Annotated in this window: 50 protein-coding genes (2 of these 50 cut by a window edge); 18 read left to right on the top strand and 32 right to left on the bottom strand. The window is 35.4% G+C overall.

Annotated features, from left to right (window positions below):
• Both BLT46_RS04770 and BLT46_RS04765 read right to left on the bottom strand, forming a co-directional pair.
• Positions 1-110, bottom strand: partial view of a hypothetical protein gene (locus tag BLT46_RS04770; RefSeq protein ID WP_090407028.1) — the beginning only. The gene continues 499 nt to the left of window position 1, outside the view; only the first 110 of its 609 coding nucleotides appear in the window; its start codon is at positions 108-110; its stop codon lies beyond the left edge, outside the window.
• Between the two features lie 170 nt (positions 111-280).
• Positions 281-592: a Bor family protein gene (locus BLT46_RS04765; protein ID WP_090407025.1), complete on the bottom strand. Its 312-nt coding sequence runs from the start codon at positions 590-592 to the stop codon at positions 281-283.
• A 243-nt stretch (positions 593-835) separates the two neighbouring features.
• On the opposite strand from BLT46_RS04765, the gene pdxR reads away from it, so the two are divergent.
• Positions 836-2317, top strand: a complete 1482-nt coding sequence (pdxR, locus tag BLT46_RS04760) for a MocR-like pyridoxine biosynthesis transcription factor PdxR (RefSeq protein ID WP_090407022.1) — start codon at positions 836-838, stop codon at positions 2315-2317.
• 67 nt (positions 2318-2384) lie between these two features.
• On the opposite strand, the gene BLT46_RS04755 is transcribed toward pdxR, so the two are convergent.
• The 6 genes from BLT46_RS04755 to BLT46_RS04730 all read right to left on the bottom strand — a co-directional run bounded on the left by BLT46_RS04755 (position 2385) and on the right by BLT46_RS04730 (position 7312).
• Positions 2385-3101 (bottom strand): SDR family NAD(P)-dependent oxidoreductase, encoded by a 717-nt coding sequence (locus tag BLT46_RS04755; protein ID WP_090407019.1) that lies wholly within the window; start codon positions 3099-3101, stop codon positions 2385-2387.
• 41 nt (positions 3102-3142) lie between these two features.
• Positions 3143-3841, bottom strand: a complete 699-nt coding sequence (locus BLT46_RS04750; RefSeq protein WP_090407016.1) for a hypothetical protein — start codon at positions 3839-3841, stop codon at positions 3143-3145.
• A gap of 73 nt (positions 3842-3914) precedes the next feature.
• Complete coding sequence (locus BLT46_RS04745) at positions 3915-4598, bottom strand: DUF4328 domain-containing protein (protein WP_176770725.1); 684 nt, start codon at positions 4596-4598, stop codon at positions 3915-3917.
• Positions 4599-4611: 13 nt separating this feature from the next.
• Positions 4612-5223 carry a hypothetical protein gene (locus tag BLT46_RS04740; protein ID WP_090407011.1) on the bottom strand — a complete coding sequence of 204 codons (612 nt, stop codon included), beginning with the start codon at positions 5221-5223 and terminating at the stop codon, positions 4612-4614.
• Positions 5224-5304: 81 nt separating this feature from the next.
• A complete protein-coding gene (locus tag BLT46_RS04735; protein WP_090407094.1) occupies positions 5305-6357 on the bottom strand; it encodes a tyrosine-protein phosphatase in 1053 nt (350 codons plus the stop codon).
• Positions 6358-6550: 193 nt separating this feature from the next.
• Positions 6551-7312: a GNAT family N-acetyltransferase gene (locus BLT46_RS04730; protein ID WP_090407008.1), complete on the bottom strand. Its 762-nt coding sequence runs from the start codon at positions 7310-7312 to the stop codon at positions 6551-6553.
• Between the two features lie 292 nt (positions 7313-7604).
• Between BLT46_RS04730 and BLT46_RS04725 the strand changes: the two genes are divergently transcribed.
• Positions 7605-9083 (top strand): catalase, encoded by a 1479-nt coding sequence (locus tag BLT46_RS04725; protein WP_090407005.1) that lies wholly within the window; start codon positions 7605-7607, stop codon positions 9081-9083.
• A 93-nt stretch (positions 9084-9176) separates the two neighbouring features.
• Here the strand turns inward: BLT46_RS04725 and BLT46_RS04720 are convergent, their stop codons facing one another.
• Entirely contained in the window at positions 9177-11186 is a 2010-nt protein-coding gene (locus BLT46_RS04720) for a tetratricopeptide repeat-containing sensor histidine kinase (protein WP_176770724.1), read from the bottom strand.
• Between the two features lie 329 nt (positions 11187-11515).
• Between BLT46_RS04720 and BLT46_RS04715 the strand changes: the two genes are divergently transcribed.
• Entirely contained in the window at positions 11516-14110 is a 2595-nt protein-coding gene (locus BLT46_RS04715; RefSeq protein ID WP_090407000.1) for a tetratricopeptide repeat protein, read from the top strand.
• A gap of 139 nt (positions 14111-14249) precedes the next feature.
• On the opposite strand, the gene BLT46_RS04710 is transcribed toward BLT46_RS04715, so the two are convergent.
• From BLT46_RS04710 to BLT46_RS04680, 7 genes are all read right to left on the bottom strand, one after another.
• Positions 14250-15305, bottom strand: a complete 1056-nt coding sequence (locus BLT46_RS04710) for a linear amide C-N hydrolase (protein WP_090406997.1) — start codon at positions 15303-15305, stop codon at positions 14250-14252.
• A gap of 66 nt (positions 15306-15371) precedes the next feature.
• Entirely contained in the window at positions 15372-16679 is a 1308-nt protein-coding gene (locus BLT46_RS04705) for a cryptochrome/photolyase family protein (protein ID WP_090406994.1), read from the bottom strand.
• Positions 16680-16823: 144 nt separating this feature from the next.
• Positions 16824-18254 carry an anion permease gene (locus BLT46_RS04700; protein ID WP_090406991.1) on the bottom strand — a complete coding sequence of 477 codons (1431 nt, stop codon included), beginning with the start codon at positions 18252-18254 and terminating at the stop codon, positions 16824-16826.
• A 19-nt stretch (positions 18255-18273) separates the two neighbouring features.
• Entirely contained in the window at positions 18274-19482 is a 1209-nt protein-coding gene (locus BLT46_RS04695) for a porin (protein ID WP_090406989.1), read from the bottom strand.
• 10 nt (positions 19483-19492) lie between these two features.
• Positions 19493-20245, bottom strand: coding sequence for a succinate dehydrogenase/fumarate reductase iron-sulfur subunit (locus BLT46_RS04690; protein WP_090406987.1), 753 nt, complete (start codon positions 20243-20245; stop codon positions 19493-19495).
• 10 nt (positions 20246-20255) lie between these two features.
• Complete coding sequence (locus BLT46_RS04685) at positions 20256-22175, bottom strand: fumarate reductase/succinate dehydrogenase flavoprotein subunit (protein ID WP_090406984.1); 1920 nt, start codon at positions 22173-22175, stop codon at positions 20256-20258.
• Positions 22176-22187: 12 nt separating this feature from the next.
• On the bottom strand, positions 22188-22838 hold the full coding sequence (locus tag BLT46_RS04680) for a succinate dehydrogenase cytochrome b subunit (protein ID WP_090406981.1): 651 nt from the start codon (positions 22836-22838) through the stop codon (positions 22188-22190).
• A 639-nt stretch (positions 22839-23477) separates the two neighbouring features.
• On the opposite strand from BLT46_RS04680, the gene BLT46_RS04675 reads away from it, so the two are divergent.
• Positions 23478-23966 (top strand): GNAT family N-acetyltransferase, encoded by a 489-nt coding sequence (locus BLT46_RS04675; protein ID WP_090406977.1) that lies wholly within the window; start codon positions 23478-23480, stop codon positions 23964-23966.
• 113 nt (positions 23967-24079) lie between these two features.
• Here the strand turns inward: BLT46_RS04675 and mdtD are convergent, their stop codons facing one another.
• Together mdtD and BLT46_RS04665 are read right to left on the bottom strand one after the other, a co-directional pair.
• Positions 24080-25507, bottom strand: coding sequence for a multidrug transporter subunit MdtD (mdtD, locus tag BLT46_RS04670; protein ID WP_090406974.1), 1428 nt, complete (start codon positions 25505-25507; stop codon positions 24080-24082).
• 279 nt (positions 25508-25786) lie between these two features.
• Positions 25787-26392 carry an anthranilate synthase component II gene (locus tag BLT46_RS04665; RefSeq protein WP_090406971.1) on the bottom strand — a complete coding sequence of 202 codons (606 nt, stop codon included), beginning with the start codon at positions 26390-26392 and terminating at the stop codon, positions 25787-25789.
• Between the two features lie 43 nt (positions 26393-26435).
• Here BLT46_RS04665 and BLT46_RS04660 point away from each other — a divergent pair, with 43 nt between their 5' ends.
• Entirely contained in the window at positions 26436-27404 is a 969-nt protein-coding gene (locus tag BLT46_RS04660) for an aminodeoxychorismate synthase component I (RefSeq protein WP_090406969.1), read from the top strand.
• A 518-nt stretch (positions 27405-27922) separates the two neighbouring features.
• Positions 27923-29614, top strand: coding sequence for an acetate--CoA ligase (locus tag BLT46_RS04655; RefSeq protein WP_090406966.1), 1692 nt, complete (start codon positions 27923-27925; stop codon positions 29612-29614).
• 261 nt (positions 29615-29875) lie between these two features.
• On the opposite strand, the gene BLT46_RS04650 is transcribed toward BLT46_RS04655, so the two are convergent.
• A complete protein-coding gene (locus BLT46_RS04650) occupies positions 29876-30526 on the bottom strand; it encodes a rhomboid family intramembrane serine protease (protein ID WP_090406963.1) in 651 nt (216 codons plus the stop codon).
• 99 nt (positions 30527-30625) lie between these two features.
• On the opposite strand from BLT46_RS04650, the gene BLT46_RS04645 reads away from it, so the two are divergent.
• Both BLT46_RS04645 and BLT46_RS04640 read left to right on the top strand, forming a co-directional pair.
• Positions 30626-31525 (top strand): lysophospholipid acyltransferase family protein, encoded by a 900-nt coding sequence (locus BLT46_RS04645; protein ID WP_090406960.1) that lies wholly within the window; start codon positions 30626-30628, stop codon positions 31523-31525.
• Positions 31526-31600: 75 nt separating this feature from the next.
• Positions 31601-32281, top strand: coding sequence for a TIGR02117 family protein (locus BLT46_RS04640; protein ID WP_090406956.1), 681 nt, complete (start codon positions 31601-31603; stop codon positions 32279-32281).
• A 243-nt stretch (positions 32282-32524) separates the two neighbouring features.
• On the opposite strand, the gene glmM is transcribed toward BLT46_RS04640, so the two are convergent.
• Positions 32525-33913, bottom strand: coding sequence for a phosphoglucosamine mutase (gene glmM, locus BLT46_RS04635; protein ID WP_090406953.1), 1389 nt, complete (start codon positions 33911-33913; stop codon positions 32525-32527).
• A gap of 98 nt (positions 33914-34011) precedes the next feature.
• Here glmM and BLT46_RS04630 point away from each other — a divergent pair, with 98 nt between their 5' ends.
• The 7 genes from BLT46_RS04630 to nhaC all read left to right on the top strand — a co-directional run bounded on the left by BLT46_RS04630 (position 34012) and on the right by nhaC (position 42714).
• On the top strand, positions 34012-34611 hold the full coding sequence (locus BLT46_RS04630) for an acyl carrier protein phosphodiesterase (protein WP_090406950.1): 600 nt from the start codon (positions 34012-34014) through the stop codon (positions 34609-34611).
• A gap of 81 nt (positions 34612-34692) precedes the next feature.
• Complete coding sequence (locus BLT46_RS04625) at positions 34693-36507, top strand: chloride channel protein (RefSeq protein ID WP_090406947.1); 1815 nt, start codon at positions 34693-34695, stop codon at positions 36505-36507.
• A gap of 693 nt (positions 36508-37200) precedes the next feature.
• Positions 37201-38025, top strand: coding sequence for a serine O-acetyltransferase (locus tag BLT46_RS04620; RefSeq protein WP_090406944.1), 825 nt, complete (start codon positions 37201-37203; stop codon positions 38023-38025).
• Between the two features lie 23 nt (positions 38026-38048).
• Complete coding sequence (cysK, locus tag BLT46_RS04615) at positions 38049-38984, top strand: cysteine synthase A (RefSeq protein ID WP_090406941.1); 936 nt, start codon at positions 38049-38051, stop codon at positions 38982-38984.
• 373 nt (positions 38985-39357) lie between these two features.
• Positions 39358-40176 (top strand): 5'-nucleotidase, lipoprotein e(P4) family, encoded by an 819-nt coding sequence (locus BLT46_RS04610; RefSeq protein ID WP_090406938.1) that lies wholly within the window; start codon positions 39358-39360, stop codon positions 40174-40176.
• A gap of 36 nt (positions 40177-40212) precedes the next feature.
• Positions 40213-40671, top strand: a complete 459-nt coding sequence (locus BLT46_RS04605) for a hypothetical protein (RefSeq protein WP_090406936.1) — start codon at positions 40213-40215, stop codon at positions 40669-40671.
• 582 nt (positions 40672-41253) lie between these two features.
• A complete protein-coding gene (gene nhaC, locus BLT46_RS04600) occupies positions 41254-42714 on the top strand; it encodes a Na+/H+ antiporter NhaC (protein ID WP_090406933.1) in 1461 nt (486 codons plus the stop codon).
• A gap of 289 nt (positions 42715-43003) precedes the next feature.
• Here nhaC and guaB read toward each other — a convergent pair whose 3' ends face one another.
• From guaB to BLT46_RS04580, 4 genes are all read right to left on the bottom strand, one after another.
• Positions 43004-44476: an IMP dehydrogenase gene (guaB, locus tag BLT46_RS04595; protein WP_090406930.1), complete on the bottom strand. Its 1473-nt coding sequence runs from the start codon at positions 44474-44476 to the stop codon at positions 43004-43006.
• Between the two features lie 57 nt (positions 44477-44533).
• Positions 44534-45400 (bottom strand): hydroxymethylglutaryl-CoA lyase, encoded by an 867-nt coding sequence (locus BLT46_RS04590; protein ID WP_090406927.1) that lies wholly within the window; start codon positions 45398-45400, stop codon positions 44534-44536.
• Between the two features lie 160 nt (positions 45401-45560).
• The gene (locus BLT46_RS04585; RefSeq protein ID WP_090406924.1) at positions 45561-46187 is read right to left on the bottom strand and encodes a LysE family translocator; all 627 of its coding nucleotides are present in this window, start codon (positions 46185-46187) and stop codon (positions 45561-45563) included.
• 8 nt (positions 46188-46195) lie between these two features.
• Entirely contained in the window at positions 46196-47215 is a 1020-nt protein-coding gene (locus BLT46_RS04580; RefSeq protein WP_090406920.1) for a quinone-dependent dihydroorotate dehydrogenase, read from the bottom strand.
• 215 nt (positions 47216-47430) lie between these two features.
• Between BLT46_RS04580 and BLT46_RS04575 the strand changes: the two genes are divergently transcribed.
• Positions 47431-50256 (top strand): FAD-binding and (Fe-S)-binding domain-containing protein, encoded by a 2826-nt coding sequence (locus BLT46_RS04575; protein WP_090406917.1) that lies wholly within the window; start codon positions 47431-47433, stop codon positions 50254-50256.
• Between the two features lie 98 nt (positions 50257-50354).
• Here the strand turns inward: BLT46_RS04575 and BLT46_RS04570 are convergent, their stop codons facing one another.
• Complete coding sequence (locus BLT46_RS04570; protein WP_176770723.1) at positions 50355-50840, bottom strand: GNAT family N-acetyltransferase; 486 nt, start codon at positions 50838-50840, stop codon at positions 50355-50357.
• Between the two features lie 142 nt (positions 50841-50982).
• Entirely contained in the window at positions 50983-52488 is a 1506-nt protein-coding gene (locus BLT46_RS04565; protein ID WP_090406911.1) for an NAD(P)H-hydrate dehydratase, read from the bottom strand.
• A 175-nt stretch (positions 52489-52663) separates the two neighbouring features.
• Between BLT46_RS04565 and BLT46_RS04560 the strand changes: the two genes are divergently transcribed.
• Entirely contained in the window at positions 52664-53224 is a 561-nt protein-coding gene (locus BLT46_RS04560) for a helix-turn-helix domain-containing protein (protein ID WP_090406908.1), read from the top strand.
• 841 nt (positions 53225-54065) lie between these two features.
• Here the strand turns inward: BLT46_RS04560 and BLT46_RS04555 are convergent.
• The 6 genes from BLT46_RS04555 to BLT46_RS04530 all read right to left on the bottom strand — a co-directional run bounded on the left by BLT46_RS04555 (position 54066) and on the right by BLT46_RS04530 (position 57030).
• Positions 54066-54521, bottom strand: a complete 456-nt coding sequence (locus BLT46_RS04555; RefSeq protein ID WP_245722943.1) for a GNAT family N-acetyltransferase — start codon at positions 54519-54521, stop codon at positions 54066-54068.
• Positions 54522-54528: 7 nt separating this feature from the next.
• Positions 54529-54924, bottom strand: coding sequence for a DUF4377 domain-containing protein (locus BLT46_RS04550; RefSeq protein WP_090406905.1), 396 nt, complete (start codon positions 54922-54924; stop codon positions 54529-54531).
• 118 nt (positions 54925-55042) lie between these two features.
• Positions 55043-55240 carry a hypothetical protein gene (locus tag BLT46_RS04545; RefSeq protein ID WP_090406902.1) on the bottom strand — a complete coding sequence of 66 codons (198 nt, stop codon included), beginning with the start codon at positions 55238-55240 and terminating at the stop codon, positions 55043-55045.
• Between the two features lie 158 nt (positions 55241-55398).
• A complete protein-coding gene (gene mnmD, locus BLT46_RS04540; protein WP_090407091.1) occupies positions 55399-56061 on the bottom strand; it encodes a tRNA (5-methylaminomethyl-2-thiouridine)(34)-methyltransferase MnmC2 in 663 nt (220 codons plus the stop codon).
• Positions 56058-56519 (bottom strand): hypothetical protein, encoded by a 462-nt coding sequence (locus tag BLT46_RS04535; RefSeq protein ID WP_090406899.1) that lies wholly within the window; start codon positions 56517-56519, stop codon positions 56058-56060. The genes mnmD and BLT46_RS04535 overlap by 4 nt, the downstream gene beginning before the upstream one ends.
• A 1-nt stretch (position 56520) precedes the next feature.
• On the bottom strand, positions 56521-57030 hold the full coding sequence (locus tag BLT46_RS04530) for a DUF4920 domain-containing protein (RefSeq protein ID WP_090406897.1): 510 nt from the start codon (positions 57028-57030) through the stop codon (positions 56521-56523).
• Between the two features lie 264 nt (positions 57031-57294).
• On the opposite strand from BLT46_RS04530, the gene BLT46_RS04525 reads away from it, so the two are divergent.
• On the top strand, positions 57295-57671 hold the beginning of the coding sequence (locus tag BLT46_RS04525; protein WP_090406894.1) for a branched-chain amino acid aminotransferase. The gene runs 697 nt beyond the window's last position; 377 of the gene's 1074 nt are visible here — the first part of the coding sequence; the start codon lies at positions 57295-57297; its stop codon lies off the right edge, out of view.

Below are 57671 nucleotides of genomic sequence, written 5' to 3'. Positions count from 1 at the left end.
TCACAAGCAGAGATTTTACGAGCCCCTACGTTTTCTAAATAAGATAGTGTGTTTAACCACTTTCCGTGTAACACAGGTTCCTGTACTATTTGGTTTAAGATATTTTGCATTTGTCGTTTATTTTGATGCCAAAAGTACTATGCATCAAAACGAACAATATAGTCCGGTTCTAAGATTAACAACGGACCAGTGAGGGAAAGGTAAACCCTCTCTATAAAAAAAGAGCCTTTTCAAAAAGAAAAGACTCTTAAGTGTACTTTTAAATTCGGCTAATAATTAATTATTTAGCAGGCAAATAAAATGTAGTTGTAGTTGGAGTGTAAATTCCAAAAGTAATGAAACCTAATAATCCATCAACAAAGCTCATCTGATGTTTAACAATATAATTAGGATTCTCTTTTACAAATTGACTAGCTTTATGTCCATCATTTAAAGGAACTAATCCTGCAATTAAAGCATGATTTTTTACAGTGTTCACTTTATAAACTGGGTCATTAATATCTGTACTTCCAACAGCTACTCTTCCAGTATAACAAGATGTCATTGATACAGCTAATAAAGCTAAGGCTAAAAATTTAGTAGTTTTTTTCATTTTATATTTTGTTAAATTTTGTTAATCGCAAACATAATAAAAAAATTACATTAAACTAATAAATATTATTTAAACTCTTTTTTAGTTAAGAAGCAACTCTATCTTTTGAAATTCGGATTTTACAAGGTAAAAAGCCTCTTAAAACAAGGATACTAACTACCTAAAAAATATACTTTGCTTAACCTTGTTTAAAGCATAAAAAGTGTAAATTGCCGGAATATTTAATTGCTTATAATTTACACTATGAGTAGTCCAGTTAAAATTCCTTATCAGAGCTTTATTCAAATAGACCGCAATTCAAGCACGCCTATTTATATGCAGATTGCCAACCAGTTTAGCAATGCTATTCAACGCGATTTTTTGCCAAAGGGAACTAAACTTCCTGGTTCGAGATTATTGGCTGAATTACTGTCGGTTAACCGCAATACAATTGTAGCGGTTTACGATGAACTAACAGCACAGGGTTGGGTAGAAACGAAGCCGAATAAGGGTACCTTTATCATTGAAAAAGAAGCAGACAAACCGATGCGATTTACTGATGATGAGGCGAGTTATTTACAGACTTACCCCTCTTCTCCTGGCTATGATTTTAACAAGAGTAATTTACTGGATACTCCGTATGAACATAGCCATAGCGACTTTCTTTTTAACGATGGGTTACCTGATACGCGCATTATTCAAATTGAACAGTTATCGTCGTATTACAGCGCCAATTTAAAGCGAAAAAGCAACCAAAAAAAGTTGAGACACGCTAATTATGAGGGCAATGACGCGTTTAAAAAAAGTATGGCTAACTACTTGAATTTGTCGCGTGGACTACACGTAAGCAAGGATAATATATTGATTACGCGAAGTACTGAAATGAGTATTTACGTGGCTTGTGAGGTACTTTTAAATCAAGGCGACAATGTTATTGTGGCTAATTTGAGCTACTTTTCAAGCAATATGACTTTTCAAAAGGCGGGAGCAAAAATACTGACTGTGCCAATTGATAAAGAGGGTATTGATGCTAATGCGGTGGAAAATATGTGTAAGAAACACAAAATACGAATGTTATATTTAACACCACACCACCATTACCCTACTACGGTTACTTTGAGTGCCCAAAGACGTGTACAGCTATTGCAATTGGCTAATAAATACGGTTTTATCATTTTAGAAGACGATTATGATTATGACTTCCACTATGATAAGAGTCCGGTATTACCACTGGCAAGTGTAGACACAAATGGAATGGTCGTTTATATTGGTTCGTTTGGTAAATCATTGGCTCCAAGTTTTCAAACGGGGTTTATTGTTGCCCCAGAAAGTGTGTTGGTAGAAATGCAAAAACACTTGCGACTAATAGACCGACAAGGGGATATTTTAATGGAACAGGTATTAGGGGAACTGATTGAAGAAGGAGAAATATTTCGTTCTCTCAAAAAATCTATAAAAATTTACAAGGAAAGACGCGACACTTTTTGCGACTTATTACATCAATATTTTGGAGAGGATGTGCAATTTGATATTCCCTCTGGGGGATTAGCTGTGTGGACAGAATGGCAAAAGCCTTTAAATCTATTGCAATTGAGTAAAAAGTGCTTGCAAAACAACCTGCTTATTCCAAAAACACTCTTGTATCAAAATCGCGAATTAACTGCTATGCGACTTGGCTTTGGACATTTAACGAAGGAAGAAATGGCACAATGTTTGGATATACTGTATCGCGTGATGAATGAGTAGCACTTTCATCAGAGATAACAAAAATAGATTAGTATAACAAAGCCTAAATATTCTTTAGGCTTTGTTTTTATATGTTCATATCCTGCATAGCAGGCATATTGATTTCTTTTACGCAACTTGCTTTAGATGTACTTAAAACGAACTTTATCGCTTGTAAGACATCGCTTAAAGGAATTAAACTTGCTTGGTTTTCTTCTACAATTATATCGGAATCAACGGTATAATCATACTCCGTTGCTAAGTACCCTAAGTTTAAAACGGTAATACCAATGTTGTCTTGACGCAAGGTTTCACGCATTGAATGTACAATTCCCCTCAAAGCAAACTTAGATGCTGAAAAGGCTACTTCTTTTCCGTTGTGATTGTCTAAGCCCCAAGTGGAACCAATCAATACTATTTTAGCATTTGACGATAAGCGTAGGTTCTTGACAAATGCTTTCAATGCCAAGATACACGAGGTTACATTGGTTTGAACAAGGTTGATTAACTCCGCATCACTGCATTGCTCTACGTCAAATTCGGCTGTAAATGCCATCTGTTCCCATACTCCTACATTGTAAATAAGGTAGTCTAACTGCTTTTCTTGTAACACCTCAGCGACCGCTTTAACAGCTGTTTCGGGTTGACTCAAATCAGCGGGAACCCACACTAAATTGTCTTTTGCATCTGCTGGTTTACTTCTTGAAACACCGTACACAATGTCGTTGTCTTTTGGCAAGCCGTGGGCAATAGCGCGACCTAAGCCTTTGCTAACTCCATATATTAAATAACTCTTGTTTTTCATAGGTTGACCGTTTAAAAAAAAATCGCATCAAGTTGCTTTGTCTAAACGAGTTGAATACCGTTTAAATAAGCTAATTGAAATACTTTATCGTTGGCGGAATTACTCTCGATAAACCCTTTGTATTTAGGGGAACTCATCTCTTTGTAAACACGCTTCACTTGCGAAGATAGTCCTTCTCTCTTAACGTAATTGTTAAAGGCGCGCTGTACTTCACTTTTACTGGCAAAACAACACATAAAGTCGATTGGAAAAACAAAATCGCCAGACGACATATATTCGTTTAAACGCCAACCATTGTCTATAACGTGGTTGACAACATCTTGTGTATCTTCAAATAGTGAGAAAATAGGATTGACGTATTCTTCTAAAAAAGTGGTGATAGACAACGCAAACTCCTCTTGCTTCTTGTCCTTTATTTCCCACGTAAACAACTTAGGTTGAACAGGAATAATCTCTTTTAAATTGGCAATAAACACGGTTGAAGTAGCAATATCTTTACTGCGGTATTTCTTAAAACGCCACTCGCGCAATTGTTCTGAAAGAATGACAATTGTACACGATAAAGTGGTGTATTCTTTGGGATTACTCTCAATGGGTTGAAACTTAATCTGATATTCAAATGTACCTGACATAGCGTTGCCCTTAAGCACTTGCCCCTTTTGAGTTGAAATATACCCTTGCGCAAGATAGGGTTCGCCTATTTTGTGAATCGTTTGAATAAAAGCTTGTTTTCCTGCCATATAGCACCAAGTAAAATAGTTCTTTTTAATCCGTTATTGACGCTCTTTTTGTCAATGAGCAATGCACCTAAGCTTACTCGATTACCTCAGCAATAGACCCGTCTTTATCTTGTGGTTCTTCAAGACTTGCTGTATATAATTTATGCTCTAATTTTCTGTAATTACTTATAAAATAGCTCATCACCAATATTCCCGTCAATACACAAAACTCTTTAGCAATTCCTAATTGCATTAATGTATCATACTCCATATCTACGCTTCTCTTTTGCATATAACCGCGAATAAAACTGGCTATTATCACTGCAATCCATCCAAACAACAACAAATTAGAACTAACCAGTTTACCTCCTTGAACTTGCATTCTCCTCAACTGAAAATACGTACTGTAATTCAATTTATCTATCCAACGGAAAGGTACTATCATATTGTAAATCGGAATAATCCATCCGAATATAAGCATCAGTCTCGGAGCGTCTATATTCCTATCTAATTTCTCCATATTGGCATACGCACGGTACAACCACAAGACAAAAATCACCAATAAAAACAGTCCTGACAAAGCAGATAAAGCGACTACAATATTTGTAATACTCTCTAAGCGCAGTAATTCTCTATTGACAAACTGTACGCCTGCATCTAATTGTTTAACTACCCAAAACTGCATAAGATAGCAGTTAAGAGCCGCGAATGTTGTTGTGATTTGTGTTAATATAGCGTAGTGCAATACCTTACCCCTGATTGCATTTGATGATAGCATTCGTTTACTTTTTTTACCTCCAAAGTTCAATACTCTGGATTTTGATTTCTTTAATTCTATTTCCTTCTTTTTTTCCAATTGGTTCATCACAAACCACCCAATACATCAGCCTTCTCTTGCTGTTTGGATTGGTGTAAACACAACTTAGTAAAGGCGACTCCAGATTGTTCCCTTTGCCGTTTTTATACGTCATAGGTGTTGTACAATAAGGCATTAGCTCTTCAATTGTAGCATTGTACAAATAAGCAGGATCTGTATAGCTTACTTCTCCTTTTTGATTCTTAGTGTATGAACTGCTAATTAAAAACTGCATAGTGTAAAACAACTTGTCTTTTTGCTTTAGCTTTTCAACAGAAAAACGAGGTTCATCTGCCTGGCGATAAGGGATGTAGTACAACGTATCTCCTTCAAAATTGTCGTAAATACTATAGTCCATTGCAGCTTCTTGCATCTCTTTTGGGGCAATAGCTAATGTTTTTAATATTCCTCTTATCTGTGTGTTATCTGTCGGTTCTGCCGTAGCAAGTTCCATTAGCTTTCCTATCTTCTGACCAAATGTTGCTTCTTGTGCCTGACTGCTAACAAAGCTTAAAACGGCACAAAACGCTAAGACTACTTTCTTCATACTCGCGTCTTTTATATGACTAAATTAATACAATTGTATTTTTTAACAATAGCGAATGCTATATTTTTACTAAGCTTATTCTCAATAAGTGAACTTATCAATATACGCTTCACGTTGTTCTTTGCTGATTTTCAACCCTTTCTCTATATAATTATCCATTGAGCCGTATTGTTTATCTATCTCATCAAACATCGCTTGAATAAACTCTGGTTTAATCCAGGAGAAATTCTCTATCACTTCATAGTTGATATTGTGAAAAAATAACTTGCCAAACTTTGCTAATTTCATTCGCTTAGCAACGTCATTTTCTCTGTAATTGTTAGACAACAAATACTCATTGATAATCACCGCTCTGTCCACATTTAAAATACTCAATAAAATAGCACCTACCATACCTGTTCTGTCTTTTCCGGCTGAACAGTGAAACAAGGTTGATTTGTCATTGTCGAGAATTGTGTTCAAAATAGCACGTACTTTCTCTACATCGTGCGTTGCGTATAAACCGTAAAACTCCTTAACTAACTCATTAGATACTTCTGGTGATACACGTCCTTTAATTACATCTTTACGTGTTTTGCTAAACATATCTTCAGAATCGTCATATGCTTGGTAGTTAAAGTACTTCATACGAGAGGGAATATGGTCTGGTTTCTTGCCTATTTCCTTATCTGTACGCAAGTCAATCACGGTAGATAGTCCAAGATTCTCAAACTTGATAAACTCCGACTTCTTAAGCTTATTTAAATGACCACTTCTGTATATTTTCCCCCACTTAATGATTTTACCATCCTTCGTTTTAAGTCCTCCTATATCTCTAAAGTTAATCACCTTTTTGAAGTCCACCAATCGATTAGCCACCTGTAAGGTATCACCTTGGCGAACAACAGTGTACACTTTGCGTTGTGTATCGGGCAAACGAACTGGCATCTTGGAATGGAAATCAACAGCTAAATCTCCTAAAAGCACTTGATCTCCCCTGTCAAAATGTGCTATATAACCTTTTCTATCTTTTACAACTGTTGGATTATCTTTATCAAGTGTCGAATATTGAATCGGTTGGTATGTTGTTTTATAAGAACATCCTTGTAAGGCAAGAAATGCTCCTGCTATAACTAAATATTTTTTACTAAACATAATTGAGTGGTTTACTTCAAATTTACTGATATTAATCGGAAAAGCCCCGGTATTTGCTTTGTTATTAGAGAATTCTAATCTAAATAGGCCATAAAAAAAGCGAGTTAAATTGTAAACTCGCTTGTGTATTATATCGGTAGTTATTTCGCTTTTTAAGTACGCCAATACAGTATTTAAAATGTTGAATAACGCTTTACAATGCATAGCGCATCCAAACATTTGGCTCTATATAAATTCCCTTATTCAGTGCCATATCTATTTTCATCGGATTTAATGCCAACGGAAGAATATACTCCCCTGAGGTTTGAAACGTCAAGTTGGTCCACTCCTCCCATTCTAATACCGTACCTTCTACTACCATCGCTTTGTTACATACCTTTACTATAGTTGCCCCATTTCTAACATGACTGCGTATCCACGCATCATAAGGAAGTCCTCTATTGTTAATCCACTGCATATAACTATCCATTTGTTGTAACGGATACCTGTGCTTTAACGTAGGTCGTATTGGTAAAATAAAATCAGAGAAGTTGTTCTCAACAGCAATTCCTTTCATATAATCTATCAGGTATTTACTCACGCCCTTTCCTTGATAAGCAGGATCAACACTAATTTGCAACGCACAAAGCGCATTGGGTTTCAACTCCTGTTCAAAGTCAGCAAAGGCTTTAGCTATCGCCCAGTCCCACCCTTCATCAGGCAAACTCTCCTTTTCTTTTGGGGTTAAGTATAAAGGAACACAATTGCCACTGCCTACTACGCGATTCCCCTCTAAAAGAAAGAATTGATATAGGGGAAACACCTCATAAAGTTTATCCCAATATTTTAGATTATTGCGGTCTTGTAGTAGATATTTTGGCCAAACACTTTGCTCATTCACTTGCTCCACTAAATTAGTATAGGCTGAGGAATTAGTTTCTAATGATCTAAAGAAAGTAAGCTGATTATTTTCCATATTATTATCAGTGCAAATTGCGATATTATTTTTAACGTACTAAATATAATGTTATTAAATTGAATACAATCAATTAATTAGATAATAAAGAAATTTCCAATATTTATTTGTAATTTAGTAAGCGACCCCTTATTCTACAAGGGTTATACATTATATATGGTTTTTCTATTGATTCACAAAAAGTAATAGATTATACTTATTCATGTATTGATACAAAATATAACAACAACTGGTAATCAACTCCTTACCACCCTATATTTGTGGTATAGAAAAAAACAAAAAATAACTAATTATGGAAACTAAAAAATTGACAACAGCTTCTGGAAGACCTTACACTGATCACGAAGATTCATTAACTGCTGGAGCAAGAGGTCCAGTATTATTAGAAGATTATATTTTACACGAGAAGTTAGCACACTTCAACAGAGAGCGTATTCCAGAGCGTATTGTACACGCAAAAGGTGCTGGTGCATTTGGTACATTTACAGTTACAAACGATATTACAAAATATACAAAAGCTAAAGTATTTAGCGAAGTTGGAAAGAAAACAGACTTATTTGTTCGCTTCTCAACAGTAGGTGGAGAAAAAGGTTCTGCTGACTCTGAGCGTGATCCACGTGGGTTTGCAGTGAAGTTCTACACCGAAGATGGTAACTGGGATTTAGTTGGAAACAACACACCTGTATTCTTTATCAAGGATGCTAAAAAGTTCCCTGACTTTATCCACACACAAAAAAGACACCCACATACAAACTTAAAATCACCTACAATGGTTTGGGATTTCTGGTCTCTTAACCCAGAGAGTTTACACCAAGTGTTGATTTTAATGTCTGATAGAGGTACTCCGTTTGGTTATAGACATATGAATGGGTATGGTAGCCACACGTATTCTATGATTAACAAAGACAACGAGATTGTTTATGTGAAGTTTCACTTTAAAACAGCACAAGGTATTAAAAACTTGACTGGTCCTGAGGCTGATCAAATGAGAGCTACGGATATGGATTATGCTCAACGCGACTTAATTGATAATATTGAAAGTGGTAACTTCCCTAAATGGAACTTGAAGATTCAGGTGATGACAATGGAGGAAGCAAACAATGCTAAGGTAAATCCGTTTGACGTAACTAAAGTATGGCCTCATAAAGACTACCCTCTTATTGATGTTGGGGTAATGGAATTGAACAGAATACCTGCTAACTACTTCCAGGATGTAGAACAAGCTGCTTTTGCTCCTACTCATATTGTTGATGGTATTGGATTCTCTCCTGATAAAATGTTACAAGGGCGTATCTTGTCTTATCCAGACGCACAACGTTACAGATTAGGGGCTAACTATGAGCAGATACCAGTAAACCGTTGTCCGTTTGCAACGAACAATTACCAAAGAGATGGATATATGCGCGTAGATGGTAATGGTGGTAGTGAGCCTAACTATTTCCCAAATAGTTTTGACAACATTGTAGCCGACCCAAGTTATAAAGAGCCAGCGAGAGAATTACAAAGCACTATGGCTGATCGTTTTGACAGAAATGCAGAAGGTGAAAATGACCACTTCTCTCAACCAGGTAATTTATTCCGCATCATGACTCCAGAAGCAAAACAAAATACAATCAACAATATTGTTGCAGCTATGAGTGGTATTGATGGTCCGAAACGCGATGAAATCATTGGTCGTCAATTATGCCACTGGTTTAGAGCAGATATGGAACTTGGAATGGGTATTGCAAAAGGATTAAACTTTGACGTTAATAAACACATGAATTCATAATATATATTTCCTAAGTTAATTTTATTAGCGTTAAAACGAGTAAGGGTACTTTACAACTGTAGAGTACCCTTATTTTATTACTATCTTGTTTTATCAATTGTCTTCTCCTATTTTAATTAAAAAAAGTAATGTCGTTCCTTTTCCAATAACACTTGTCAACACTAATTTACTATTCAAAATATTTAGTCTATCCTCAATATTATTTAATCCCATTCCTCTTCGCGTAGTATTTAAATCAAACCCATTACCATTATCTTCAATACTTACTTCAACTAAACTTTCCGTTTTATACTTAAATGAAACATAACAGTTTTTAGCATTAGAATACTTCTCTACATTGTTTAATGCTTCTTGAATAATTCTATAAATACTGATTCTATAACGATGTGAGAAGTTTTCAAACTCTATTCTTGGATCTATAAAAATGTCAAACTGAATAGCTTTATTTCGATTTTGTAATAAAACCATTTCCTCAATAAGTTCTTTAAAATTGTTGGCAAACAATTTCTTTTCATTAGATAGTGCAGAGGAACTATTGCGTATAAACTTTTCGACATCTTGCACTTCTTTTACCAATAAATCTCTTGTTATTTCCATATTTTCCTCTTCTAATTGCATAAGAGAGAAACGCGTTACAAATAACTTATTTAACACACCATCTTGTAATTCATTTGCTATAATTTTTCTTTCAGCTTCTTGCACTTTAGCCACTGCATTCTGATGATCAATTATTGTTTTATAATAGCGCTCTGTATCTCGTTGATACATTTTTATTGTTGCTATTTCTCTTACTTTATTCTTAATTGAAAAACCAATTACAACAATCAACACAAATGAAATTACCATAAACGCTATAATAATTATTATAGCTTTCTGATTATGTAATTTATCATTGACCTCAAGTAATTTATCCGCTTCATATTTTAAACGAGCAAATTTATCTCTAACAATAGATTTCTTCTTTTTTACTATATTATCTAACTCTAAATACTTTCTGAAGTTATTTTTAGAATCTTCAGTATCATATTGCAACAACACAGTAAGCACTTCTCTTTGAATATCATAATCGTCAATCTTTTGTGCATTTTGTAGAATCCTTTCTAAAATAGTATTCGCTGTAAAATATTCATTTATAGCAAAATAATATTGAGCCAACAAAATATCTGTTCGTATTTTATTCTTAATATAATTATATTTTACATTTAAATCTAAAGCCTCCTTGATGTATCTTAATGCTAATTTATTTTCTCCTTTAGCTAATTTTACGACAGCAAAATTGTAGATCATATTTACATATGACTCTATACTTTCCTCTTTCTCTAAATCTTTATATTCATTAAGAGCCATAGTTAAGATTTGTTCTGCTTCACCAAATTGAGTTTTTCTAATATGAGCAATTGAGAGATAATTATAAATATCAAGGCGTTTTAACAACAACTCTTTGTCTGAAAAATATTCTTTTAATTCTATTGAATTACTTAAGTCGAGTGCTTTTTTAAAGCGAAAAAGTGCTTCTGTATATTGTTCTAATCCCAAAAGAATTTTTGCATACAAATATTCTTGATTAAATAAATCATAAATAGAAACGGTAGAAGTATTTAAAGAAATTACCTTTTGTATTTGATGCTCTGCCTCAGAAAAAACACCTCTATCTACTAAAATACTACTTATTATAAAGGTCATTTTTTGCTGATTTGCTGTGTCTCGCAACCTTTTATAACTGTATTTTGCTTGATTAAAATAATAATAGCTACTGTCTACTAAATAATTACGATCAAAATACTCTCCTAATAAATAGTAGCTATTTGCAATTCCTTTTGTGTCTTCTGCTACTTTTGTATATGTAGCATATAAATCTACAAACTTTTTATCTGCATCTGTTTGCTGTATATAAGTCGCTAAGAACTTTCTATTGTTTGGTGTATTTTTTAAATGTAAAATAAAGTTATCTAATGAATCTCTTTGAAGTTGAGACATATTATTCCTACTCAGACTATCATAAACCGTAAGAAAGTGCTCTTGTTCTTTACTAGTCCAATCGTGTATTGGTGTCGATTTTGTACAGCTAACCCCAATGAGTAGTGCAACAAATACCAAAAACATACTAAAAGAAATATTTCGAATAAACATTAATTAACAACAAGTAATAAAATAATATTTTTATAATAAATTCTGCAAAGATATAAGATAATAGTATCCTACCATACCTAATTTTTATCTACGGTGCTATTTTAAATAAAAGCAATATAGCTTATCGCATTTAAACTGCTTTCTACTTCTCAAACAACATTAGAAACTACAAGTATATTTCTTTTTTTTAACTTCAATATATCTATTTAAGATACAAAAAAAAACAATATGTGTTTTCATTTTATTTAAATATCTTTCACTCCGTTTTTTTTAGAACCACTATCTAATTCCTATTACAACTTATGGCACATCGATTATATATCTACAATGTTTCTTTAGATCAGGACTTTTATGACGAATCTTTAGTGGGGGAATGGAATTATGTGATTCCTCTTTTCTTCTTACCTCTTTTTGCACATCCACTTGCTAAAAGTGAGCTAAAGCAATTCGGGTTTAAATCGTCTAAAGACCTTTTTTTTAACGTAAAAGAGGCATTGCCTTTGTTTGAGAAGTTTCACCTGTGGATCCAACAGCAAGTAGATCTTATTCCTGCTACTGATCAAGCAAAGTATCTTCAGTCGTATGAGCGACAATTGTACTATTTTCAAAACTTGCCTTATGACTATTTCCGCTTAGATGGAACGGATGTGTACAATATGAATGAGGAAAGTCATAAAAAACAGGCACAGGCATTCTCGGCTGAAATTGCCTTGTTCACAGAGGAGTTGGCTAATATTATAGACCTTGAGTTAGATAGTGAACACATCAATCGCGGAGTTATTGGTCAGTCGTATTTCCCGTTTTCTACATTTGAAGAATACCTCAACAACGACAATGCTAACTTTGGTTGGGATTGGTTAGAAATAGCGTTTGAAAAAGATTACGACTACTTACAATATGAGGAGAACGAGTTGTATGGACTAACAACTTTTGACAACAAAAAGATAACTGAGGCTGTTTATGGATATATAGGTGAGTTTACAGAGGCTAATTTAGCTATTATTCAGCGTGATGAGCTATTTGGTTTTATAGATAAAACTGGTGTGGAGGTTGTGAAACCTTTGTACTTTGATGTGGGAACTGCGCAAATTGAATACTTCTTTGACGAGCAAGGCAACGAAGATACAAGCCGTACGCTTATGGTGGCTGCAGTGTGTCAAGATGGGAAATGGGGACTTCTAAACTTGCTTTCTCACACTTACTTGATTCCTCTTGCGTATGAATTGGTTGAGTTCTTATACCCGTATTACTACAATGTGTACAATGGCAGTCACTACGCAGTGTACAACTTTGCAGGAGAACAGCTTATTCCGTTTAAAGGCGACTCCCCTTTTGAATATCACTACACTTATTTCTGCACTTCTATGGGAAATAAGCGCGATTTTTATAGTAGATCTCATCACTACTTAGGCAAGTTTGCTTATGAGGATGTGAGAAATAGCGATATTGAAAACCACTTACTTATACCGTCTGAGGTTAATTCGAAATTACACAATTTGATTACGTTTGATGGAGAATTGGTCTTGGAGAGTATCAAACACGTACAATATGTTACGAATGAATGCGTCATCGTGTACACCGACAAGCTAAAGGGGATTTACAACCACCTGAAAGCAAAATATGTTTTAGAGCCAATGAACTGTAAAATAGATACGTATATAGACTATTGGATGAACCTTGGCGCTGGACAATGTCACGTTTCTCATGGCAAGAAGAAAGGGATTTTTGATGCTATTGAAGAACGATGGATTGTACCGTTTACAACAATTGACGTGGTTAAAATACTAACCAACGGCTTTGCTGCTACTAAACTCAAAGACAAGTGGGCATTGCGTCTAATTTCACTCCCTGATCAAGAGCCTATTTATGAGTACGACTTTATTACAATGCACAACTTGGAACAAGACATCGACACTATTGTATTGTACAAAGACAATGCGGTGTTTACTTGTAACAACCACGAAATACAAACAATAAGTACGCATCATCTACTGTTGTTAGCGGGTAAATTGCGTTACGACTCTAATGGTGAAGTCGGATTGTTTAATCCGTATTTTAATGAGAAAACACAGGTTTTAACAGCTGAGGACTATGCACAATTAGAACCTTACCAACTTAATGCTGTTAAGGATTATTATACTGATCACAGCTTTGATGAACAATATGAGGCGTTGTTATTAATGGCTGAGGCAGTGAACAATAGCGAACTACTTCAAGAGTTAGGATACCGCTATTTAACGGAAGACGACTATATCGATTACAACAAGGCTAAACACCTTTTTGAATTGGCAGCAACACATGATAACCCGTACTCAGTGACCAACTTAGGTTATATGTACGAACACGGTTTTGGAGTTGAACAAGATATACACAAAGCAATTGAATATTACACCCAAGGTGCAGAACTTGGCAATAATACCAGTTATAATAACTTAGCGCTAATCTACTATTATGGAGCTACTGGTTTGGAAAACGACTTCAATTCGGCTATTCACTACTTCAAAAAAGTAAATATAAAAGAATACGAGGTTTGCAATTACCTTGCAGATTGTTACTACTTGCTTGGAGAGTATAAAAATGCTATGAAATACATCAAGGAGGATATGAAAAACAACGACAATATTGGTTCGTTCCTCTTGGGTAGAATGTATTGCTACGGTTATGGCGTAAAACAAGATGGCAAGAAGGCTATTCCTCTTTTAGAGAAAGCATTACAACAAGCGTACAACATTGCTATTTTAGATTTAATTGATATCTACGCTAAAGACGAGGAGAACAAAGACCCAGAGAAGTTAGCTTATTACATTGCTCTGGCTAAAGAGAAGGAGGTTGAACTACCGGAAGAATACAAAGAAAAGAGCTTTCTAAAAAAGACGTTAGGCAAATGGTTTAAATAGTACTACCCTTTTTTAAAAGGGATACAACATAAAAATACCCCAAAAAGTATCTTACTTCTTGGGGTATTTAATTTATTGAGAGTATGGTAGCTTTTGTAAGCGAATACTAAACCACCTAATATTCTATTGTATTGGCAGATTAAATTCCTAAAAACTTAAATGCTTTAGCCTCTACTAACTTATCGTTTGAAAGACCTGCATATTGTTGACTTTTAGAAACATCTAACTTCTTAACGCTTGCTTTTTCGCTAAAGTCAATTGCTTTTAAATCTATCCACATTGGTGTTAATGACAGTGGATCTTCGTAGTAATACACTAAGTTCTTTTGGTCAGACACTGTTCTCCATTTTGTTGAAGATAAGTTTGGTTCCCCATCAATGTGAACACCATAAGGCACAGAACAGTTTCTAATCACACTAAACGTAGCTCCTAAAGCAACTTTAATATCATCTGATTGTGTTACTGCCGTTGCATAGTACTTCGCTCTTGCAAAACGATCTTCTGATCTACCTGTTCCTGGTAACACTTTATTTCCAGGTAAATAGCTGATATAATCATTGATTGCTAATTGCTTGTCAAACGTAGGCGAGTTCGTTACTACAGTGTACGATGCATCGTGATATACTTTCAACTTCCCGTCGATATACTCAAATACTGCACTGTCTCCTTTTGCATCAGAAATCGTTAAGTGAACTGTTGCCAATGACGTTCTTCCTGGTGTATTAGCTGTCACAACAACTACTGGGTTTTTCTGTAAATCAACCACTGCCTCTTCAACAGTTGCATAATTGTCTAAAACATACTGTGCCCACATAGCTAAGCTAATTCCCTTGTCTTTCCCTTGCGGGTTATACTCAGGATATTGTGATTCTACTAACCATAAGATATTAGACACTAACCCTTTTTCATTCATTCCATCTGTTGTAGCTAAGTCAAAAGCAGAAGTAACAACACTTCCATATTTTGCTTTCCACTTTGCAGATGCTTTACCTACTTCTCCTTGGCGTTCAATACCTCTTGGAAACACCCATATATTTGGCATAATCTCCTCTTTCCAGTCCATCGAACGAGCCGTTAGAATTGTATTATTTGGTCCTTTGTACACTACTCTGGTACAAGCCTCTGCTTTTGGTATCATCACAAAAGCACCACAACACATCAAGATTGTCGCTACTGTTTTATGTATTCTTTTCATTATTTATCGTTTTATATTTTGATTAGTATTACAATATTTAGGCCATTTCTATTTCCTTGTGAAAAATTATTGACCTAACCCACGTTTATAAGTATCCAGTGCACGAATACGGGCTTCTTTATGGTCAACTATCTCATCCCAATACTCACCTTTTGCTATTTCAGGTAACCATTTTTTGATATACCTATTTTCTTTGTCAAACTTCTTAGTTTGCTCACTCGGATTAAATATTCTGAAATAAGGAGCGGCATCACACCCACATCCTGCTGCCCATTGCCAATTCCCATTATTAGCAGACAAGTCATAATCCAACAAATGTTGTGCAAAGTATGCTTCTCCCCATCTCCAATCGATCAACAGGTGTTTTGTTAAGAAACTCGCTACAATCATACGCACTCTATTATGCATAAATCCAGTAGTATTCAATTCACGCATCCCTGCATCGACAATAGGATAACCCGTGCGCCCTTCACACCAAAGCTTAAACTCCTCCTCGTTATTTCTGTACTGAATATTCTCGTACTTTGGTTTAAAGCAGAAGTTTTCAATCTGAGGAAAGTTAAATAATATCTGACTAAAGAAATCTCGCCAAATCAATTCAGACAACCAAACATCATTGTGTTGTAATGCAAAAGCTACACACTTTCTAATTGATATTGTTCCAAACCGCAAAGCTATTCCTAAATGTGTTGTCCCTTCTATCGCGGGATAATCTCGATGTAAGTGATAACTGTCAATAAGTGTTTCATTTAACGAGGGAATAGCAAACTTATACCCTGTTGTTTCATAACCTAAACTACTCAAAGACGGAATAGTTGTGTCTGTTGTATATAAGTTATCACTTGACAACTTCGGTGTATAATTATACAAATCTTGTTCTCCCAACTTACTTCTCCACATCTTAGCATAGGGCGTGTAAATCTGATAAGGAGAACTATCTTGCTTTAGAATCTCATCTCCTCTAAAAATAACGTGGTCTTTAAACCCGTTAAATGCTATTTCTTGCTCAGCTAACAAACTACCAATCTCCTGATCACGGGCAATTGTCTTTGGCTCGTAGTCTTCATTATAAAAAACACCTTGAATGTCAAATTGTTTGATCAACGAACAAAAAGCTTCCTTTACAGTAGAGTGAAAAAAGGTTATTCCACTCTTGTATTGCTTTAAAAAAGCGTTTAGTTCTGTCAGTACTTGGTGAATATAATCAACTCTTCTATCTGCTTTGTTAGGAAACTGTTTTAAAATATCCTTGTCAAATATGAAGATAGGCAATACTTTATGGCTGCTTTGAACAGCATAATACAAAGCTTTATTGTCCTTTAATCTTAAATCTCTTCTGTACCAACAAATGACTACTTTTTCTTTTTGATCCATTGTTTTTATGTTATTACAAGTCAAAAATACAACACAAATAAAAAAGGATTAAATTTTTCACCCTCTTTATGACCTAAAGATACGCGAAAAACCTAATCCTTTATAAAAATATATAAATATGTTGTATGCTAAATCACATCTATTTTAGTATGCTCCTATTAAGCCCATCCAACTTGTACCAACGACTAAGTAAACAGCTAATAATAATACACCAATAATAAATCCATACATCCACCATGTTTTCAATTCAACATATCCACTACCAAAGAATACTGGAGCCGGACCGTGACCATAGTGAGTTAATGTACCGTAGATAGATCCCATAAAACCTAACATCATTGCTAACAATACTGGAGGAACACCTAACGATATACCTACACCTAACAAAGCTGCGTACATTGCCGCAACGTGAGCAGTAGCACTCGCAAAGATATAGTGACTAAAGAAGTACACAATGACAAGAATTGGGAAAGCATAATGCCAATCCATATCTCCCATCTGACCTTTTACTAAATCACTAAACCATCCGATGAATCCTAATTTGTTTAATGAACTTGCCATCATTACTAATACGGCAAACCATACAATTGTATCCCAAGCACCTTTCTCTGCTTTAACATCTTCCCAAGTTAATACAGAAGTTAACAATAGAATTGCTAAACCAATGAAAGCAGTTGTAGTAGCATCAATTTTAAATAAATCACCTGTAATCCATAAAACTAAAAGAATAAGGAATGTGATTAACATTAAAATTTCTGATACTGATAATTTCCCCATTTCTTTCAACTTCTGAGCAGCCATTTTAGGAGCATCAGCTGTTTTCTTTAATTCTGGTGGAAATATCTTATACAAAACAATTGGTGTAATGATAAAAGCAACCAATCCTGGTACAAAACCAGCTGCTGCCCAAGACATCCAACTAATATTAACCCCCATATCAGCAGCAAACTTCTGACACATTGGGTTACTTGCTGTACCTGTTAAGAACATTGAAGATGCAATCAAATTCATGTAATAACAGTTTAATGTCAAGAAAGAACCTAATTTTCTATGAGTTTCTGGTTTAGAAGCATCAGAACCAAAATTGATAGCCATAGATTTCATAATTGGATAAATAATACCTCCTCCACGAGCAGTATTACTTGGAATAGCAGGCGCTAACACTAAATCAGCTAATCCTAATCCGTACGCTAATCCTAATGTACTTTTTCCAAAAATACGGATAAAGATAAAAGCAATACGATTTCCTAATCCTGTTTTAATAAACCCTCTCGCAATAAAGAAAGATATACCAATTAACCAAATTACTTTATCTCCAAAACCACTTAAACTTAAAGCGATTGATTTACCAGGATCACCTGGCGCTAACAATTGGAAAAATGCTGTTAAACCGACTGCCAACATACACATTGTTCCCATTGGGGCAGCCTTTAAAATAATTCCTAAAATCGTACTTACGAATATGGCAAATAAATGCCACGCATCCGGTGTTACTCCTTCTGGAATTGGACAAAACCATAGTAGCACTCCCACTACTAACGTTATCCCTAAACTCTTGATGTTTACTTCTTTCATCGCTAATTATATTTAGCTTTTATAAAAATCTACATTGTAATTGAAGAAATGCAAGATTTGAATTGTATGTCTTACTATTTTCAATATTATGTTTGAAATTATCAATCTGCATACCTGCTTGAATTCTTACTCCATAGTTTTTCAATACTTCTAAAGTAAGCATTGGAATCCAAGTTTGTCTTGCATTTGAATTTAATGTACTATTTTCATCTAAGTACTCATAGCGACAAGCAAATTCAATTGCATGAAACGTTTTAGCACCTATTTCATATCTAATATTGGGAACAAAATAAAAACTTTTTACTTTATAATCATCAATTTTTGACGTTAAAGTTGGAACGCCATCTACAATTGATGCATTTAAAGCTTTAAAATATTGTTCGTGGTTAGTCGCTTGTTTTGCCTCTGTTTGAAAATCAATACTCCAACGCTCTGTAATCGGAAGTTTTGCTGTTGCCTCAACTCCTACTGCATACGCTTTTTCTTTATTTACTTCAGCAATACCACCACTTACACCTACATTTAAGTTGTGTTTTTTATCAAGATTAAACAATAATCTACTCGAGTAATTTTTACCGTCGTCATTATCTGTTTTATTCTTACCATTACCATTTGTTACAGAGAAACCGTAGCTCATTGGTACATCTCCTAAATCAACACTACCTGTAATCGCAGCACCAACCTGGAAACTTGTCCATCCTAATCTACCAAAAGTATAGTAAGAGTTTGTATAGTCTATCGATCTAAGTACATCCACAGGCATTGTTTCTTCCATACCAAATAATGGTCTAAACTGTCCTACTGTAATTTGTAAATAACGATTTACAGTATATTTAGCAAACGCATTCTCTAATACACGAGTACTTACATCTTTTTGTTTGAAGTCAGCAAAGTTAGCTAAAGCAGTAACCTCTAAGTTTTTAGTAACTTTAACTCCCATTGACACCCTCATTCTCTTAACGTCAAATGTATTGTGCGTTCCACTTCCATCACTATGGTGTAAACCATCAATATCAACGTTCTCTTTAAAATTCGCTGAAAAACGAGATTGAAAAACACCTCCTACTTTAAATTTAGGAAATTTCTCGTCTACAGGATTCAACACAATTTTTTCCTCAAATACGGCAACTGTATCAGTTTCAACCTTTTGAGCGAAAGATACCGCGGTACAGCATACTGCTGCACCGACCAATACCTTAAGTTTTAATGTATTATATAGATTTACCATATAAAATCTTTTATTTCTTAAACTTTAAAAAACTTGCACGGTTGTACTCGTAGTTCATTCGTGCAATGTTAAGAACTGAGATTCCCTGTGGACATTCAACCTCACAAGCTTCCGTATTTGAACAGTGTCCAAACCCTTCTTCATCCATTTGTGCGATCATACCTAAAGCTCTCTCTTTTCTCTCCTCTTGAGATTGTGGTAAAATAGCCAACTGTGTAATCTTAGCAGACGTAAATAACGCCGCACTACCATTTTTACACGTTGCAACACAAGCACCACAACCGATACACGCTGCAGAATCAAACGCCGCTTCAGCAGTAGCGTGAGATACTGGAATTGTATTTGCTTCAGGAGCTTGTCCTGTGTTTACAGAAACGTATCCTCCAGCAGAAATAATACGGTCAAAAGCACTTCTATCTACTTTTAAATCCTTTTTCACTGGGAATCCATTGGCTCTAAACGGCTCAATCATTACAGTTTCTCCGTCTTTAAACTCACGCATATGTAATTGACAAGTAGTTGTGTTCTCTAATGGTCCGTGTGCGTTTCCATTAATTACAACACCACATTGTCCACAAATTCCTTCACGACAATCGTGATCAAATTCGATAGGAGCTTCTTTATTTACAATTAACTTTTCGTTTAAAGTATCTAACATTTCTAAGAAAGACATATGTGGGTTCACATTATCTAAAGTATAATCTACAAGTTTACCTTCAGCTTTGCGCCCCGCTTGTCTCCATATTTTAAGATGCAGTTTCATAGACTAATAATTATTTATAACTACGGATAGTTGGTTGTACGAATTCAAATTTCAACTCTTCTTTGTTCAAGATTGGCTCTTTGTCAAGTGATCCTGCCCATTCCCAAGCGGAAATAAATTGGAACTCTTCATCATTACGTTTTGCCTCTCCATCTTCTGTTTGAAACTCTTCTCTAAAGTGAGCTCCACAAGACTCATTTCTTGTTAAAGCATCATAACACATCAATACACCGATTTCAAGATAATCTGCTACCCTTCCTGCTTTCTCTAACTCAGCATTCATTGTATCATTTTCCCCAGGAACGTTTACATTTTTGTAGAATTCCTCTCTTAATTTCTTGATCTCTTCAATCGCGTATGTTAATCCCTCTGCAGTTCTTGCTAAACCACAGTAGTCGTACAACAATTTTCCAAGTTTTTTATGGTAATAATCTACCGACTTGTCTCCTTTAATTTTTAATAGACCTTCCAGTTTCTCTTGTGATTCTTTAACCACTTTATCAAACTCAGGGTGATCTGTTGAAATTTTACCTACTCTAATTTGATCTGCTAAATAGTTAGCAATCGTATAAGGAGCAATAAAATATCCATCTACAGAAGCCTGCAATAAAGAGTTAGCACCTAATCTATTTGCTCCGTGATCTGCAAAGTTTGCTTCTCCTAAAGCGAATAATCCAGGAATAGTAGTCATCAATTCATAATCTACCCATAATCCACCCATTGAGAAGTGGGCAGCAGGTGAAATCATCATTGGTTCTTTGTACGCGTTGATACCTGTAATCTTTTCGTACATTCTGAATAAGTTACCGTATTTCTCAGCAATTTTTTCTTGTCCTTGCTCTCTAATTGCTTTAGAGAAGTCTAAGTAAACTGCATTTTTCAAAGCTCCTACTCCGTATCCAGCATCAATTCTTTCTTTTGCAGCACGAGATGAAATATCACGAGGGGCTAAGTTTCCAAATGCAGGGTAACGACGCTCTAAGTAGTAATCTCTTTCTTCTTCTGGAATATCATTAGCAACTCTTGTCTCATCAAGTTTTTTAGGAACCCAAATACGACCATCATTACGCAATGACTCAGACATCAACGTTAATTTAGACTGATAATCTCCTGATTGAGGAAGTGATGTAGGGTGAATCTGAGTCCAGCTTGGAGAAGCAAAGAAAGCTCCTTTTTTGTGTGCTCTCCAGATAGCAGAACCATTACATCCCATTGCTAAAGTAGATAAGTAATAAATTTTACCAAATCCTCCAGTAGCTAAAACTACAGCGTGAGCTGCGTGTTTCTCAATTTCTCCAGTTTCTAAGTTACGCACTACAACTCCTCTTGCTTTTCCGTCAATAACAACTAAGTCAAGCATTTCGTGAGATGAATACAACTGAACTGTCTTTTTATTTACTTGGCGCATTAACGCTTGATAAGTACCTAAAAGTAATTGTTGTCCCGTTTGTCCACGTGCATAGAACGTTCTACTCACCTGTACTCCACCGAACGATCTATTATTTAAATATCCTCCATATTCTCTACCAAAAGGAACCCCTTGTGCTACAGACTGGTCTATTAAGTTTAGAGAACATTCTGCTAAACGATATACGTTTGCTTCACGAGCTCTAAAGTCTCCTCCTTTTAATGTATCCATAAACATACGGTAAACACTATCACCGTCGTTTTTGTAATTTTTAGCAGCATTCACCCCTCCTTGAGCTGCAACAGAGTGCGCACGACGTGGAGTATCTTGGAAACAGAATGACTTAACATTATATCCCATTTCACCTAAAGATGCCGCAACAGAACTACCTGCTAAACCAGTTCCAATTACAATAACATCTAATTTTTTTCTATTCGCTGGGTTTACCAAACGAGCAGTTTTTTTATAGTTTGCCCATTTATCTTCTAATGGACCTTGAGGTATTTTTGCATCTAATTTCATCACAACAACGTATTAATTAGTTAAATAAATATAAATTGGCATTAAGGCAAAACCTGCACATATTACGATAGAATAAATAATACCGAATACATTAACCCAACGTACATACTTAGGGTGGAATAATCCAAGTGTTCTAACTCCACTTGTAATTCCGTGAATTAAGTGGTAACACAACGCAATCATTGCGATTACATAAAGTACTACCAACCATAATTGTTGGAATGCAACCCTAACAACTTCGTATAAATCTTTGTTCCCATTTGCATCAAGCGTGATAGATCCAAATTTATATACATACCAAAAGTTTGCAAAGTGCATTACAAGGAAAATAAGAACAATTGACCCAAGTACACCCATACTTCTGCTGTACCATTTACTTGCTCTACCTCTATTATCCTTTTTATACGATCCACCTGCTGCCTTATTTTTCATTGTTATTATCAACGCATATACTGCGTGTCCGATAATAGACAAGTAAAGAATATAGGAAACAGCCTTAACTAATGGATTTCCTGTTAAAAAATGAGAATAAGCATTGAAGCTTAATCTTGCCTCTTCTGGCTCTAAAAATAATTGTGTATTTCCCAAACAATGGATTAGTAGGAAAAAACACAAAAATAATCCTGTCCCAGCCATTACAATCTTACGTGAGAGTGTGTTCATTTTGATAACTGTTTAAAATAAATAAATGCTTTAATTTTATCTTTCTATATTTTCAAGCTGTAAAATTAAAAAGTAAAAAACACCAATTAAATGATAATTATCACCACAATTTCATATGTTTAAACTTTTTTGTTTTTAACATTAAAAAATACCAAAAGAGTAATAGAATACTTTCCACAAATAAAACTATCAAATAATTTTAACAAACAACGCGTGTTTTAAGTAATATTTCAGATAATTTTAATTTATAGAATCAATATAAATAACCACATACATATTCTATCGTTTAGCAATTAATAAATAATCGTGCCAAACTCTTTTTTTATACCGTAAAATCGCCTCTTCCCAAGCCTTTAATCTCAATTTATTTTCAATCTAATTTACCTCGCTTACTTCTTTCTTTTTTTAGTTTTTTTTCTTCTAAAACTACGTTCTTAAGTTTACTGTTTCTAAGAACATTACAATACCCTTATTGGAGTAATCACAAAACACCTTTTTTTTGTTTTTTTCCCTTTTAATCGGCATGATTCCGTTATAAAAAACACCGTTCTTGTTTCTATGTTCCAAAAAAAATTAAAAACATTGTATGTCTTCCTATTTTTTAAGTTATTGCAATGCTATTATTAAATTGTAAATGATATGATTTGCCTTCTTACTTCTGCCGACTTGCCTCAGGCTATCACGGTACTTCAAACTGTGAAGAAACATATGATTGAACAGGGTATTGACCAATGGGATGAAGCGTATCCTACTCCAGAAATACTGGCAAATGACATAGTGAACAAACAGGCGTTTGCATACTTCGAACAGGATAAGCTTATTGCTTATATGGTTTTAAATGAGTTATGCGATCCGGAATATGATGATATACAGTGGCAATATGCTCCTCCTTTTTTAGTGATGCACAGACTTTTTGTTTGTCCATCGCAACAAGGAAAGGGTATCTCGTCTAAAATGCTGGCTTTTGTGGAGCAATACGCTAAGCAACAACAATACAACAGTATTCGCTTTGATACGTATGCTAAGAACCCAACGGCAAATGCAGTATACACGAAGAAAAACTACCGCTTTGCTGGTACAGTAACTTTCTCAAAAGGACTGTTTAACTGCTTTGAAAAACAACTATAATCGCCAAATAGTACAAAAGGCAGACAATTTGAATACGCCAAAAATACAAGCATAAAAAAGAGAATATACACAGCAAATGTATATTCCCTTTCTCTTATATAACAGTGTACAAATTACTGCTCATCTCTTTTATACTCGCGCTTTCCTGATAAGTTTGCTCCTGACGTATTGCTCAGTTGTAAGAAAATTAAACTTGATAATACTGTCAATAATCCCATTACTAAGAACGTGTATCTAAATACGGCAATTCCATCTCCTGAAATTCCTACATCGCTGTTTTGAAATATCATCAAGAACATAGCAGATAACGAAATTCCCAAGCTAATTGCTAATTGTTGGGTTACAGATAACAAGCTGTTTCCTTCACTTGAGGTTTCATTGTCCAAATCTGCCAGTGATATCGTGTTCATTGAGGTAAATTGAACGGCGTTAAAAGCACCATTCAACGCCATTAGTATAATAATTACCCAAAATGGCGTGTTCTTCGTAATAAAGAAAAATACCGATATCAGTAGCCCAAGGCAAACCGTATTGGTTACCAAAGTTCTTCTATAACCAAATCGCTTTACAATTGGCACTACAAAGTTACGAGAGATAAGGTTTGAAAGCGCTTGCGGAATCATCATTAACCCAGCGTAAAAAGCAGAATATCCATACCCTACTTGTAATAATAGTGGCACCATTAACGGCATTCCTCCTATTCCAAAACGTGTTATCAAGTTACCTACTAAGCCTACTCTCAACGTGGTAATTTTAAACAAACTCAACGCGATAATCGGTGCTACTGCTCGTCTGGCGTGGTATATGTAGCCTATAATAAAACTGATTGCCAAAACAAATAAGAGTAACAACTTAACCACAGACATCTCTGGTGCGTTCCATCTTTCGATAACCAAAGTTAAGAATGTCAATCCCCCACTCAACATCACCCAACCCCATAAATCAAACTTTCCTACTTTGTTGGTGAAGTTTGGAATAATTGAGCGCGCTACAATTACAGCGATAATTCCAACGGGTAAATTGATAAGGAAAATCCAGTGCCACGACAACTTCTCTACTAAAAATCCCCCTGCCGTTGGTCCTAACATTGGTCCGACTAAAGCGGGAATAGTAATAAAGTTTATCACTTTCAGCAATTGGTCTTTCGGATAAGCGTATATCAGTGTTAATCGCGCTACTGGCACCATCATCGAACCGCCTATGGCCTGAAATATTCGCGACATAATCAACTCGTCTAAATTGCGTGAAAGCGAACAAAACAGTGAGCCTAAAGTAAACAAGGTTACGGCTAAAATGAAGATGCGCTTGGTTCCAAACCTATCTGCCAGCCAACCACTCAGCGGTATCAGCAAGGCAACCGTAAGTGTGTAGGACACAATAACACTCTGCATTTCCAATGGCGACTCGCCTAAACTCTTGGCAATAGAAGGTAGTCCTGTATTTAGAATTGTACCGTCTAATGCTTGCATAAAAATTGCCAAAGCACCTAACCACGGTAAATATTTTTGTATTCTCGGATCTTTTATAACTCCTGCCTCCATATCTTAATTCTCTTTTCCGGTTTATAACAATTGACGAGTAACATCCGACTTGTTTAAGCAACAAATAAACAGCCCTTTACGGCTGGGCAACGCAGAAAAACAAAATCGTACAAAGTAAACAACCTCCCTGTTTTCCTTTGTTTATCACTCGGTTGCAAAGATAAGACAATCACAGAAAACAGATAAAAAGTCCCATTTTCAACTTGACGTATTTTCGTGTTAAAATTTATGTCATTACTTTTTACAACCTCCCTTTTATCGGAGATATGTATTTAATATCTATACTTTTTCAGTATTTGGTAAATCTGCCTCTTCAATCCAATTATTTATCATTTCTCGCCCTTGTGTTGTCATAAACGACTCGGGGTGAAACTGAATTCCTTTGATATTGTACTCTCGATGTGCAATGCCCATTACCACACCCTCTGTACTTAAGGCAGTTACCACAAGTGGATCCGCAATTGTCTCTTTGTCTAATGCCCAAGAGTGGTATAATCCAACCACAATAGGCGATGTTAGCTGTTGAAACAACACCTCCTCTGTTTGCAAAGTTAGTTTGCTTTGTTTTCCGTGATAAACCAAAGGTAGATTAACTAAAGTAGCCCCAAAATACTCCCCAATAGTTTGGTGACCAAGGCAAACCCCAAGAATGGGTTTAACGCCTTTAAAACGCGTAATAATGTCAAATAAGATAGGATAAGAGCGAGGAACATCAGGTCCTGGCGACAGCACAATCTTGTCAAAGGTGTCTAACTGGTCTAAGGTAACTTCGTCATTTTTTAAAACAGTTATTTGACAATGAGGATTTTCGTCAAATAGTTGGTATAAATTGTACGTAAACGAATCGTGGTTGTCTATTATTACAATTTGTTTGGGCTGACTCATAAACAATTTTGTACTTTTGAATTTTAAATTTGACTTGATTATTATGCCGCTCAAAGATACGATTATCTCACAAATGAATACACTTGGTTCTGATAGAAAACCTTTTCTATTTATCCTGAGTTTTGACGGTAATCACGGCTTGGTAAAACCTTTGGAGGACATTAGTGCAAACGAGGTGCTTTTTGACTTTAACGGCGTAACTAATGCTGATATAAATACCCCAACTGCTACTGTGGCATTAGAGGCTAATCCGCTTTCTTTTGAGGCGTATAAAGAGCAATTTGACTATGTACACCACCAACTTCAAATTGGCAATTCGTACTTAACTAACCTGACAATCCAGACTCCAATTGCCCTAAAGGGTACATTGCAAGAGGTATTTTACAGTACAAAAGCAAAATACAGATTATGTGTAAACGAACAATTTGTATGCTTTTCTCCTGAAATATTTGTGCAAATTAAAGCTGATAAAATCTTTTCTTTTCCTATGAAGGGAACGATTAAAGCCGACTTACCTAATGCGGCGGAACAGTTGTTAAACGATGAAAAGGAAACAGCGGAACACTACACTATTGTTGATTTAATTCGCAACGACCTAAACATTGTTTCTAAAAAAGTAAAGGTAAAGCGCTTTCGTTACTTAGACCGCTTGGAAACCTCTAAAGGGGCTATTCTACAAATGAGCTCTGAGATTTGTGGCGAACTAACGAGCGATTGGCATCAACGCATTGGTGATATTTTTAACAGCTTACTCCCTGCGGGTTCTATTACGGGGTCGCCTAAGGAAAGTACGGTTAATATCATACAAACGGCTGAAACATATGAGCGCAACTACTACACGGGTATTTGTGGTTTATACGACGGAAAGTCTATTGACAGCGCTGTGATGATTCGCTTTATAGAGAAACAACAGGATAACTACGTGTATAAAAGTGGCGGCGGAATTACCTCATCAAGTGAGGTTAGAAAAGAATATGAAGAGCTGCTACAAAAGATTTATATTCCTAAGTAAATAATTTATCTGGAGCTAAGTTCTCCCTTTTTTCAAAAAATAAAAAAAACTTAATCCTATATACCACAAGGTTTATAGGAGTTTTATACGTACCTCGTACCACACATCTACCACATTAGTACCACACATCTTCGAGAAATACCCCCTATTTCCTAAGTAATGTGGGATTTGAGTGGTAGATGTGTCGAACATGGTACGTTTAAAACTACTCTAATTCTCTCTGTTTAGATGAATAAGCTAATGTTGCCTTAGTTTCTATCGTACAACTTCCCCTATCTTTCCTTTTTTTTTACTTTTTGAGTTATATCTCTTAAAAACAATATATTACAGCAATTCTCTCAATTTTCCCCCCTTCTATCACAACGGACTTTATTATATTCTCAACAAATACAAAAAAAAGCAAGATAATCCATTGTAAAAACACAGAATACTAACAACAACACACTCATTCATAGCAATTTAATTTTTATTCTATACTTACTTTTGTGTATATTACGCTTACCAAAAACTAATTAAGAATGAAAGATTTGTATAAAAAAATCGGTGAGCTTCTCATCGAGCAGGATTTCAATGCCCTGCACGATCTAAAAATCGAAAAGCCCGACTACTTCAACTGGGTACAGGAGGTGTATGAGGATATTCACGTACAAGAAACGCCAGACAAAACGGCTTTGCTATGGACTGATGGTGAGGTTACGCATCATTACACCTTTAAAACACTTTACAATAGATATAACCAATTGATTAATTTCTTGCGTACGAAAGGTATTCAGCAAGGAGATGTGGTGCTGACACAAATGATGTTGCAACGCATTAACTGGGTAACGCATTTAGCGGCTATTAAAGCGGGATATGCGCTATCGCCTGCTGCAAGTATTTTGGGCGTACAAGACTTGGCTTATCGCTTTGAAAAGATTATGCCTAAGGTAATTCTTGCTGATAGTGATAACGTTGAAAAAATAGATGAAGCTGAACGAGTTTCTGGGGTAAAAGTACCGGTTAAAATTATTGTTGACGGACAACTTGAGGGTTGGTATCCGCTTACTGTGATTGATGAGCAACCGACGGAAAGCGAAGGGGCTAAAACAAAGCCAGATGATACGCTGTTTATGTTCTTTACTTCTGGAACTACGGGAATGCCTAAAATTGTTTGTCATACCCAATTAAGTCAGCCTTTGGGACACTTAACAACAACGGCTTGGATTGGGGTTACGAAAAACGATATCCACTATAATATTTCTCAACCTGGATGGGGTAAATTCGCGTGGAGTAGTTTGTTTGCTCCGTGGAATGTTGGGGCGACTATCTTTGCTTTTCACACTAAAGAGCGCTTTAGTGCGGCAAAAACATTGTCGCTAATTGAAAAATATAAGATTACTACTTTGTGTGCACCTCCAACGGTACTCCGCTTTTTTATTCAAGAGGATTTGAAAAAGTACAACTTCAGCTTGAGACAGTGTGTTGCGGCTGGGGAACCTCTAAACCCGGAGATTATTGAGGAATGGAAAGAGGCAACGGGTATTTTAGTTAGGGATGGTTTTGGACAGACCGAAAGTACGTGTATGGTAGCGAATTACCCTAATGCTAAAGTGAAATATGGCTCAATGGGAAAACCTACTTTCTTATACGATATTGTGATTGCGGATGAGGATGGTCGTGAAGTACCTATAAACGAAGAGGGAAATATTTGTGTGCGCACAAACACCACTCAGTTAAACGGAATTTTTAAAGAGTATTTATACGATAAGGAGAAACAAGCACAGGTGTTTAATCACAACTTGTACTATACGGGTGATAAAGCTTATAAGGATGAAGATGGTTACATCTGGTTTATTGGAAGGGATGATGATGTTATCAAAGCGTCAGACTATCGAATCGGACCGTTTGAAGTGGAGAGCGTACTGCTTGAACACACGGCTATTATTGAATCAGCAGTAGTGGCAAGTCCACATCCTGTCAAGGGATACGAGGTTAAAGCCTTTGTGATTATCAATGATACAGCAACGGCTTCTAATGAGTTGGCACAAGAGATATTTGCGTTTAGTCGCCAAAACTTAGCGCCTTATAAAATGCCGCGAAAAATAGAGTTTGTTACTGAATTACCGAAAACGGTGAGTGGAAAAATCAAACGGGTAGAACTGCGAGCAATGCAAGCAGAACGCATTGCTAAGAAACAGGTGGTTCCGATGGAATTTGACTATGTGAAATAAAAACAAAAGAGGCTGTCTCCAATAAGAAGACAGCCCCTTTTCATATTAATTATTTATCACTTACTTTTTCTATTCCGTTGTATTGACCTTGTGGTCCAGGTACAACTGCTTGCTTTTAGGCCACAATAACTGTTGTTGTTATCAATAATAACACAAGTACAACTACTGCTTTCTTCTTCTATTTTTCTTGTTCTTGCTTACAAATATATCCAAATTAGAAAAAAATATAGATTTCACAATCATAAAATTTCTCTAAATTTTCTATCTTATTCTTTTGTTTTTATACATCCCTACCAAAATAAAAACAGGAATTAACAATATTGCAATCAACTTATATTCTGCTTTAAGTAGTACAGGATATTTCAGTAAAATCAACACTAAACCAGCTATCGCTCCTCCTATATGTGCTGTATGTCCTATTCCATCGTTGTTTTTCTTCATTCCGTAGATTGAATACAGCAAGTATCCTACCGCAAAAGCGTAAGCAGGAATTGGAATTGGGATAAAGAACAAGTACAAACTCATATCTGGATTTAGCAAAATAGACGCATATAACACTCCCATTATTGCTCCTGATGCCCCTACTGCTCTATAATTCGGTTGATTTTTAAAGAATTGGTATGTCAATACATTTCCAACTACTAAACTCACCAAGTAGATTAATACAAAATAAAGTACTCCTGATGTAAATATGATAATATCTGCAAAGAAATACAGCGTAAGCATATTAAACATAAAGTGCATCCAATCGGCGTGTAAAAACCCAGAAGTAAAAAATCTGTGTTTTTCCCCAGCGTTAATGCGACTAATGTCAAAACAATACTTGTTGAAAAAACTAAAGTCATTCAACCCTTTATATGTTACTAACCCATTTAAAGCTATAATGATTAGAACAATTGTAGATATATCCATATTTTAAAGATTTTGATAAAAATAAGAATTAAGCCGAACTCAAACGTATATTTGCGTAAGAATATTCGAATCGAGTATCTTTGCACCAAAATAAGACCTATGAATTTTATCGTTTACATCCTTATATATCCCCTTTTATGGCTTGTTTCTAAACTGCCTTTTCCTGTATTTTACTTTATTTCAGATTGCTTTTATGTACTGCTATACCGCATTGTTGGTTATAGAAAAAAGACCGTACGTGAAAACATTCGTATGACAATGCCAGAGCTGTCTGATGAGGAAGTTAAAAAGATTGAAAAAGAATCGTTTAGACATTTATGCGACATCTTTTTAGAGATGATTAAACCACTTACTGTATCTGAAAAAGAACTGGTAAAGCGTTATAAGTTTACCAACGTTGAAGCAATTCACGAAGTTGAAAAACAAGGAAAAAGTGTTATGTTATTTTGTGCGCATTACGCCAATTGGGAATGGATGATTATCTTGGACCAATTCATCGCATACAAAGGATATGCTGTTTATAAAAAAATCAATAATCCGTATTTTGACAACCTTATCAAGCGTATTCGTGCTCGTTTTGGGACAACATTAGTTGAAATGAAAGAGACAATTCGCCTTATCCGTCAAAATGAAGTAAACAAAAAACACGGTATATACGCTTTTATCAGTGACCAATCACCTATGGTGAGTCAGGCTAACTACTGGCAAGAGTTTATGGGTATTGAAGTTCCTGTGTTTACGGGAGGAGAAGCCTTGTGTAAAAAGTTTGATATGGTGCCAATGTACTTAAAAGTAGAATACATCAAACGAGGACATTACCAAGCTACCTTTGTTCCCTTAAGTACGGAAGGTGAAAACGTAAAAGAGATACCAAATTACGAATTGTCTAACCGCTTTTTACAAGAAGTTGAAAAGTCGATTAGAGAAGCTCCTTCTTACTATTTCTGGACACATAAACGCTGGAAACACAGAGGAAAGAAACCTAAAAATATCAAGTAGTTATAAAGTGTAGTATTAGTTCGGAAGATTTATCTTATTTTCGATTTAATATTACACTTTTTAATTTATAAGTATATGCCTTTTATTCAAAAGACTATCAAGTTTACTGCCTTCGCTGTGGCTACCGTTGTGGGTATCTTACTACTATATATGCTATTAGCCAGAGTATTATCAAGTATAACAGTCAATAAAAATCAGGTTAATACAACAGACATTACCATTTATTTATCGACTAATGGTATGCATACCGATTTTGTACTTCCTATTCAATCTGAGTTTATCGACTGGAGTAAAGAGATTGAGTTTTCTGCAACTAAAGGGCAAGCTACAAACTATAATTATGTAGCGATTGGCTGGGGAGATAAGGGGTTCTTTTTAGATGTGGAAGACTGGTCAAGCGTAAAGCCAAGTATTGCATTGAATGCGGCATTTGGATTGGGTTCAACAGCTATGCACACTACTTTCTTGAGAAATGCCATTGAAGATAACGAGTTTAAAAAAGTGCTTATTTCCAAAGAACAATATCAAAAGCTTATCCGATTTATTCAACAATCGTTTAAGAGAAACGAGCAAGGAGAGATTATACAAATCGTTACAGATAAAGTGTACGGACAAAACGATGCGTTTTACGTAGCCAACGGAAGTTATAGTTTTATTTACACTTGTAATTCGTGGGCTAATGAAGGATTGAAAAAAGCGGGAATGAAAGCGTGTCTATGGACTCCTTTTCAAGAAGGTATATTTAGGAAGTATTGACAAAAACAGAAGCTAAACCACTAAAACAACATCTTAATCCCTAATAATAAGTTAATTATAGCATTTTAATTCGCATTTTATGGTTTTCCGTAACGAATAACAAACATAATAATATACCTTTGGCACTTGGTATGAAAGAAAATTGTTTGTTATTTTCATTTTGAATCAATTATTACACATATTACTTACAAAAAAAGGGAACAATTACTTGTTCCCTTTTATATTTTAAAAAGTTCGCTGTAATTAAATACCAGCAATAACTTTTAACTCTTCAATCATACGAATAGCTAAGCTATCAGCATCTTCTTGTGTGCCTGCTTCTGTATAAATACGGATAATAGGCTCAGTATTTGATTTTCTCAAATGTACCCACGAAGTTGGGAAGTCAATCTTAACTCCGTCAATTGTAGATACGTCTTGGTCACTATAATTTTCAGCGATTTGCTCTAAAATCATATCAACATTTAACTTAGGAGTAAGCTCAATCTTGTTTTTACTCATATAATACTGAGGGTAAGAAGCTCTTAATTCAGCCACAGTCATATCTAAATTAGATAAGTGTGTTAAGAACAAAGCAACTCCAACAATTGAATCACGCCCGTAGTGAATTTCTGGATAGATGATACCACCATTACCTTCACCACCAATGATAGCATTAGTCGCTTTCATCAACTCAACAACGTTTACTTCTCCAACAGCAGATGCGTTGTACTCTCCGTTGTGTTTATTTGTAATATCGCGCAATGCACGAGAAGATGATAAGTTAGACACTGTGTTACCTGGTGTTTTACTTAATACGTAATCAGCCACAGCAACTAAAGTGTACTCCTCACCAAACATTTCTCCGTCATTAGAAATGAAAGCAAGTCTATCTACATCCGGGTCAACAACAACACCAAAATCTGCTTTTTCTTTCTTCACTAACTCACAAATATCTTGTAAGTGTTCTTTTAACGGTTCTGGATTGTGAGGGAAGTGTCCGTTTGGCTCACAGTATAATTCCACTACTTCAACACCTAAACGTCTTAGTAACGCAGGAATAATGATTCCTCCTGACGAGTTTACCGCATCAACAACCACTTTAAACTTACGCGCTTTGATTGCCTCAACGTCAACTAATTTTAAGTTAAGTACCTCTTCTATATGTAAGTCCATATAGTTGTCTTTGTACTCTATAGTTCCTAAATTATCAACTTCTGCAAAGTCAAAAGCCTCTTTTTCTGCTAACTCTAAAATAGTTTGTCCTTCAGCTCCGCTTAAGAATTCCCCTTTTGCATTTAACAACTTCAACGCATTCCATTGTTTTGGATTGTGAGACGCCGTTAAAATAATACCACCATCAGCTTTCTCCATTGGTACAGCTACTTCAACAGTAGGTGTTGTAGATAGACCTAAGTCAATTACGTGAATACCTAAACCTATAAGCGTATTGACAACTAAATTATGAATCATTGGCCCTGAAATACGCGCATCTCTACCGATTACAACCTTAAGTTCTTCCTTGTTTGATGAGTTCTTTAAAAAAGTTCCATAAGCAGATGCAAACTTAACAGCATCAATAGGAGTTAAGTTATCTCCTACTTTTCCACCAATAGTCCCTCGTATTCCTGAGATAGATTTAATCAATGTCATAACTAAAATTTTATTATACTCGCAAAGATATGTAATATTGTTTCGCATTATAAGTTATAAATGGTAAAATGCCGTATTTTTATAGGCAAATTATAATTATGAATTTCTTAGCACACATTTATCTATCAGGAGATGACGAGTTTTTAAAAATTGGAAATTTTGTAGCAGATAGTGTGCGTGGTAAGAATTATTTGAATTACCCTACTCGCATTCAACAAGGAATTTTACTGCATCGAGAAATTGACACTTATACAGATGCACATCCTATTTGGCGCGCGAGTAAGAAACTATTAGTCCCCCGATATAACCATTACGCCGCTGTTATTGTAGATATGTATTACGACCATTTTTTAGCTAAAAACTGGTCTCTATTCTCTACTATACCACTGCCTGAATATGCAGCTGCTTTTTACAAGTCACTACAAGACAACTATGCGGTACTTCCTGAGCGAGTACAGAAGTTCCTACATATTATGGTAGATGACAATTGGCTGGTAAAATACAGTAGTATCGAAGGATTAAAATACATATTAACGCAAATGGATCGACGAACAAAAAATGTTTCTAAGATGCGGTTTGCAACAGAAGAATTGCTATTACATTACACTATATTAGAAGAACACTTTTTGTCATTTATGACAGCGTTACAAAAGCATTTAGTATCATTTGAAAAAACAGATCGCTTTTTATTGAAATAGATTAACAAACACTGCTATTTTTTATAAAAGTTATTTCAATTTGTACTTTATAAAAGTTGTCTTTTACACTATTTTTGCACTATGAAAATTATTAATCTACCAAAAATAAAGTATTACGCTAACCAAGTTTTTAAATATTCTGAGGGAATATTATTCTTCCTAAAGTCTATCTTAAACAACAGACAGTTTTTATACCTTTCCTGTGTGTTAGTAGGAGCGTCTTCAGCGATTGCGGTTATTATACTTAAGTATTTTGCCCACTCTGTTTTTCGCTTTGCATCTTATATTGATAGTTTATCTCACCTACCGTACACCAACAGTATCTTGCCTATCATCGGTATTTTACTAACGGTTTTTGTCGTCAATAAATTCTTGAATGGCTCAATTGAAAAAGGAACCTATCAGATTATGATTGCGGTAGCTAAGAAATCGGGTATTATGCCCCGCAAACAGATGTATTCACAGATTATTACCAGTTCACTTACTGTTGGTATGGGAGGTTCACTGGGATTAGAGTCGCCTATTGCCATTACTGGTGCAGCATTTGGTTCTAATTATGCTCAAAACTACAAGCTCAACTATAAAGATAGAATACTCTTATTAGGATGTGGGGTTGCCGCAGGGGTTTCTGCTGCCTTCAATGCACCTATTGCAGGGGTATTATTTGCTATTGAAATCATCTTGGTAGATATTTCTGTTTCGGCTTTTATTCCAATTATGATTTCAGCCGCAACGGGTACGATTGTTTCAAATCTAATCATTAAAGAAGATATCTTATTATCGTTTAAACACCAATTGATGTTTGACACTGGTAATACGGCGTACTATGTATTATTGGGGATTTTATCCGGACTTTTTTGTGTATATCACGCGAGAATGTTTAGAAAAACAGAACACTTCATTTCAAGTTTTGCTGGTAGTATATACAAGAAAGCTCTATTAGGAGCCTCGCTTTTAGCTGTTTTAATCTTCTTATTCCCTACGTTATTTGGTGAAGGGTATGAGAGCATTAAAATCTTGACGAGTGAGTCGCCTCAAGATATATTAAACAATACATTGTTAGCTAAATTTTCATCTAACCAATGGGTATTGGTGCTTTTTGTATTGGGAGCAGCTTTAGTGAAAACATTTGCCGCTGGTTTAACAATGGGTAGTGGTGGTAACGGTGGTAACTTTGCTCCTTCTCTATTTGTGGGGTCTTACTTAGGATTCGCTTTGTCTAAGATGTTACAAATCGTAGGTCTGAAAGAGATACCAGTGCAAAACTTTACTGTAGTAGGTATGGCGGGAGTTATCAGTGGTCTTTTCCACGCTCCGTTGACGGGTATTTTCTTAATTGCTGAGATTACGGGAGGGTACGGATTAATGGTTCCCCTATTAATCGTATCGTCAATAAGCTTCGCTATTTCAAAGCAGATGGAAAAATATTCTATGGATATTAAGTCAATTGCTAATTCTGGAATGGTGTTTACCTCTGACAAGGATTCGAATATCTTATCTACTATTGTGGCGCAAGATTATATTAAAAAAGAGATAAAAACGATAACATTAAACAATACTACTACTGATGTGGTTAACTTGTTTTCAAATACGGATCAAACATTTATTCCTGTATTGGATGATGACGATAAAATACTGGGAATTATTAATCTAAACCACGTTAGAGGGATTATCTTTAGCAACTTTCACACGAAATTCACACCGCTAAAAGATTTGATTGAAAGCCCTATTACAGTGTCTTATAACGATTCGACTAAAATTATAATGCAAATATTTGAAACTAATAACCTTGATTTTGTATTAGTTCAAAACCACAAAAAGTATGTTGGATATATTATTAAATCTGACTTATTGGAAGCTTATCGTAAAAATCTAAAATCACTACTGATTGATTAAAAACAAAAAAACTGTTTAAAAAGTAGGTAAACAGTTTGATGTTTTAAATATGTATATTCTCTTTTATAGAGATTAAAGAAAGAAAAAAGATAAAAACAAAAGAGGGTGATCCTAACGGACCACCCTCTTTTTTAATGTAAATTATGCTTTTTAAATTTCTTACTTAATGAAATAGAACAACAAAACAACAAAACCAATCCCTTATAAGTAGCCAGCTCAAAAGAAATTAAAATAAAAAATCTATTTCAGAAAACAAATAACATAATTGTGTTGAACTACTTTGCCTTCGTAATTCTTGTACAAATATAGCCCTTTAAACTACCAATAAAATACACAGTAGTCCCTTTTAACATAATGTATCCTTTTTAGATACTGACATACATGTCTTCCCTTTTTCTTAAATCCTTCCAAAAAAACTATATGTCAAGCAATTATTTGTTAAATATAGAAGTACCTTTCACTTACAATTCTTACTTTTACAGAAGCAGTCTCTAAAATATGCGCTCATTTTAAGCGTTATGATTTAAAAGTAAGCGTTATGATTTTTACAACTTGTAATAGCAGTCTTAATACTATCAGCTAAATAGCTCCTTCGTTTATTTTTTTATAGATAACAGTATTACTTTCTCTTTCAGCTTTTTGTAAATATTTTTTTTAGATATCGCTATATGACAATAAAAACAACAAAAGTAAATGCACAATAAATTCGTTAAAGAGTTACTGAAACAAAATGAAAGCTCTCAGTCTTTTTTAGACAAACGTAGAATTGAAAAATATACAGATATTCTATTTCACTTCCTTTTTCAATTGGAAGACAAAAAGTATTTATCTGAAGAGGCTCTAAATATTAGACTGTCAACTTTAAAGATTGAACTTATCTCTATTGTTTTTAACATCAACAATGATGTGGAAAAATCTGAGAAAATTGCTGATGACTTCTTTGAAGCATTGCCAGAAATATTCTTTACTTTACAGTCTGATGCTAAAGCAATTTTAGAAAATGACCCTGCTGCTACTTGTTTGCAAGAGGTTTATATTGCTTACCCTGGCTTTTATGCAATTGCTATTTATAGATTTGCAAATCAGCTTCAGAAGCAAAAAGTAAAATTACTTCCGCGTATTTGGACAGAACACGCACACAGTAAAACAGGGATTGACATTCACCCTGCCGCTACTATTGGTGCAAGCTTCTGTATTGACCACGGAACAGGGATTGTAATTGGTGAGACTTGTGTGATTGGTACTAACGTAAAAATCTATCAAGGTGTTACCTTAGGTGCTATTTCTGTGTCAAAAGACAAAGCAAATACAAGAAGACATCCTCATTTAGAGGATAATGTTATTATCTACTCTGGAGCTACAATTCTGGGAGGAGATACTGTAATCGGACACGACACTGTAATTGGTGGTAATGTTTGGTTGACAAAAAGTGTAAAACCACATTCAGTTATATATAGTAAGAGTAAAAGCTACTCTAAAGATCAAGATTATCCCGAACCAATCAACTTTGTAATATAACTATTAATTAAATTAATGAAAAAATGAAAGTAAACAATGTATTAGAAGCTATTGGGAACACGCCTCACATCAAAATTAATAAGCTATTCCCTAATGACATCAATGTTTGGATTAAATTAGAAAAACAAAATCCTGGAGGAAGCTTAAAAGATCGTATTGCATTGGCAATGATAGAAGATGCTGAAGCTAAAGGAATTATCAATAAAGATACGGTTATTATTGAACCTACTTCTGGTAACACAGGGGTTGGTCTTGCTATGGTTTGTGCGGTTAAAGGATACAAATTAATCTTGGTTATGCCAGAGTCAATGAGTATTGAACGTAGAAAGCTAATGGCTGCTTATGGGGCTAAGTTTGTTCTTACACCTAAAGAATTAGGAACGGCTGGTGCTGTATCTAAAGCTACTGAAATGGCTGAGGAGATGGATAACGCTTGGGTACCTCAACAATTTAACAATCTGTCTAACCCTGAGGTTCACAAAAGAACTACGGCACAAGAGATTATCAATGACTTCCCAGAAGGGCTTGACTACTTAATCACTGGTGTAGGTACAGGTGGACATATTACAGGGGTTGCTGAAGTGTTGAAAGAAAAATTCCCTAACTTAAAGGTATTTGCAGTAGAACCTCTAAACTCTCCTGTTTTAAGTGGTGGTAAACCTGGTCCTCACCCGTTACAAGGTATTGGTGCTGGTTTTATTCCAAAAGTGGTAAACACTGCTCTTTTTGACGGAATCATCACAATTGAGAAAGATGAAGCTTACCAATACACAAACAGAATTGCAAGTGAAGAGGGAATCTTAGCGGGTATTTCTACAGGGACTTCATTAGCGGCTATTGCTAAGGAATTACCGAATATGAAACCAGGAGCTACGGTCCTAACTTTCAACTACGACACGGGTGAAAGATACTGGTCGGTTAGCGACTTGTTTGATGAAAAAGCTGCTGAAATAAAATAATATAGCTAAAGCTACCTGAGTGATTAGGTAGCTTTTTTTATTTCTACACATCTTCTCACTTCTTACTCCTCACTTCTTACTCCTCACTTCTTACTCCTCACTTCTTACTCCTCACTTCTTACTCCTCACTTCTTACTCCTCACTTCTTACTCCTCATTTCTTACTCCTCATTTCTTACTCCTCACTTCTTACTCCTTACTTCTTACTCCTTACTCCTTACTTTCCTGTCAAATAATTTCAATCAATTCTTATCTCTTTTTAGGCATTCCCATTTGCAATGCTAAGGCTTAACGCTTTATTTGCTTTTACAAATTTAACTATTCTCAATTTTAATCGTACTTTTGCCATTCATAACAGAAAATTTTATAAAGACATGCTTAGAAGATCTTTTCTTATTGCAGGACTTGCTTTTACAGCTTTAACTGCTTGTAAATCGGTACCACAAGGTGCAGTTTCTACATCAGCAAACGCATTAAACAATATTGAGGTAAACGGAAAACTTTATGCTGCTGTTTTTCAACAAAATGCAGCTGAGTACCAAGCTTTATGCGCACAAGCTTTCAATATCGCTACTTTACAGTTAGACCGTATTTTAGAAGAAAAACACAGCAAACCAATTGCAATTGTAACTGATATCGACGAAACTTTCTTAGATAACTCTCCTTATGCTGTACAAATGGCAAGAGAAGGTAAATCTTATGACCAAGCTTCTTGGACTGAGTGGACTAAAAAAGGAGATGCTATTCCATTGTTAGGTAGCCAAGAGTTCTTTAACTATGCTGCTTCTAAAGGTGTTGAAATTTTCTACATCACAAACAGAAACCAAAATGATAAACCAGGTACTATGAAAAACTTGGTCAAATATAACTACCCTTATGCTGATGATGCTCACGTAATTGTGAGAACTGCTGAGTCAAGCAAAGAAACAAGACGTCAAAAATTAAGCGAAACTCACGAAATCGTAATGCTTTTAGGAGATAACCTTTCTGATTTCTCAACTGCTTTTGACAAAAAGACACAAGAAGAACGCTCTCAAAACGTAAAGTCTAACCAAGAGCTATTTGGTAAAAAGTTCATCGTTCTTCCAAACACTGGTTATGGTGATTGGGAAGCTGCTTTATTTCAATACCGCAAAGATTTGACTAAAGAACAAAAAGACGAAATCTATAACAATAGCGTAAAAGGATTTTAATAAAACACAATTATAACTAATAAACACTTTTTAAACATGAAAAAATTAGTAGCTATTTGCTCTATCTTCGCTTTAGTAATCGGAACTGCTTCTTGTAATAGTGATGATAATAATAAAATTAGACCTGAAGGAAATATTGAAGGAACTTGGTATGCTGATCAAGTTATTTACAGTTTTAACGGTATAGAACATAGTAGAAGTTTTATGGAATTAAGAGGAAATGATGCTGTTTCTGAAACTGATAAAATTATAATTACAAAAGAAAAAGCTGTCCTTTTTGAACATAAAATTGTAGAGGGGAAAGAAACTCAAACAACTGGTAAGATTGATGGAAAATTAATGACTTTTGAAAAGTATAAAGATAACCCTCGCACAATAGTTACAGGTAATGACAAGGAGTTAAAATTAGAATATAACTTTACTGCAAAAGAAGGAAAAGCTCCAATGATTGTTTCATATTCAAGAGTTAAACCTGATTTTACTACAAAAAAGTAAAATAGTAATTCATTACAATATACCAAAAAGCCCTATAATATAATTATAGGGCTTTTTTTATGCTTCACTCTGCCATTTACAAGCAAACCATTTCCACTAACTGATAAATAAAACCAATCAATTGCTCTAAATACACAAATAAGCCAACTTCTCTTCTTCAATTGTTACTCTTTTTCTATTTACCCCCTAAAAAATGAGTAATCTACATTTTAAAAAGAAACAAAAAGATGAAGTAACCCTGCTTTTTTATAAAAATGATTCAACTTTTTTCTTATCACAGAAACTTGTGAAACACGCAAAAAAGCTTTACTTCAAAACAATTTATTCAGTTCACTTTTCATTATTAATAAAAAAGGAAAACTAAGATAATGTGATAATTATGTAGAAAGACACTAAATAAGGAACTTTACAACTACTCAATAAAATTCCTTCTACAAACTCCTTTTAATCCTACTTTATTCTACAAACATTAAGCTACTGCTAATTATCAATAATGTAAATTTTATTATTTTATTAAGGTTTATAATTTCATTTTATTCAAAAATATGTATCTTGAAACCCGTTAATCAGCAAAAAAACATAATGAAACCACTAAAAAAAATTAAGCCAAAACCAATTACTTTATTCCAATCGCTAATACCAATGGTCTTGTTGATCATCCTACTTGCTATCAACGTTTTCGTATTTGAAGACGAAGCTTTAGCAGGAACCAATCAGTTCGTACTGCTTATTGGGGGACTTATTGCTATTGGTGTTGGGCTCTACAATAAAGTTGACTACGAAGACATCATCAAAAAGATTACTAAAAACGTGCGTGAAACTACACGTGCTATCTATATCCTACTTTTAGTAGGTGCTTTATCTGGAACGTGGTTGCTAAGTGGGGTTATCCCAACGATGATTTACTACGGTTTACAAATATTGGAACCTCAAATCTTCTTACCTGCTTGTGTTATTATCTGTTCAATTATTTCATTGGCGACAGGTAGTTCGTGGACTACTTCTGCTACAGTAGGTATTGCTTTAGTGGGTATCGGAAATACAATGGGTATTCCGGTGGGAATGATTGGTGGGGCTGTATTGTCTGGAGCTTATTTCGGAGATAAACTATCGCCTTTATCTGATACTACAAACTTAGCGTCTGCTATGGCGGGAACTGATTTGTTTACCCACATCAAATATATGTTGTACACTACGTTGCCGACGTATATTTTAACCTTGATCATTTTTATTATTATTAGTTTCAATATCGACATTGCAGATAATATTGATATTACTTCTACTTTGAGTGCTATTGACACAACTTTTAATATTACTCCTTGGTTATTTGCTGTGCCAATTATCGTAATCGGTGCCATCTTAAAAAAGATCAAACCTATCTTAGCTTTGTTGTTAGGAACACTGTTAGGAGCTGTATTTGCTTTGTTTTTCCAACCAGAAATTGTAGCTGTAGTGGGACAAGGACAACAACTAAACGCTTACACTGCTTATAGAGGGATTATGAATGCCATTACAACAGACATTGCAATACTTTCACCGATGGAGAGCTTAAACAGTCTTTTTGAAGCAGGGGGAATGAAAAGTATGTTAAACACGGTATGGTTAATCATCTGTGCTATGTTCTTTGGTGGAGCTATGGAGGCAATTGGTGCTTTAAAGAAAATTACTTTGAGTTTATTGAGCATTGCTAAGTCGATGTTTGGACTATTTGCAAGTACAATGGCGAGCTGTGTAATTGTAAACTTAACTGCTTCTGAGCAATATTTATCTATTGTAGTTCCTGGTAAAATGTTTACAAAAGCCTACAAAGAAAGAGGTTTAGCACCAGAAAACTTGAGTAGAGCATTAGAAGATTCAGGAACAGTAACTTCTGTTTTAATTCCTTGGAACACTTGTGGGGCTTACCACTCAGGGGTATTAGGAATTGATACTTTTGCGTATGCACCTTATGCTTTCTTCAACATTATTACCCCTTTTGTATCTTTAGCTTACGTAGCGTTGGATATCAAAATACGTCGTTTATTTACTCCTAAAGCAGCTTAATTAGCTACTTCTAACATATAAAAAACTCCTAAAGTTGCCCTGATAAAATGGCACTTTAGGAGTTTTTTTATGTCCTCATATCAAGTACAATGCTCTTATTAATAGCTGTTGTACTCTCTTAAAAAATATAACTACACAGTCTTACAAATCACTAAAACACGCGTTTGAACACGCTATAAATGTGTATTTAATCGACCTAAACAATCTGCAACATCCCCCTAAAAACAAGCATAAAAAAAGACCGTTTGCATATACAAACGGTCTTTTATGGTTTATATCAACCCTTAGACTATCTTGAATAGTTAGGTGCTGATTTCGTAATTGTAATATTGTGAGGGTGACTTTCTCCAATTCCCGAAGCTGTTAATTGGACAAAACGAGCTACCTCTTGTAAAGTAGGAATATCCTTAGCACCACAGTACCCCATACCGGCTCTTAAACCTCCGATAAACTGTAACATACTTTCGTTTAACTCCCCTTTGTAAGGTACACGTCCTTCAATTCCTTCTGGAACTAATTTCTTAACATCATCTTCTACATCTTGGAAATAACGATCTTTAGATCCTTGCTTCATTGCTGCAACTGATCCCATACCTCTATAAGCTTTAAACTTTCTTCCTTCAAAGATGATAGTTTCACCTGGAGATTCTTTCGTACCTGCCAACATTGAACCTAACATAACACAGTCTGCCCCAGCTCCAATAGCTTTAGGAATATCTCCTGTGTAACGTAGTCCACCATCACCAATAACTGGAATACCTGTTCCTTTTAATGCAGCTGCAACTTCCATAATTGCTGAGAATTGTGGGAATCCTACACCTGCTACTACACGTGTAGTACAGATAGATCCAGGTCCAATACCTACTTTCACAGCGTCTGCTCCGTTCTCTACTAAGAATAAAGCGGCTTCTGGAGTAGCAATGTTACCTACAACTACGTCAATTTCTGGGAATGCGTTTTTAACTGCTTTTAATACACCAACAACACCTTGTGAGTGTCCGTGCGCTGTATCAATAATTAATGCATCAACACCTGCCTTAACAAGTAATGAAGCTCTATCTACTGCGTCTGCTGTAACTCCTAAAGCGGCAGCAACACGTAAACGACCAAATTTATCTTTGTTTGCGTTTGGTTTTAATGTAAGTTTAGTGATATCACGGAAAGTGATAAGACCAACTAATTTGTAATCTGCATTGACTACTGGAAGTTTTTCAATCTTAGCTTCTTGAAGAATAACCTCTGCTTGTTGTAACGTTGTACCTTCTGCAGCTGTTACTAAATTCTCTGTTGTCATAACCTCTGTAATAGGACGGCTGTTTACTTTTTCAAAACGCATGTCTCTATTTGTGATGATACCTTTTAAAATACCTTTATCATCAACAATTGGAATACCTCCGATGCTGTATTCAGCCATCGCTTTTTTAGCATCCCCTACAGTTGCTTCTAACGAAAGAGTAACAGGATCTATAATCATTCCTGATTCTGCTCTTTTTACTTTGCGAACTTCTTTTGCTTGCTCCTCAGCTGTCATGTTTTTGTGGATTACACCAATCCCTCCTTCACGAGCCATAGCAATAGCCATATCGCTTTCCGTTACTGTATCCATCGCTGCAGATACAATAGGAACATTTAAAGTAATGTTTTTAGAAAATTTAGTTTTTAAGCTTACTTCCCTTGGTAAGATTTCCGAATAGTTAGGAACTAATAAGACGTCATCGTAAGTTAATCCTTGACCGATGATTTTAGCTGTGTGTGCTTTCATGTGCAATTGTAGTTGAATTGCACGCAAATTTAGCTTTTTTCGACAAACTAAAAAAATCTAATGATAAAAATTAAATATTTTTAACGCTTCATTATAAGAACTCTCAAATGACATCGCACTTAAATTAGTGTCCACCTTGTTTGCTGTGAAGTAACTTAGCATCTTCTCAGTAGGCATATTTCCTGTTAAATCGTCTTTTGCCATCGGACATCCTCCGTACCCTTTTATAGCCCCATCAAAGCGAATACAACCTGCTTTATAGGCTGCATCTACTTTTTCAAACCAACTATCTGCTGTGGTATGTAAGTGTGCTCCAAACTCAATATCTGGGTATGCTTTTATTAAATTGCTATATAAATAGTCAATTACCTCTGGTGTAGAACTACCCACTGTATCTGAAAGCGAAAGAATCTTCACGCCCATTTTTGCCAACTTCTCTGTCCAATTACCCACAATATCAACATCCCAAGGGTCTCCATACGGATTACCAAAGCCCATTGATAAATAAGCTACTACCTCTTTGTTTGACTTTGTTGCTATATTTAATATCTCATCTAAAGTAACAATTGACTCGGCTATAGTTTTATGTGTATTACGCATCTGAAAGTTCTCCGAAATAGAGAAAGGAAAACCTAAGTATTGTATTTCCTTGTGTTCTGCCGCTTGCTCTGCTCCTCTTGTGTTGGCAATAATAGCCAATAACTTACTCTCCGTTTTAGACAAATCTAATTGACTTAAAACCTCAACAGTATCTTGCATTTGAGGAATTGCCTTAGGCGATACAAAACTTCCAAAGTCAATCGTATCAAATCCCACGCGAAGTAAGGATTGGATATACTGAACTTTTTTCTCAGTCGGAATAAACATTTTAATGCCTTGCATAGCATCGCGAGGACATTCTATAATTTTTACGGTTGGCTTCATAGTGTTTCAAATATATAAGAAAAGCATTGAATTCACAAAATGAAATAATTGATTTTTACGTCCTTAAGAAGGATACCTTATTTCATTGATACAATGCATTATAACTCAAAAAAAAGCTCCTTACTCATCAAGTAAGAAGCTTTTCTATCTATTTTTATTTTTAGCTCAACAGTAAAAAAATACCTAAACCGCTAAAAACCACTATCTGTAACCATTTCAAAAACAGATTAACCATTTTGTTATCCCTCATATAATCCGTTAGCTGTGCGGCTATACTGCAAATTATGAAGAAAATCACAAGGGCCTCCGTTATAAACACACCTCCTAAGACTAATACTTGGTGTTTTACATTTCCTGCTGCTTCTGATATAAACCCTGGAAATAATGCTAAAAAGAACATCATTACCTTCGGATTTAGGATATTCATCAATAATCCCTTTTTCATAAAACCGACTACGGTCTTATCGTTCTTTCCTGTTTGATTTTCCTCAATAACGATGGCGTTCTCTTCTTGAAAAACCTTATAAGACAACCAAAATAAGTACAACGCTCCAAATAACTTAACTCCTTTAAAAATGAGTTCAGATTGAATGATAATAGCCGAGATACCAAAAGCAAACAATGACAAGTGAAACATTAATCCGCCCATTTGTCCAATTACCACGGCATATCCGTACTTTTTCCCTCTCGTTATACTTTGTGACACTACATAAAGTAAGTCAGGTCCTGGTGTAATAATTAATAAAAAACAAGTAATAAAAAAAGTATAAAGTACTTCAGTTGACATAGTTTTAATTAATATTTAGAAAGAATTTCTTCGTTTATTTTTTTGATTAATCCTGGTCCTTCATAAATAAATCCAGAATATAATTGAATCAAGCTCGCACCTGCTTCTAATTTTTCAATTGCATCCTCTGGCGAGTGAATTCCTCCTACTCCAATAATAGGGAATGCTTTATTACTTTTTTCAGATAAGAAACGAATAACCTCTGTACTGCGTTTAGTTAATGGTTTTCCACTTAATCCTCCTGTTTCTTCTTTATTTGGCGAAACCAATCCTTTTCTCTCAATTGTAGTATTTGTGGCAATTACTCCCGCAATCTTTGTTTCTGCTACAATATCAATGATGTCTAACAACTGCTCATCTGTCAAATCTGGAGCAATCTTTAATAGAATAGGCTTTGGCTTGTCTTTTTGTGCATTCTTTGTTTGCAACGCATTCAACAATGCCGTAAGTGGCTCTTTATCTTGCAACGCACGTAAATTAGGTGTATTTGGCGAACTAACATTCACTACAAAATAATCTACATACGGAAACAACGCGTCATAACAAATGTTGTAATCGTCAATTGCATTCTCATTGGGTGTTACCTTGTTCTTACCGATATTACCCCCTATAAGTGTGCCCTTGTTCTTTTTCAAACGTTGAACTGCCTCCTCAACACCTCCGTTATTAAATCCCATTCGGTTAATTAATCCGTGGTCTTCTTTCAAGCGAAACAAGCGTTTTTTAGGATTACCTGGTTGTGCTTTGGGAGTTAAGGTACCAATCTCAATAAATCCAAATCCGAAATTCTCCAATTCACTGTATAATTTCGCATCTTTGTCTAATCCAGCGGCTAACCCTACTGGGTTTTTAAACTTTAATCCAAAAACTTCTCTTTCAAGACGGGGATCATTAATTTGACAATTAGCTCGAATTAGAGCAGAAACTCCAGAAATCTTATTGACTAATTTTAAAGTACTAAAGGTAAAATGGTGTACTTTTTCCGGGTCAAACCTAAAAAAGATAGGCTTTATAAAGCTTTTATACATAGCCGATTACTTGTGTAGTTGTGTGTTTAAATTTTTGCAAAGGTATGCTTTTTACTCCTTATTTCATACCCCCTTTTCACTACATTTTGAACCAATTTATCAAACGGTTAATTTGATGAGATTATTATATTTAAATCCAATATAAATAAGACATATTCTCAGCAATCTCACACTTTGTTTCGTAAATTGTGGGGAAATAAAAAAGAACATATCTTATGTTACCACTGCAATATCAACAATTCAATGATGAATTAGCGAAACAGATTGACTCTAATCGAATTATTACCAACCCTATACAACTTTTAGCGTATGGTACAGATGCGAGTTTTTATCGCTTAATTCCGAAAGTCGTAGTTCAAATTCACAATGAGAAAGAAGCAATTGCAACACTACAAACGGCTGCTAAATATAAATTACCTGTAACTTATCGCGCTGCTGGAACGAGTTTATCTGGTCAGGCAATTAGCGACTCTATTTTAATGGTGGCTACGCATAAATGGAAGGGATACGAAATATTTGACCAAGGACTAAAAGCAAAGTTCCAACCAGGAATTATCGGTGGACGTGCTAATATCATCTTAGCGCCGTATGGCCGTAAGATTGGTCCGGACCCTGGTTCTATCAACGCAGCTATGATTGGGGGAATTGCTGCTAATAATGCCAGCGGTATGTGCTGTGGTACATCGCAAAACTCATACAACACCATTGCTGATATACGCATTGTGTTTTATGACGGAACTGTTTTGGATACTGCGGATGAGGATAGTAAACGTGCTTTTCAAGCGAAACACCCTGAGATTTTAAGAGAAATTGGTTTCCTTAGAGACAACATCAAAAATGATGATGTACTTTATGACCGTATCAAACGCAAGTTTAAAATAAAGAATACAACCGGATATAGCATCAACTCTTTCATTGATTATGAAGACCCTTTTGACATCATCAAACACTTGATGATTGGTTCGGAAGGTACGTTGGCGTTTATTTCTGATATTACTTATAATACCGTAATCAACTACAAGCACAAAGCGTGTACGTTGATGATTTTTGAAACTATTGAAAAAGCGTGTCAAGCTGTGCCTTTCTTAAAGAAAAGTCCGGTTGCTGCTGTTGAATTATTAGACAGAAATAGTATTCGCTCTATTGAAGACGAACCAGAAGCTCCTGACTATTTCAAAACACTTCCTGAGTCGGTTTGTATCCTTCTTGTTGAGGCACAAGCAGAAAACGATAAGGAAATGCAGTCAAAACAAGCACAGATTAGAGAGGCTATCGCTACTACTCCTACTTATAAACCTTTCGAGTTCACGTCTGAACCTAAGCAATATGCCTTCAATTGGAAAGCCAGAAACGGACTACTTCCTACAACTGGTGCGTTGCGTAAAACAGGGACAACGTGTATTATTGAAGACGTTGCTTTCCCGGTTGAGAAACTGGCTGATGCTTGTATCGCTATGAAAGCCTTGTTTGCCAAACTGAACTACCACGATGCTGTGCTTTTCGGACACGCCTTAGAGGGTAACTTACACTTAGTATTCTCTCAGGACTTCTCTACAACAGAGGAAGTGAGTCGCTATGCACAATTGATGGATGAATTGGTTGAAATTGTGGTTGACCAGTTTGACGGGTCTCTAAAAGCAGAACACGGAACGGGTAGAAATATGGCGCCTTTTGTGGAAAAAGAATGGGGGGAACAAGCGTATAAAGTGATGTTGAAAGTGAAAAACATCTTTGACCCGCATAACTTGGTTAACCCAGGGGTGATTATCAACACAAATCCTCATATTCACTTGGAGAACTTTAAACCGTCTCCTGCTACAAATGAAATTGTAGATAAGTGTATCGAGTGTGGATTCTGTGAGTCGCACTGTGTGTCTGAGGGATTAACGCTTTCGCCAAGACAACGTATTGTAATTGGTAGAGAAATTGCTCGTCTTAAAAACACGGGGGAAGATGCTACGATGTTAGAAAGTTTAGTTAGCAATGCACAGTACTATTCAGACGAAACTTGTGCTACTGACGGTTTGTGTGCTTTAGCGTGTCCGGTTAAAATCGACACAGGTAAGTACATCAAAGATGTTCGTAAAGCATCATTAACGCCTAAAAACAGAAAAGACGCAGAGTATTACGTTGATAATATGGACCGCTTTACGGCATTAGGACGTACGGGGTTAAAAACAGTGCGTTTCTTCCAAAACGTATTGGGCAATAAAGCGATGTATAGTATATCATCTGGAATCAGAAAGATATCTAATAATAAAGTACCACAGTGGAACGTGGCAATGCCAACGGGTACAAAGAAAACAATTAAGGAAACAGTGGTTAATCCTAACCAAGACCTAAAAGTTGTATACTTCCCTTCTTGTATCAACAGAACAATGGGTAAATCAAAAGATTATCCTAAAGACGATGTGGACTTGACAGAGAAAACAATCCAACTTTTAGAAAGAGCGGGCTATACAATCATCTATCCAGAGAATTTAAACAACCAATGTTGTGGAATGCCATTCAGCAGTAAAGGGTTTAAAGAAGAGGGATACAAGAAGTCGAGCAACTTAGAACAGGCGTTGTTGAAGGCATCTGAAAACGGAAAATATCCTGTATTATTTGATATGAGTCCTTGTTTCTATACTTTCTACGAAGCTCATAAAGAGGGACAACTAAAAATGTATGACCCTATTGAGTTTATGTTAGACTTCATTATGCCAATCTTACCAGTGAAGAACCCGAGAAAGGAAATATCAGTATTCCCTGTGTGTTCTGTAAAGAAAGTAGGCTTAGAAGGCAAGTTGTTAGAACTTACTAAAATGTGTGCAGAAAAGGTAAACTACATCGATAGCAACTGTTGTGGTTTTGCTGGAGATAGAGGGTTTACATTCCCTGAGCTAAACAAACACGGAAACAGACATCTGAAAGAACAGATACCAAGTAGCTGTAAAGACGGATTTTCTACCAGTCGTACGTGTGAAATCGGACTAACAGAATACGGAGATGTAAACTTTAAGTCTATTTTCTACCTTATCGACGAAGTAACAAAATAACAATATTTACATATATTTTAAAAAGGGCAGTGTATCCAATGATATACTGCCCTTTTTGGTTTTATACAACTGTTTTTATAAGCAAGTACAAAAACAGCCTATCCGTTTTTATGAAGAACATACGTCAATCGCGTACGACCATTATCCAATACATCTTCTCTTTCTAAAATCATATTGTTTGCTTGAGAAACCTTTATAGAAGCTATATTCTCTTGGTACATACGACAAACAGCTTTCACCCCGCTTAACTCGTTAAACACCTTGTGAATTAAGGTAGCACATATTTCTTTCCCCAACCCTTTATTCCAATAGTTACAATCCATTATATATCCCAGTTCATATTCATTTGCAAAAGACTCATAGTTATAAATACCCGCTTCTCCTATTATAGAAGACGTAACAATATCCGTTACCACAAATAACTTTCTGTCCGATTTAGGCGAAAATCTATCCTTCACATCTTCTCTTATTATACCCCCCTTTTTAAAAGGAATAAATCTCATATTCTCTTCCTTATTATATAAGTTTTCGAAAAACACTACATCTTCAGTTGGATTAAAATCTCTCAACAATATATTTCTCATAGTTGGCATAAATCAGACTACAATATTATGATTACAGCATAATAAAGCTATAAAAACAAAAACGGCAATGTAATTATACTCCAAGAAAAAAGGCAGTCTATCTACTGATACACTGCCTTTTCGTATTTATAATAACCTAAATTTATTCATATAACCTCTTATATGCTGTGCTAATAGCGTTGCTTATATCAGAAGCAAGCAAACTGTAAGGGTGAATACTTTCAACCGCACAATCCCCTGCTAATCCGTGTAAGTAAACACCTACAATAGCCGCATCTTCCGCAGCATACCCTTGTCCTAACAACGAAGTAATAATTCCCGTTAACGTATCACCAGAACCCGCCGTTGCCATTCCCCAGTTACCTGTCGAGTTAAAGTACACCTCCTCACTTGGCGTTACCACCATCGTATGGGCACCTTTCACTACAAAAACAAGGTTGTGTTTTTTAGCCATCGTTTTCACCTTTTCAATCTTGTCAAAATCGCTGTCCCACGTTCCAATCAAACGAGAAAGCTCCTTTTCGTGGGGAGTCAAAATAGTTTGAGCCGGAACCTTATCCAAGCATTTTTGCTCACTGATAATGTTTAAGCCATCTGCGTCGATAACCATCTTAGCCTCTTTAGCCCCCTTTAAAAAGGCAACAAACCCTTTTGCTGTTTCCTTACTCGTTCCTAATCCGCAACCAACCCCTACTGCATCGTAATTTGATACATCTGGAAAGTTTACCAATTGTTTTTCATCCTCACCAACCAAACACATTACTTCAGGAATAGCTGTTTGCATTGTTGTATATCCACACCCTGGTATATAAGCAGATACCAAGCCACTTCCCGACTTCATTGCCGCTTTAGACGCCAACACCATCGCTCCAATCTTACCAAAACTTCCTCCCATTACTAAGGCGTGTCCAAAACATCCTTTGTGGTCAAACTTACTTCCTTTTTTCAGCTTACTCTTAACCCTGTCTTTATCTACAAAATAGCACATTGTTTCTGCCTTAGCAATGGCATCAGCATCCAAGTTTATGTCCACTACCTCAAACTCCTTCACATACTCCTTTGACTCAGGCAATAACAGCGATAACTTAGGCAACTGAAACGTATAAACAATATTGGCTTTGAAAACATTGGCTGTTTTTGGCGTACTCACATCAGCAAATAATCCTGACGGCATATCAATTGACACGCGGTCGTAACACTTCTCTTCATTGATATGCTTAAAAAAGTCGTTCCATTCATCTCCTAAAACCTCAGACAGCCCAATGCCAAACATCGCATCAATAACAATGTCGTCTGGCTTAATCTTAATCTTCGCTTTAGGTGTAAACTTTTCAACGGCAATATCTCTTTCTTCTAATAAATCTTGATTCTGCACACTTTCTGGCGTGTACTTTTTGGCTTGTAACAAATAAACGCGTACAAAAGCCCCTCCTTCTTTCAAAAGACGCGCAAGTGCTAATCCGTCTCCCCCATTATTCCCCTTGCCACATAGAATAACAAAAGAAGTTTGATACAACTTATAACGGTCTTTCAACTTGTCAAAAACCTTTGTTGAAGCACGCTCCATTAACTTAAAAGAAGATATATATTGACTTGCTAAAGTTTCCTTATCAATAGCAAGAACTTGTTGCGAATTTAAAATTTTCATATTGGTTAATTAATTGTTGTTTTAATAGAAACTAAAGATAGTAAATTGTCTATTGCAAAAACATGTAATAGCAAGAAACGCGAATATATTAACACAAAATAGAAACCCTTAAAAAGCATTGTCAATGTCTTTTCTAACTTTTAGTATCTTTGGGTAATCAGAATTGGTTTTCGGAATGAAATTATATATAAAAAATATGGTGTGTGAGCGATGCAAAATGGCAGTAGAAAACCTATTGCTATCCACTCAATATACCCCAATAAATGTTGAACTTGGCGAAGTGGAAATCAAAGAATATCTTTCGCCCTCGCAAATGGATAGTTTAACTGAAAAACTACAACGTTTAGGCTTTGAAATATTAGACAATCAAAAGAGTAAAACGGTTGACAAAATTAAAACCGTATTGATTGAGTTAGTACAAAATCACAATGCTTATTTAGAAACTCCCTTATCAGTTTATATCACAGATAAGATTGGACAAGATTACCAAAGTTTAAGCCAGTTGTTCTCTCAATTAGAATCAACAACCATAGAGCAATACTTCATCTGCTTAAAGATTGAGAAGGTAAAAGAACTCTTGGTTTACAACGAACTGACATTAAAAGAAATCACTTTCTTATTGCATTATAGCAGTGTAGCCCATCTGAGCAAACAGTTTAAAAAAGTAACTGGGCTAACTCCTACTCACTTTAAAACTACGGGGTCACAAAGGCGAAAAGTGATTGATAAATTATAGTATACTATTTACTTTTAAGAAAGACTTTATCTCTACCCCCTGTATGCACCCATCTAAAATATTCTAATTTCACATTGAGGAATTTAGCAGAAGCACTTGTCTTTCTATTTTAAACGCAATTAATTATTCCTAAATAATATGTTTCGAAAGTCCTTAAAACGGGATTAGAGAAGTAGTATGAACATAGTTAAACCAATGAGTTTGGTTAGTAATAACTATTTGAGTTGGGTATATTTAAACTATAGATTCTATATAACTAACCAACTAAGTCATCTTCCTTTTTAATAGCTGAGTATAAGTTAAATAGCACTCTTATTACAGACTCCTTTGATACTTGTACCACATTAGTACCACATTAGTACCACACACCTTCGGTAAAAAGGGCTTTTTTCCAAGCTTATGTGGTACTTGTGTGGTAGATGTCTCGAACATGGTCCGTCTAAAACTGCACTTTACTCTGTTCTTTATTGCAAGCATTACATTTTAAATCTTCGCACATTTTGTTTTTCATTCAAAAGAAATGTTCATACTTCGTCCCCTCTATTATGTCTGTTCCTTTATCACAGTTCAGTATAACACACAAAAAAAGCCCGCAATATTCCTTGCAGGCTCTCTTCTAATTATCACAAAAAATCTATTATTCTATTGTTTTTTAAAGCGAGGTAATTTGTTTTCAACCTATACGGCAAACAAAACCCTAACTTTTACTCAGTGCAACTTACAGTCGCTCTTCTAAGTTCTTTTTAACGTGGTTAAACCACTCTTCTCTTAAAATACTAAGTACTACCGTATCTCTGCGCGAACCATCGTTAATGATAATCTCTTTGCGCAACACGCCTTCTTAGACTGCTCCTAAGCGTTTCATTGCACCAATACTTCTTTCATTTCTGGCATCAGCGCGAAATTCTACGCGTTCCATCTCCATACATTCAAAAGCGTATTTCAACAGTAAATACTTACAGTGCACATTAATACCAGAGCCTTGTGTTTGCTTGCTATACCACGTATAACCGATTAGCAAACTCTTTTGTTTGTGATTAATACCGTAAAAACGAGTAGAACCAACGTATTTCTCTTTTTCTAAATCAAACACAATAAACGGAAGTGAGGTACCTTTATCCCTTTCATCTAACGCGTATTGGATGTAATCTTTAATCCCTTGTTCGCCAACCAACGGGGTGTGCGCATACTTCCAAATATCCGTTTCATTAACGGCATACTCGAGTAAGTCTTCCCAATTGTATTGCTCCAACGGTTTTAAAAGAACACGTTCGTCTGTTAATACAATATTTTTCATCAAAGTCTTATTTTTTCACCTTCGATATCTCTTTCACTAACACATAGCGAAATGATGAGGCATCAGCCGGTGGATTAGGTACTTCTTCTCTTCTAACCTCAACTTTGTATTCAAAACCTTCTTGATAGTCTAATCCTTCAATTCCTTGATACATCAATTCCCATTCTGCATCTTCTCCTTGTTTAACTAACAAACACTTCATCGGACCTACTCCTACACAATCTTCTTTTTGAGGAGCAATATACAATGTCATAATATCTTCTAATTCATCTGTAACGTCAATCGAATCAGTAGCTACTTGTTCTACTTCCGCAACCTCTTTTACAGGCTCTATTGCTTTTTCTCCCTTACAAGAAGTAAGTGTTCCTAAGGCAATTGCAACTAACAGAATTACTTTTCTCATACTTTATTTAGTTATACTTATGGGGTAAAAGTATGAATTATATCTAAAAATCAAATCTTTTGTGCAGATAAATAAAAAAGAGCTCCCTAAATAAAATAGGAAGCTCTTGGCATATTGTTTAAGCTGTTTCTATCAACGATTCTTGTAATTCTGGCTTTTCTTTCACGAAATCGTCAACCCATAAGGCTAATTGATCTGCCTCATAAGGCAACATATTAGCCATTATTTTTTCTAATTCCTTATAAAAAAGCTGAGGGTCAATGCTCACGTTTTGTAAAACCACTTTCGCGTACTCTAACATTTCTCCTGTTTTCATAGTAAAAATATCTCATTAACATTTCTTACACAAATATAATAATGATAAATCATATCTACCAATAACATACTCATTAATGTTAAAAAATCATATTACACTACCATTTACTCACAAAACAACCACAATAACACATTCTAAAGCCTTTTAATTCAGTAATCTTACTTAAAAGCAACCAGCATTTCTCTTTTTCCTGGTGGTCCTGGCACTTTTTCTGTTCTAAAACCTACTTCTTTCATCGCTCGTTTGATTGGTCCTCTACACGCATAGGTAACTAATACGCCTCCTTCTTCTAACGCGTCATATACCTTTTGAAAAATAGCGACAGACCATAAGTCGGGTTGAAATTGATAACCAAATACGTCAAAATACACCAAGTCAAAATAACCGGCTTCTAACTGCATATCTTCAAACTTGCTGTGCATTTTATATAATGAGAATTCGTCTGAAATGCGATTCAACACATTCCACTCGCCGTAGTGCATCTTTTGAAAATTAGCCTCGTCTTCTGCCTGCGAATACAGAGCAGTGAAGCTAAGGGCTTTCATTTCTTCTTCCGTAACCGGATAAGCCTCTACACTGTGGTACTCAACTGTTTTACTCGCATTTCTGGCTTCTACTAAGGTTAAAAAAGCATTTAACCCCGTACCAAACCCCATTTCTAAAATGCGTAAACTCGGTTTTTCTATTCTGTCAAATCCATTGTTGATATATACGTGTTTAGCCTCTTGGATAGCACCGTGTATTGAGTGATACGTTTCTCCCCAATCTTCTATTTTGATTGAGGTTGACCCATCGGATGTTGTGATTACATTTCTTTTCACTGAATCTTTAATTTTTTTATTCTCGGTATTGGGCCACCACATTTCTTTTGGTGACACGTTAAACACGAATTGATAATCGCGTTGTACTCTTCTATTTTATTGCCTTTCTTACTTTCGTAAAATGCTTTCTCATACGCTAAAAACTCCTTTGCTTGTGTCTCAAAAAACATATCGCGATCAGTCGGGTCAGTCATCTTTGCCTCCATAATCTTTAAATGACTTTCTGGAAACTCGCCAAACTCCGCTTCTCCTGCCTCTAACTTTGTTTTAACAACTAAAGCATTAGCATACATTTCTTCCATCAACTGAGCCATCGGACTCATCGTGTACATTTTAAAAGACGTGTTTTCTGTTGTCTTTTCTTCTGTAACAGCTTCTTGTATCGCTTGCTTATTTTGACAGGCAAACAAAATTAGTGCTGTACACACAAGTAAACTAATGCGTTTTAATATCAACATCTTACTGTGCTTTATCAATTGCAATTCCGTCTGCAACGAAACTATACGTTACTTTAGGATCTACAATAGCGGCAATTTCCTCTTCTGACTTACCAGCGTCTTTTGCGTAGTGCTTCAGTTCATCAACAGAAATCACAGATACAAACGCCTTTCCGTCAACAATCACTTCGTGACCAGCCGCATTCATTGGAGCAAAAAATCCGTAATCTGTAAAGCGAACAAAACTGTTTTTATCTCCTGGTAGTTCAACACTCATCCAACATCCCTTTTTCTGACATACCTCAACAATACTGGACTGAAATTTCACTTGAAGTGTATCTCCTGCCTGCATTGTTTTAAACTTTTCAAGCATCTCGTCTTTTGACAAAACATCTGTAAGGACAATACTATCTCCAAAATACTCATATTTAGTAGTATCAAACGTTTGTTCCGCCATAGGAACAGTTTTTTCATTTTTACATCCCGTAAAAATCAAGGTTAACAAACCTAAACAAGCAACAACTTTACGCATAGGAATCTATATTTATTATAATAGTGTAAAATTAAGTCAAAAAAATACACCAAAAACAAATCGTTTAGATAAACAAAATTCATTGATTATGATAATTTCAGTAATTAATTTTGATTAAACAATAATTATCACCACATTTTAGATAAAGTTCAACAACAAACTATTTTTGAGTCCTTTTTTTGATAATTTTGTAAAGTCTTGCTTTTTTAATACATTGCAAGCATAAGTTCAAATACACGACAATTAAAAAAACATTAATAAGAAATGAGTTCACAAACAACTAATGATTTCTCTATTCAAAAAGTAGAAAAATCTAAAATAGCTTCAATTGATTTTGAAAACGTAAAATTTGGTTCTGTTTTTACTGACCATATGTTAGTTTGTCATTATAAAGATGGTAAATGGGGACAAGTAGAAATCAAACCTTACGGACCAATGTCGTTTGAGCCTTCTATCAATGTATTCCACTACGGACAAGCGATCTTCGAAGGAATGAAAGCATACAAAGATACTGAAGACAAAGTATGGTTATTCCGTCCACAAGAAAACTGGAAACGTTTCAACAAATCTGCTGAGAGATTAGCAATGCCACACATAGACGAAGAAAGATTCGTTGGAGGATTAAAAGCTTTATTAAACTT

It is taken from the genome of Myroides phaeus (genome assembly GCF_900099675.1).
In the GTDB taxonomy this organism is placed as follows: Bacteria; Bacteroidota; Bacteroidia; order Flavobacteriales; family Flavobacteriaceae; genus Flavobacterium; species Flavobacterium phaeum.
The sequence above is the reverse complement of the archived record's forward strand: the minus strand, read 5'-3'. Positions and strand labels throughout refer to the sequence as shown.

Excerpts from the sequence above, each read along its gene's own strand:
- BLT46_RS04765 (WP_090407025.1), bottom strand. The coding sequence starts at position 592 with ATGAAAAAAACTACTAAATTTTTAGCCTTAGCTTTATTAGCTGTATCA.
- pdxR (WP_090407022.1), top strand. The coding sequence starts at position 836 with ATGAGTAGTCCAGTTAAAATTCCTTATCAGAGCTTTATTCAAATAGAC.
- BLT46_RS04755 (WP_090407019.1), bottom strand. The coding sequence starts at position 3,101 with ATGAAAAACAAGAGTTATTTAATATATGGAGTTAGCAAAGGCTTAGGT.
- BLT46_RS04750 (WP_090407016.1), bottom strand. The coding sequence starts at position 3,841 with ATGGCAGGAAAACAAGCTTTTATTCAAACGATTCACAAAATAGGCGAA.
- BLT46_RS04745 (WP_176770725.1), bottom strand. The coding sequence starts at position 4,598 with ATGCTATCATCAAATGCAATCAGGGGTAAGGTATTGCACTACGCTATA.
- BLT46_RS04740 (WP_090407011.1), bottom strand. The coding sequence starts at position 5,223 with ATGAAGAAAGTAGTCTTAGCGTTTTGTGCCGTTTTAAGCTTTGTTAGC.
- BLT46_RS04735 (WP_090407094.1), bottom strand. The coding sequence starts at position 6,357 with ATGTTTAGTAAAAAATATTTAGTTATAGCAGGAGCATTTCTTGCCTTA.
- BLT46_RS04730 (WP_090407008.1), bottom strand. The coding sequence starts at position 7,312 with ATGGAAAATAATCAGCTTACTTTCTTTAGATCATTAGAAACTAATTCC.
- BLT46_RS04725 (WP_090407005.1), top strand. The coding sequence starts at position 7,605 with ATGGAAACTAAAAAATTGACAACAGCTTCTGGAAGACCTTACACTGAT.
- BLT46_RS04720 (WP_176770724.1), bottom strand. The coding sequence starts at position 11,186 with ATGTTTTTGGTATTTGTTGCACTACTCATTGGGGTTAGCTGTACAAAA.
- BLT46_RS04715 (WP_090407000.1), top strand. The coding sequence starts at position 11,516 with ATGGCACATCGATTATATATCTACAATGTTTCTTTAGATCAGGACTTT.
- BLT46_RS04710 (WP_090406997.1), bottom strand. The coding sequence starts at position 15,305 with ATGAAAAGAATACATAAAACAGTAGCGACAATCTTGATGTGTTGTGGT.
- BLT46_RS04705 (WP_090406994.1), bottom strand. The coding sequence starts at position 16,679 with ATGGATCAAAAAGAAAAAGTAGTCATTTGTTGGTACAGAAGAGATTTA.
- BLT46_RS04700 (WP_090406991.1), bottom strand. The coding sequence starts at position 18,254 with ATGAAAGAAGTAAACATCAAGAGTTTAGGGATAACGTTAGTAGTGGGA.
- BLT46_RS04695 (WP_090406989.1), bottom strand. The coding sequence starts at position 19,482 with ATGGTAAATCTATATAATACATTAAAACTTAAGGTATTGGTCGGTGCA.
- BLT46_RS04690 (WP_090406987.1), bottom strand. The coding sequence starts at position 20,245 with ATGAAACTGCATCTTAAAATATGGAGACAAGCGGGGCGCAAAGCTGAA.
- BLT46_RS04685 (WP_090406984.1), bottom strand. The coding sequence starts at position 22,175 with ATGAAATTAGATGCAAAAATACCTCAAGGTCCATTAGAAGATAAATGG.
- BLT46_RS04680 (WP_090406981.1), bottom strand. The coding sequence starts at position 22,838 with ATGAACACACTCTCACGTAAGATTGTAATGGCTGGGACAGGATTATTT.
- BLT46_RS04675 (WP_090406977.1), top strand. The coding sequence starts at position 23,478 with ATGATTTGCCTTCTTACTTCTGCCGACTTGCCTCAGGCTATCACGGTA.
- mdtD (WP_090406974.1), bottom strand. The coding sequence starts at position 25,507 with ATGGAGGCAGGAGTTATAAAAGATCCGAGAATACAAAAATATTTACCG.
- BLT46_RS04665 (WP_090406971.1), bottom strand. The coding sequence starts at position 26,392 with ATGAGTCAGCCCAAACAAATTGTAATAATAGACAACCACGATTCGTTT.
- BLT46_RS04660 (WP_090406969.1), top strand. The coding sequence starts at position 26,436 with ATGCCGCTCAAAGATACGATTATCTCACAAATGAATACACTTGGTTCT.
- BLT46_RS04655 (WP_090406966.1), top strand. The coding sequence starts at position 27,923 with ATGAAAGATTTGTATAAAAAAATCGGTGAGCTTCTCATCGAGCAGGAT.
- BLT46_RS04650 (WP_090406963.1), bottom strand. The coding sequence starts at position 30,526 with ATGGATATATCTACAATTGTTCTAATCATTATAGCTTTAAATGGGTTA.
- BLT46_RS04645 (WP_090406960.1), top strand. The coding sequence starts at position 30,626 with ATGAATTTTATCGTTTACATCCTTATATATCCCCTTTTATGGCTTGTT.
- BLT46_RS04640 (WP_090406956.1), top strand. The coding sequence starts at position 31,601 with ATGCCTTTTATTCAAAAGACTATCAAGTTTACTGCCTTCGCTGTGGCT.
- glmM (WP_090406953.1), bottom strand. The coding sequence starts at position 33,913 with ATGACATTGATTAAATCTATCTCAGGAATACGAGGGACTATTGGTGGA.
- BLT46_RS04630 (WP_090406950.1), top strand. The coding sequence starts at position 34,012 with ATGAATTTCTTAGCACACATTTATCTATCAGGAGATGACGAGTTTTTA.
- BLT46_RS04625 (WP_090406947.1), top strand. The coding sequence starts at position 34,693 with ATGAAAATTATTAATCTACCAAAAATAAAGTATTACGCTAACCAAGTT.
- BLT46_RS04620 (WP_090406944.1), top strand. The coding sequence starts at position 37,201 with ATGCACAATAAATTCGTTAAAGAGTTACTGAAACAAAATGAAAGCTCT.
- cysK (WP_090406941.1), top strand. The coding sequence starts at position 38,049 with ATGAAAGTAAACAATGTATTAGAAGCTATTGGGAACACGCCTCACATC.
- BLT46_RS04610 (WP_090406938.1), top strand. The coding sequence starts at position 39,358 with ATGCTTAGAAGATCTTTTCTTATTGCAGGACTTGCTTTTACAGCTTTA.
- BLT46_RS04605 (WP_090406936.1), top strand. The coding sequence starts at position 40,213 with ATGAAAAAATTAGTAGCTATTTGCTCTATCTTCGCTTTAGTAATCGGA.
- nhaC (WP_090406933.1), top strand. The coding sequence starts at position 41,254 with ATGAAACCACTAAAAAAAATTAAGCCAAAACCAATTACTTTATTCCAA.
- guaB (WP_090406930.1), bottom strand. The coding sequence starts at position 44,476 with ATGAAAGCACACACAGCTAAAATCATCGGTCAAGGATTAACTTACGAT.
- BLT46_RS04590 (WP_090406927.1), bottom strand. The coding sequence starts at position 45,400 with ATGAAGCCAACCGTAAAAATTATAGAATGTCCTCGCGATGCTATGCAA.
- BLT46_RS04585 (WP_090406924.1), bottom strand. The coding sequence starts at position 46,187 with ATGTCAACTGAAGTACTTTATACTTTTTTTATTACTTGTTTTTTATTA.
- BLT46_RS04580 (WP_090406920.1), bottom strand. The coding sequence starts at position 47,215 with ATGTATAAAAGCTTTATAAAGCCTATCTTTTTTAGGTTTGACCCGGAA.
- BLT46_RS04575 (WP_090406917.1), top strand. The coding sequence starts at position 47,431 with ATGTTACCACTGCAATATCAACAATTCAATGATGAATTAGCGAAACAG.
- BLT46_RS04570 (WP_176770723.1), bottom strand. The coding sequence starts at position 50,840 with ATGAGAAATATATTGTTGAGAGATTTTAATCCAACTGAAGATGTAGTG.
- BLT46_RS04565 (WP_090406911.1), bottom strand. The coding sequence starts at position 52,488 with ATGAAAATTTTAAATTCGCAACAAGTTCTTGCTATTGATAAGGAAACT.
- BLT46_RS04560 (WP_090406908.1), top strand. The coding sequence starts at position 52,664 with ATGAAATTATATATAAAAAATATGGTGTGTGAGCGATGCAAAATGGCA.
- BLT46_RS04555 (WP_245722943.1), bottom strand. The coding sequence starts at position 54,521 with ATGAAAAATATTGTATTAACAGACGAACGTGTTCTTTTAAAACCGTTG.
- BLT46_RS04550 (WP_090406905.1), bottom strand. The coding sequence starts at position 54,924 with ATGAGAAAAGTAATTCTGTTAGTTGCAATTGCCTTAGGAACACTTACT.
- BLT46_RS04545 (WP_090406902.1), bottom strand. The coding sequence starts at position 55,240 with ATGAAAACAGGAGAAATGTTAGAGTACGCGAAAGTGGTTTTACAAAAC.
- BLT46_RS04535 (WP_090406899.1), bottom strand. The coding sequence starts at position 56,519 with ATGTTGATATTAAAACGCATTAGTTTACTTGTGTGTACAGCACTAATT.
- BLT46_RS04530 (WP_090406897.1), bottom strand. The coding sequence starts at position 57,030 with ATGCGTAAAGTTGTTGCTTGTTTAGGTTTGTTAACCTTGATTTTTACG.